51 protein-coding genes (1 of these 51 running past the window's edge) are annotated in these 57671 nt (G+C 58.7%); 26 read left to right on the top strand and 25 right to left on the bottom strand.

From position 1 onward, the window contains the following. A protein-coding gene (locus G503_RS13880; protein WP_156891940.1) for a response regulator transcription factor crosses the window boundary here: on the top strand, positions 1–95 show its 3' portion. It extends 1492 nt beyond the left edge of the window; the window shows 95 of its 1587 coding nt (coding positions 1493–1587); its start codon lies beyond the left edge, outside the window; the stop codon is at positions 93–95. A gap of 321 nt (positions 96–416) precedes the next feature. Here G503_RS13880 and G503_RS15575 read toward each other — a convergent pair whose 3' ends face one another. Further along, positions 417–1502 carry a hypothetical protein gene (locus tag G503_RS15575; protein ID WP_051190958.1) on the bottom strand — a complete coding sequence of 362 codons (1086 nt, stop codon included), beginning with the start codon at positions 1500–1502 and terminating at the stop codon, positions 417–419. Between the two features lie 498 nt (positions 1503–2000). On the opposite strand from G503_RS15575, the gene G503_RS0105355 reads away from it, so the two are divergent. The 3 genes from G503_RS0105355 to G503_RS0105345 all read left to right on the top strand — a co-directional run bounded on the left by G503_RS0105355 (position 2001) and on the right by G503_RS0105345 (position 6563). Continuing rightward, entirely contained in the window at positions 2001–3959 is a 1959-nt protein-coding gene (locus tag G503_RS0105355; RefSeq protein ID WP_028026768.1) for a fructose-bisphosphatase class III, read from the top strand. Between the two features lie 348 nt (positions 3960–4307). Beyond that, on the top strand, positions 4308–4874 hold the full coding sequence (locus G503_RS0105350) for a hypothetical protein (RefSeq protein ID WP_028026767.1): 567 nt from the start codon (positions 4308–4310) through the stop codon (positions 4872–4874). A gap of 147 nt (positions 4875–5021) precedes the next feature. Continuing rightward, positions 5022–6563: an APC family permease gene (locus G503_RS0105345; RefSeq protein WP_156891939.1), complete on the top strand. Its 1542-nt coding sequence runs from the start codon at positions 5022–5024 to the stop codon at positions 6561–6563. 83 nt (positions 6564–6646) lie between these two features. Here G503_RS0105345 and G503_RS13870 read toward each other — a convergent pair whose 3' ends face one another. The 10 genes from G503_RS13870 to G503_RS13865 form a co-directional block, all read right to left on the bottom strand. Beyond that, positions 6647–6952: a ferritin family protein gene (locus tag G503_RS13870; RefSeq protein ID WP_016309456.1), complete on the bottom strand. Its 306-nt coding sequence runs from the start codon at positions 6950–6952 to the stop codon at positions 6647–6649. A 153-nt stretch (positions 6953–7105) separates the two neighbouring features. Further along, positions 7106–7636, bottom strand: coding sequence for an adenine phosphoribosyltransferase (locus G503_RS0105335; protein ID WP_028026765.1), 531 nt, complete (start codon positions 7634–7636; stop codon positions 7106–7108). Positions 7637–7780: 144 nt separating this feature from the next. Beyond that, positions 7781–8758, bottom strand: coding sequence for a peptide-methionine (R)-S-oxide reductase MsrB (gene msrB / locus G503_RS0105330; RefSeq protein ID WP_028026764.1), 978 nt, complete (start codon positions 8756–8758; stop codon positions 7781–7783). Between the two features lie 64 nt (positions 8759–8822). Continuing rightward, on the bottom strand, positions 8823–9263 hold the full coding sequence (locus tag G503_RS0105325; RefSeq protein ID WP_028026763.1) for a GNAT family N-acetyltransferase: 441 nt from the start codon (positions 9261–9263) through the stop codon (positions 8823–8825). 135 nt (positions 9264–9398) lie between these two features. Then, positions 9399–11087 (bottom strand): FAD-dependent oxidoreductase, encoded by a 1689-nt coding sequence (locus tag G503_RS0105320; RefSeq protein WP_028026762.1) that lies wholly within the window; start codon positions 11085–11087, stop codon positions 9399–9401. Then, positions 11088–11408 carry a rhodanese-like domain-containing protein gene (locus G503_RS0105315; RefSeq protein ID WP_028026761.1) on the bottom strand — a complete coding sequence of 107 codons (321 nt, stop codon included), beginning with the start codon at positions 11406–11408 and terminating at the stop codon, positions 11088–11090. Positions 11409–11418: 10 nt separating this feature from the next. Then, a complete protein-coding gene (locus G503_RS0105310) occupies positions 11419–11688 on the bottom strand; it encodes a DUF1905 domain-containing protein (protein WP_028026760.1) in 270 nt (89 codons plus the stop codon). A gap of 131 nt (positions 11689–11819) precedes the next feature. Further along, on the bottom strand, positions 11820–12383 hold the full coding sequence (locus tag G503_RS0105305; protein ID WP_028026759.1) for a hypothetical protein: 564 nt from the start codon (positions 12381–12383) through the stop codon (positions 11820–11822). 10 nt (positions 12384–12393) lie between these two features. After that, positions 12394–12594: a helix-turn-helix transcriptional regulator gene (locus G503_RS0105300; RefSeq protein ID WP_028026758.1), complete on the bottom strand. Its 201-nt coding sequence runs from the start codon at positions 12592–12594 to the stop codon at positions 12394–12396. 145 nt (positions 12595–12739) lie between these two features. Beyond that, positions 12740–13648, bottom strand: a complete 909-nt coding sequence (locus tag G503_RS13865) for a Fic family protein (protein ID WP_235715499.1) — start codon at positions 13646–13648, stop codon at positions 12740–12742. Between the two features lie 237 nt (positions 13649–13885). On the opposite strand from G503_RS13865, the gene G503_RS13860 reads away from it, so the two are divergent. From G503_RS13860 to G503_RS0105280, 3 genes are all read left to right on the top strand, one after another. Next, positions 13886–14764, top strand: coding sequence for a Fic family protein (locus G503_RS13860; RefSeq protein ID WP_051190956.1), 879 nt, complete (start codon positions 13886–13888; stop codon positions 14762–14764). A 189-nt stretch (positions 14765–14953) separates the two neighbouring features. Next, positions 14954–15733, top strand: coding sequence for a MerR family transcriptional regulator (locus G503_RS0105285; protein ID WP_028026757.1), 780 nt, complete (start codon positions 14954–14956; stop codon positions 15731–15733). Between the two features lie 200 nt (positions 15734–15933). Further along, complete coding sequence (locus G503_RS0105280; protein WP_028026756.1) at positions 15934–16404, top strand: zinc ribbon domain-containing protein; 471 nt, start codon at positions 15934–15936, stop codon at positions 16402–16404. A gap of 93 nt (positions 16405–16497) precedes the next feature. Here the strand turns inward: G503_RS0105280 and G503_RS0105275 are convergent, their stop codons facing one another. Beyond that, positions 16498–18198 (bottom strand): SulP family inorganic anion transporter, encoded by a 1701-nt coding sequence (locus G503_RS0105275; RefSeq protein ID WP_028026755.1) that lies wholly within the window; start codon positions 18196–18198, stop codon positions 16498–16500. Between the two features lie 345 nt (positions 18199–18543). Next, entirely contained in the window at positions 18544–18987 is a 444-nt protein-coding gene (locus G503_RS13855) for a YbaN family protein (RefSeq protein ID WP_084636303.1), read from the bottom strand. Positions 18988–19197: 210 nt separating this feature from the next. On the opposite strand from G503_RS13855, the gene G503_RS13850 reads away from it, so the two are divergent. Together G503_RS13850 and G503_RS16325 are read left to right on the top strand one after the other, a co-directional pair. Further along, the gene (locus G503_RS13850; protein WP_051190955.1) at positions 19198–20157 is read left to right on the top strand and encodes a hypothetical protein; all 960 of its coding nucleotides are present in this window, start codon (positions 19198–19200) and stop codon (positions 20155–20157) included. A 6-nt stretch (positions 20158–20163) separates the two neighbouring features. Continuing rightward, positions 20164–20379 (top strand): hypothetical protein, encoded by a 216-nt coding sequence (locus G503_RS16325; RefSeq protein ID WP_156891938.1) that lies wholly within the window; start codon positions 20164–20166, stop codon positions 20377–20379. A gap of 3 nt (positions 20380–20382) precedes the next feature. On the opposite strand, the gene G503_RS13845 is transcribed toward G503_RS16325, so the two are convergent. The 4 genes from G503_RS13845 to G503_RS0105235 all read right to left on the bottom strand — a co-directional run bounded on the left by G503_RS13845 (position 20383) and on the right by G503_RS0105235 (position 23937). Continuing rightward, positions 20383–21474 (bottom strand): VanZ family protein, encoded by a 1092-nt coding sequence (locus G503_RS13845; protein ID WP_051190954.1) that lies wholly within the window; start codon positions 21472–21474, stop codon positions 20383–20385. A 397-nt stretch (positions 21475–21871) separates the two neighbouring features. Next, positions 21872–22504, bottom strand: a complete 633-nt coding sequence (gene fic / locus G503_RS0105245; RefSeq protein WP_442863831.1) for a protein adenylyltransferase Fic — start codon at positions 22502–22504, stop codon at positions 21872–21874. Positions 22505–22515: 11 nt separating this feature from the next. After that, a complete protein-coding gene (locus G503_RS0105240; RefSeq protein WP_028026753.1) occupies positions 22516–22824 on the bottom strand; it encodes a DUF2442 domain-containing protein in 309 nt (102 codons plus the stop codon). Positions 22825–23430: 606 nt separating this feature from the next. After that, positions 23431–23937 (bottom strand): hypothetical protein, encoded by a 507-nt coding sequence (locus G503_RS0105235; protein ID WP_028026752.1) that lies wholly within the window; start codon positions 23935–23937, stop codon positions 23431–23433. A gap of 246 nt (positions 23938–24183) precedes the next feature. On the opposite strand from G503_RS0105235, the gene G503_RS0105230 reads away from it, so the two are divergent. Then, a complete protein-coding gene (locus G503_RS0105230; protein WP_028026751.1) occupies positions 24184–24573 on the top strand; it encodes a (deoxy)nucleoside triphosphate pyrophosphohydrolase in 390 nt (129 codons plus the stop codon). A gap of 18 nt (positions 24574–24591) precedes the next feature. Here G503_RS0105230 and G503_RS0105225 read toward each other — a convergent pair whose 3' ends face one another. Then, positions 24592–27507, bottom strand: coding sequence for a DUF3427 domain-containing protein (locus tag G503_RS0105225; protein WP_051190953.1), 2916 nt, complete (start codon positions 27505–27507; stop codon positions 24592–24594). Positions 27508–28052: 545 nt separating this feature from the next. Between G503_RS0105225 and G503_RS15970 the strand changes: the two genes are divergently transcribed. From G503_RS15970 to G503_RS0105205, 3 genes are all read left to right on the top strand, one after another. Continuing rightward, positions 28053–29120 carry a reverse transcriptase domain-containing protein gene (locus G503_RS15970; protein WP_084636300.1) on the top strand — a complete coding sequence of 356 codons (1068 nt, stop codon included), beginning with the start codon at positions 28053–28055 and terminating at the stop codon, positions 29118–29120. A gap of 203 nt (positions 29121–29323) precedes the next feature. After that, positions 29324–32398 carry a UvrD-helicase domain-containing protein gene (locus G503_RS0105210; protein ID WP_084636299.1) on the top strand — a complete coding sequence of 1025 codons (3075 nt, stop codon included), beginning with the start codon at positions 29324–29326 and terminating at the stop codon, positions 32396–32398. Between the two features lie 58 nt (positions 32399–32456). Beyond that, the gene (locus G503_RS0105205; protein ID WP_084636298.1) at positions 32457–33773 is read left to right on the top strand and encodes a HEAT repeat domain-containing protein; all 1317 of its coding nucleotides are present in this window, start codon (positions 32457–32459) and stop codon (positions 33771–33773) included. A gap of 409 nt (positions 33774–34182) precedes the next feature. Here the strand turns inward: G503_RS0105205 and G503_RS0105200 are convergent, their stop codons facing one another. Continuing rightward, positions 34183–35547 (bottom strand): KAP family P-loop NTPase fold protein, encoded by a 1365-nt coding sequence (locus G503_RS0105200; protein ID WP_028026746.1) that lies wholly within the window; start codon positions 35545–35547, stop codon positions 34183–34185. 852 nt (positions 35548–36399) lie between these two features. On the opposite strand from G503_RS0105200, the gene G503_RS13840 reads away from it, so the two are divergent. The 3 genes from G503_RS13840 (at position 36400) to G503_RS0105180 (ending at position 41114) form a co-directional block, all read left to right on the top strand. Then, positions 36400–38178, top strand: coding sequence for an ATP-dependent nuclease (locus G503_RS13840; protein WP_051190952.1), 1779 nt, complete (start codon positions 36400–36402; stop codon positions 38176–38178). Beyond that, the gene (locus G503_RS0105185) at positions 38175–39527 is read left to right on the top strand and encodes a UvrD-helicase domain-containing protein (protein ID WP_084636297.1); all 1353 of its coding nucleotides are present in this window, start codon (positions 38175–38177) and stop codon (positions 39525–39527) included. Before G503_RS13840 ends, G503_RS0105185 begins: the two co-directional genes overlap by 4 nt. Positions 39528–40121: 594 nt before the next feature. Further along, positions 40122–41114 (top strand): restriction endonuclease, encoded by a 993-nt coding sequence (locus G503_RS0105180; protein ID WP_202805165.1) that lies wholly within the window; start codon positions 40122–40124, stop codon positions 41112–41114. A 91-nt stretch (positions 41115–41205) separates the two neighbouring features. On the opposite strand, the gene G503_RS0105175 is transcribed toward G503_RS0105180, so the two are convergent. Further along, on the bottom strand, positions 41206–41880 hold the full coding sequence (locus tag G503_RS0105175; RefSeq protein ID WP_028026742.1) for a TetR/AcrR family transcriptional regulator: 675 nt from the start codon (positions 41878–41880) through the stop codon (positions 41206–41208). A 175-nt stretch (positions 41881–42055) separates the two neighbouring features. Here G503_RS0105175 and G503_RS0105170 point away from each other — a divergent pair, with 175 nt between their 5' ends. Then, positions 42056–43018, top strand: a complete 963-nt coding sequence (locus tag G503_RS0105170) for a DUF5692 family protein (protein ID WP_028026741.1) — start codon at positions 42056–42058, stop codon at positions 43016–43018. Between the two features lie 239 nt (positions 43019–43257). Here the strand turns inward: G503_RS0105170 and G503_RS0105165 are convergent, their stop codons facing one another. Together G503_RS0105165 and G503_RS0105155 are read right to left on the bottom strand one after the other, a co-directional pair. Then, complete coding sequence (locus tag G503_RS0105165) at positions 43258–44424, bottom strand: Fic family protein (RefSeq protein ID WP_028026740.1); 1167 nt, start codon at positions 44422–44424, stop codon at positions 43258–43260. Positions 44425–44747: 323 nt separating this feature from the next. Then, positions 44748–45620, bottom strand: a complete 873-nt coding sequence (locus tag G503_RS0105155) for an ADP-ribosylglycohydrolase family protein (RefSeq protein WP_051190951.1) — start codon at positions 45618–45620, stop codon at positions 44748–44750. Positions 45621–45853: 233 nt separating this feature from the next. Here G503_RS0105155 and G503_RS13835 point away from each other — a divergent pair, with 233 nt between their 5' ends. The 5 genes from G503_RS13835 to G503_RS15955 all read left to right on the top strand — a co-directional run bounded on the left by G503_RS13835 (position 45854) and on the right by G503_RS15955 (position 51111). Continuing rightward, positions 45854–47107 (top strand): hypothetical protein, encoded by a 1254-nt coding sequence (locus G503_RS13835; RefSeq protein ID WP_156891936.1) that lies wholly within the window; start codon positions 45854–45856, stop codon positions 47105–47107. Further along, positions 47104–48297, top strand: coding sequence for an HNH/ENDO VII family nuclease (locus tag G503_RS15570; protein ID WP_051190949.1), 1194 nt, complete (start codon positions 47104–47106; stop codon positions 48295–48297). Before G503_RS13835 ends, G503_RS15570 begins: the two co-directional genes overlap by 4 nt. A gap of 471 nt (positions 48298–48768) precedes the next feature. Then, complete coding sequence (locus G503_RS15965) at positions 48769–49065, top strand: addiction module antidote protein (protein WP_084636296.1); 297 nt, start codon at positions 48769–48771, stop codon at positions 49063–49065. A gap of 10 nt (positions 49066–49075) precedes the next feature. Then, positions 49076–49831 (top strand): TIGR02391 family protein, encoded by a 756-nt coding sequence (locus G503_RS15960; RefSeq protein ID WP_084636295.1) that lies wholly within the window; start codon positions 49076–49078, stop codon positions 49829–49831. Between the two features lie 11 nt (positions 49832–49842). Continuing rightward, positions 49843–51111 carry a Shedu immune nuclease family protein gene (locus tag G503_RS15955; protein WP_169628144.1) on the top strand — a complete coding sequence of 423 codons (1269 nt, stop codon included), beginning with the start codon at positions 49843–49845 and terminating at the stop codon, positions 51109–51111. A gap of 109 nt (positions 51112–51220) precedes the next feature. On the opposite strand, the gene G503_RS0105135 is transcribed toward G503_RS15955, so the two are convergent. The 3 genes from G503_RS0105135 to G503_RS13820 form a co-directional block, all read right to left on the bottom strand. Continuing rightward, positions 51221–52039, bottom strand: coding sequence for a nucleotidyl transferase AbiEii/AbiGii toxin family protein (locus G503_RS0105135; RefSeq protein ID WP_028026737.1), 819 nt, complete (start codon positions 52037–52039; stop codon positions 51221–51223). Then, entirely contained in the window at positions 52039–52569 is a 531-nt protein-coding gene (locus tag G503_RS0105130; protein WP_028026736.1) for a type IV toxin-antitoxin system AbiEi family antitoxin domain-containing protein, read from the bottom strand. Before G503_RS0105130 ends, G503_RS0105135 begins: the two co-directional genes overlap by 1 nt. 1018 nt (positions 52570–53587) lie before the next feature. Further along, complete coding sequence (locus G503_RS13820) at positions 53588–53923, bottom strand: restriction endonuclease subunit S (RefSeq protein WP_084636293.1); 336 nt, start codon at positions 53921–53923, stop codon at positions 53588–53590. Positions 53924–54377: 454 nt separating this feature from the next. Between G503_RS13820 and G503_RS0105115 the strand changes: the two genes are divergently transcribed. The 4 genes from G503_RS0105115 to istB all read left to right on the top strand — a co-directional run bounded on the left by G503_RS0105115 (position 54378) and on the right by istB (position 57594). Beyond that, on the top strand, positions 54378–55106 hold the full coding sequence (locus G503_RS0105115) for a lantibiotic protection ABC transporter ATP-binding protein (RefSeq protein WP_028026735.1): 729 nt from the start codon (positions 54378–54380) through the stop codon (positions 55104–55106). Continuing rightward, positions 55103–55297, top strand: a complete 195-nt coding sequence (locus tag G503_RS0105110) for a hypothetical protein (protein ID WP_028026734.1) — start codon at positions 55103–55105, stop codon at positions 55295–55297. Before G503_RS0105115 ends, G503_RS0105110 begins: the two co-directional genes overlap by 4 nt. 99 nt (positions 55298–55396) lie before the next feature. Continuing rightward, the gene (gene istA / locus G503_RS0105105; RefSeq protein ID WP_235715498.1) at positions 55397–56842 is read left to right on the top strand and encodes an IS21 family transposase; all 1446 of its coding nucleotides are present in this window, start codon (positions 55397–55399) and stop codon (positions 56840–56842) included. A 2-nt stretch (positions 56843–56844) separates the two neighbouring features. Next, the gene (istB, locus tag G503_RS0105100; protein ID WP_035021893.1) at positions 56845–57594 is read left to right on the top strand and encodes an IS21-like element helper ATPase IstB; all 750 of its coding nucleotides are present in this window, start codon (positions 56845–56847) and stop codon (positions 57592–57594) included. The last annotated feature ends 77 nt before the right edge of the window (positions 57595–57671 follow it).

Here is a 57671-nt window from a genome sequence, read left to right as displayed (position 1 = left end):
GCACCACCCGCACCCACATCGATCATATATATAAGAAGCTCGGCGTCCATTCCCAGCAGGCCCTCATCGATATCATCGAGCAAGCCGGGTCCTAGCCGGCAAGTGCATCTAAACGGGTGCGCCCGCGCCCTCCCCCGAAACGGGCGCCCCCCCTCTGGTGATCCATGCCACGAGAAGGACGCCGAAGCGGGTCGGGCGTCCTGCAATGGACATGCATCCACGAGATGCCCTCACTTCGCAAACGACCAAAATCACGTTTGGGCGAGGGTTGGGCCTTCCTCGAGCGACAGAAATCACGTTTGAGCGAGGATTCTCGAGCAAAAAAGGCGTTCGGCGCCAAATCCCCCTCGCTCAAACGTGATTCTGGTCGTTTCCGAGGCCGACCTCCCTTCGTCTTCCTCGCTCGCCGGCCTCGCTCACGCCCCTAGGCCGTGGCCGCCGTCCTTTTGGGAAAGACTTTCTCGATGATACCGACGCGCCTGTGCCCGAAGAGCCATGTGCTTCTGCAAATGGCCTTGCTTTCGCTTGCGCTTCGGTTTTCCGATGCGGCGTGCGGCATTGTCGAGCAGCGCAATACTCTGGGTCACATTGCGAAACTGGGGCGCCGTAACAGTCATCAACTCGATGCCGTCCATCGCAAGCGCATCGCGCTTGCGCGAATCGTGCGCGCGCCGATGCTCCGAGGCGTGGGCCTCCCGACCGTCGTACTCAATGAGAAAGCGGGCTTCGCGCCAATAGAAATCGCCGACCACGCGGTTGAGCCCCGTCGCGCGGCGCGCCGCACGGGAAAGAGCGATGGGCGCATTGAGAGACGCCGGCTCAACGCCCAGGCCCCCTCGCTGCACCGAGGTAAAGGCCGCTATGGCCAGCTCGGTCTCCATCGGCGAGCCAGACTTTGCACGCACCTGCCGCGCCGCAACGCGAGCCACCTTCACGCAACGTGCCTTCTCCATCTGAGCGCAGAAAGCAGCGAGCCTGGCTGGCGAGGTAAGCGGCCGTCGCATCAGTGCCGCCCCATCGGGACGGTCCAACGGATAGCAGCCGCACAGCTCATACCCCAAGGCAAGCAGCTCGCCAAAAGATAAAGAAGCCGCCATCTGGACGAACACAAGCTCTGGCGAGCAAATGAAGAGATGGGGAGCCACCCCAATGAAGGCGCCTCGGGGGTACACGAGGGCAGAGCGATGGCGAACGATCTTGCGTGAATTCCTCGTTCCTTCGCCGCGCTCGACCAGTACGTGAACGAGAGCGCCCTCTTCTTCCAGACATGCGCGCATCCACGCCTTGACCTCTGAATCGGCGACGTGGCACAGCAGGTTGCGAACATCCTCGTCGCTACTCGCGCAGGTTCGAAGCGCGGCCGTCGCGTCGTACAGACGGCCAGGGAAAAGCGAGCCGTCCGTCTTTCGCAGGTCGTGGAAAGCGCGCAGGGAAATGGCACGGCTTGCAGACCAAGCGCGCCAGAACATCAGAGCCGACCTATGACTGAGATACAAATTCATGGCGCACCACCATACCGTGTCCGAAAGCACATGGACAACGCACGGGCCAGGTCAACTGAATTTCCATTCATGAGCGGCGTGCGCAGAGATCGCCCCGCTTGCATGGTTGGGGGGCTCGGCGCTCCGCCAAAGCCCTCTCTCGCCGCCAATCACTTGCGGAAAGCGACCGAAATTACGTTTGGGCGAGGGCATCGCGCGCCGGAGAGCCATTTTCTAACGCAAAAGCTCGCTCAAACGTGATTTTTGTCGCTTTCCGCAAGAGCGCCCCTCGCCCAAACGTAATTTTGGTCGCATACCCGCCACAACGCGATGCGAGACGAACGCTCGCCATGCGGAAGGCTCAACCCCGCTCCGCGCCCCTCTCCCACAAAGCATGCCCCGAAGCGACCGCGCCGACCCCTGCGGGCTCCGCAGTTTCTGCGGCGACGAACGAGCTCGCGCGGGGGTCGGATACAATGGGGTCACGGAATCTCTGCGGTCCAACAAGGAGGATGATCTATGGACGCGCTTGAAACGACTTACCTGGAAGCTCTCTCGGAGCTGTACCCGACGGCCAGCGAGGCGGCCGAAGCGGCGGCGATGCTGGAAGGGGTGCTGGCCCTGCCCCGGGGCGCGGAGCTGTTCGCTTCGGACATCCACGGCGAGTACAACGCCTTCTCCCACCTGCTGCGCAACGGATCGGGCGCCGTGCGCACCCTCATCGCCGACACTTTCGGCGCTGGGCTGACCGCCGGGGAAGCAGCCGAGCTGGCCGCCGTAGTGGCCTATCCGGAAGAGAAGGCCCTCGGGGTTCTCGGCCGCACCACCAGCGACGAGGCCGCCGATGCCTGGCTCGCCGCTACCCTGAGCCGACTGGCGGCCCTGGCCCATGCTGCCGCCAGCCGCCACGGCCTGGCCGCGGTGCACGCCCTCATTCCCGCCGACTTCGGCGCCGTGGCCGCTGCGCTTTTGGCCGCCCAGGGCGTGGCTGCCAAGGCCGGCACCGCCGCAGCCCTCATCGAGGCCGCCATCGAGGGCGGCTACGGCGTCAACCTGGCCATCACCCTGGCCGAGCTGACCCGGCACCTCGTGGTGGACCAGCTGCACCTCATCGGCGACGTATACGACCGCGGCCCGGCGCCCCACCTCATCATGGACGAACTTTTGGACTACCCCGCCGTGGACGTGCAGTGGGGCAACCACGACATCCTGTGGATGGGCGCAGCCGCCGGCAGCCCCGGCAGCGTGGCCAACGTGGTGCGCATCTGCGCCCGCTACGGCAACCTGTCCATCCTGGAGGACGCCTACGGCATCAACCTGCGCCCCCTGGCCAGCTTCGCTGCCGAGGCCTACGCCGACGACCCCTGCGTCGCCTTCGCCCTCAAGGGCAACCCCGGCCTCTCGGCCGCCGAGACCGCGCTGACCGAGAAGATCCAGAAGGCCATGGCCGTCATCCAGTTCAAGGTGGAGGCGGCCCTCATCGCCGCGAACCCCTCCTTCGGCCTGGACGACCGCAACCTGCTGCACCGCATTGACCGCGAACGCGGCACCGTGGTAGTGGACGGCGTGGAATACGCTCTGACCGACACCGCCTTCCCCACGGTGGACTGGGACGACCCCTACCGCCTGACCGAGGGAGAGGCGGCCGTCATCGAGCAGCTCTGCGCCGCCTTCACCCGTTGCGAGCGCCTCCAGCGCCACATGGCCTTCTTCCTCGACCACGGCAGCCTGTACAAGATCGAGAACGGCAACCTGCTGCTGCACGCCTGCGTGCCCCTGGCTCCCGACGGGTCGCTGCTGGAAGTCACCCTGTTCGGCGAGACCTACCGGGGACGGGCCCTCTACGACATGGTGGACGCCTCGGTGCGCGCGGCCTTCCTCGCCACCGACGAGGAGGAGCGCGAGCGCGGCCTGGCCATGCTGTGGTACCTGTGGCTCGGCCCCGGCTCGCCCCTGTTCGCCAAGAGTAAGATGGCCACCTTCGAGCTGTACCTCATCGCCGACAAGGCCGCCCGCAAGGAGGTGAAGAACCCCTTCTACACGCTGCTGGACGACCCCGCGGTGGTAGATGGCATCTTCCGCGACTTCGGCATGGATCCGGCTACCTCGCGCATCATCTGCGGACACGTGCCGGTGAAAGCGAAAGACGGCGAGGACCCGGTGAAGGCCGCAGGGCGCGTGCTCACCATCGACGGTGGCTTCTCGAGCGCCTATCAGAAGACCACGGGCCTGGCCGGCTACACCCTGGTATCGAACGCCGAGGGCCTGTTCCTGGACGCGAACGAGCCGCTGACCTCGCGCGAGGCGGCCATTCAGGAGAATGCCGACATCATTGGCGCGCGGCGCGTGCTCGAGCGCTACGACGCCCCGCGCACCGTGGCCGACACCGACGAGGGTGCGGCCATCCGCCAGCGCATCGGCGACCTGCGCCGTCTCCAGGCGGCCTACGAGGCCGGCCTCATCCCCGAGGACGAGTAAGCGGGGAAGGCCGGCGGCGCAACGAGAGCCCTGCGGGGGACGGCCTTCGGACCGCTCGGAGTGGCCTCTGACGCACCAGTGCGCCATTGCACGGTGGGCGGGCTGAGGCCCGCCCCCGCAACCCTTTCCTCGCAGGCCGCCCCGCGCCCAGCGCTCCAGCACCCACCTTTTCGTGGCCTCTCTCAAGGGGCCACTTTTACATCAAAAGCCGCGCAAATCTATAGAATTCGGACTAAAATCGGACTATTGCGACTATTTCTTTCATCCTCCATATCGGCTATGGTAGAGGAGTCACCAACCCCCGATCAAACCTCCCTACGAACCCCGCTGTCGCCCTCAGGAGGAGAGATGAGCTACACCAAAATCTTCAACCGGCCCTACTTCGCCGTCCCGCCCGAGGCGCCCCAGGTCCAGCTGCTCCTCGACCGCCTGCCCCAGGTGGGCGCCCCGGCCTGGTACGGCGATGGGGCCGACGGCGCCACGCTCTTCAGCATCGCCGTCTACTTCGGCTCGCTCATCCTGCATCCCGACGGCGCGTCGCCTCGCGAAGATGCCCTGCGCGGTGGCCTCGGCTTCAATCCCGGCACCATCCTGCGCCTCGACTTCGCCTGTACCGCCGAGGCCACCTATCTGCTGCGCGCGGGCATCCCCGGCCACGCCCCTGAGCCCTTCACCGCCTTCGCGACCGATGCCCTGGCCGCCGCCGAAGCTGGCATCGCCGCCTTCCTCGACACCAGCTTGCGCACCGTTCTGCTCCACCGCTCCGTGCAAGACAGCGAAGCCAGCTTCCTCTTTCCCGACGAGGAGGTGATCTACGAGGGATTCCTCGGCGACGAGGGGCTGCCCCTGCGCCTGCAGCGCCTGGCCGACTCCCCCTTTGCCTTCGACAACACCATACTGGCCACCATTCTCTAGAGTTCCGACCGCCTTCTTGGGCAGTTGCCCAAGAAGGCTCCGCAAGCGCCCTGGCCCGCACCGCTGGAAATATCCTCTCGCAGAAGCACGGCAGATGGGCTACACTGCAATCCTTATGGCCCCAACACCTCGAGGAGGTGGTTTGCTTTGTCTGTCAAAAGTCAGCTGCCTGCCGGACAACAAGACTTGTTTCCGCCGCAGCCCCCCGATGGCACCATCGGAAACTTGCGCAAGACCAACATCAGCCCCTTGGGCATCGCATTTATGCTTTTCTGCCTGGTATCGGCCGGTGCTTTTGGCATCGAGGAAATCATCCCCGCCGCCGGTCCGGGCCTCACCCTTATTATCCTTATGGTGCTGCCCTTCGTGTGGGCGCGCCCCATCAGTCGGCTCGTGGCCGAAGCCAACGCCATCCTCCCGCGCGAGGGCGGCATCTACGCCTGGGCCAAGGAAACCTTCGGCGAGTTCTGGGGCTTTCAGGCCGGCTGGTGGACCTCCATGGACACCTACATCTCCTCCGGTGCCTACATCGCCATGGTGGGCGGCTACACTTCCCAGCTGCTGTCTTTGAACGACGAGGGCACCTTCGTGGTGAAACTGCTGGTCGTGGCCTGCTTCACCGTGGTGAACCTCGTGGGCCTGCTGGAAGTGGAGCGCATCAGCTCGTTTTTCTCCATCCTCATTCTCGTCGTGTTCGGCATGGCCGTGGTCTTCGGCTTCATGAACTGGCAGACCAATCCCTTCGACCCCATCTTCGCCGCCCCCGAGGCGCCCATGGGGTGTTTGGTGGAATCCCTCAGCATCGGCATCTGGATGTACTGCGGCTACGAGTGTATCGCCGCCATGTCCGGGGAATACGAGGACTCTCGCAACGTGGCCAAGGGCTTCCGCATCGCCCTGCCGCTCATCGCCCTGTCCTACATCCTGCCCACCTTGGCCTGCCTGGCCGCCTACCCGGCCGGCTCGTGGACCGAATGGGGCATCGACGGCGGCTTCTCGGCCGATGTGCTCGGCTACGGCACCATCTTCTCTGCGGTGCTCGGCCATTCCGGCGTGGTGCTGTTCCTCGTCATCGCCATCATGAGCCAGTGCACCATCTACAATACCTACCTGGCCAGCGGTTCCCGCAGCTTCTGGGTGCTGTCGGAAGACAACCTGTTCCCCAAGTTCATCCGCAAGGTGGACAAGTCGGGCCGCAGCCCCTTCGTCGGCGTGCTCACCATCGCTGCCTCATCGCTTGTCTTCTCGCAGTTCGACTTCACCACGATCATCGAGATGAACATCATCTTCATCCTGGCCCGCTATATGTTCCTCGGCTTCATCGTGATGCGCCTGCGCAAAATGTACCCCGTGGAAAACCGTCCCGCCGACATGTACGTCATCGGCGGCGGAAAGGTGGGCGTGCGCCTGTACTCGGCTTTGGCCTTCGGCATCGCCACCTTCACCCTGTGCCTGAACCCCGTGGGCGACTTCTTCGCCACCGTGGTGTTTCTCGCCTCGGGCGTGGTGGCCTACATTATCTTTAAGAAGGTGTACGGCGGACTGACCCGCGACAACCCCGAGAAGCACCCCGTTGACCCGCGCACAGGCCTCGCGGTGGGCGACACACGCCGCATCCTGCTGTTCGCAGCGATCATCGTAGGGTTATTCATACTGAACGTGGCTTTGAACCTGCTGTTTTTAGGGTAGGAGAACTCCGAGCACGAAAAGCGGGCCGGTCCTCGTGGGAAAGCGGCCCGCTTGCATGATGACGACTTGGGATGGCGCGGCGCCTACTTGCCCTTCTTGTCGCCGAGCAGCTCGCGCACTTCCTCGCGGCCCTCGTCGTGCAGGCCCTTCTCGTCGGGGCACAGACGCTCCAGCAGCTCCAACAGCTCGCCCATATGCTCGCGCTCCTCGTCGCGGATGTCGGAGAGCACCTTGATGGCGTCCTTGTTGTCAGTGGCGAGAATGTGGGCATCGTACTCGTGGATGGCCTCCAGCTCGCCCACCAGATCCTGGCGGATGGCGTTGGCCAGCTCGCGGTCGGTCAGCTTGCGCGGGACTTCCATGACGAAGGGGTTCGAAAGAATTGCCATAATGCGTCACTCCTTAACTCGCAGGGCCAGGCGATGCGAAGGCACCGCCCCTCGACCCGACCATAATATCGGAGCGCGCAGTCACTTGCCGACCCGTCTCGTCACCTTACACCGACCCGTTGACGCCGCGCCACCGGCCGATTACGTTCGCAGCTAGCCCTCCACGGCTATAAGCGAGAACACCTCGGCATCGGTTTCCTCGGCGATCACGGCACGGGGGCTCAGAAAGGCCAGCTCCATGACGAAGCCGAGGCCCGCCAGATGCGCGCCGCTCGCGCGTATGAGGCGCACCATGGCCGTGGTGGTGCCGCCCGTGGCCACCAAATCGTCCACGATGAGCACCACGTCGTCAGGCGTCAGCGCGTCGGCGTGAATCTCCAGCACATCGGTGCCGTACTCCAGCACATAGGATTCGCGCAACGTCGTACGCGGGAGCTTGCCCGGCTTGCGGCAGGGCACGAAGCCAGCTCCCAAGCGCAAGGCCACCGCCGCGCCCACAATGAAGCCGCGGGCCTCGGCGCCCACCACCTTGGTGATGCCGGCATCGGCGAAGTGCGCGGCCAAATCGTCCGCCATGGCGGCGAAGGCCGCGCCGTCCGCGAAGGCCGGCGTGAGGTCTTGGAACACGATACCCGGCTTCGGATAGTCGGGAATGGGCACGATGAGCTCTTCGTAGGGGCGCATGAAGCTTCCTTTCTCATTCGCAATCGAAACTTCCCCATTGTCGCACACGAGCCGCACCCCGAGCACCGGGCCACCAAGCCGTAACGCAAGCTTCGCCCGAGACGGCCCCGATGCACACCGCCAACTTGCCCCTGTTGCCTCTACCTATTGAGACACGACATCGCGCAGGTAGCCGTAGCCTTCAGCTTCTAGCTTGTCGGCGGGAATGAAGCGGAGGGCGCTTCCGTTTATACAGTAGCGTTGGCCACCCAGTTCAACTGGCCCATCTGCGAAGACGTGGCCCAGATGGCTGTCTCCGACAGCGCTGCGCACCTCCACGCGGGGCATGCCGGAGATAGACTCGTCCACCGACTCCTTGACGACGCTTTCAGCCAGCGGACGCGAGAACGACGGCCAGCCGCAGCCGGCGTCGAACTTATCCCGTGCGCTGAACAGCGGCTCGCCGGTGACCACATCCACGTAGATGCCGTCCTCAAACTGCTGGTCGTAGGGGTGCGCATGGGGCCTATCCGTGGCCGCCTCCTGGGTCACCTCGAAGGCCTCGGGCGTCAGTGAGTCGCGTATCTCCTCGTCGGAAGGCCGCGTATAACCCCGGTCGGCGATGGCGAAGTCCGCGGCGTGCTCTTCCACGAAAACGCGGGCGTCGGCGAGGTTCACATGGCAGTAGCCGAAGGGATTGCGGCCTAAGTAGTCTTGGTGATAGGCCTCGGCGGGAGAGAAGTTGGCGAGCGGGGCAGCCTCAATGCGCGGGTTCTTGCCGCTGGTGCGTGCGAGACTCACCAGCGCCGAGATCGCGGCGGCCCGGTCTGCGTCGTCGATCCAGTAGATGCCCGTACGGTACTGGGTGCCGCGGTCGTTGCCCTGGCGGTTCAGCGAGAAGGGATCCACCGTGCGCAGGTAGGCCGCCAGAAGCAGAGGCAACGGCAGCACATCGGCATCGTAAGTAACGCGCACGGCCTCGGCCGCGCCCGTCTCGCCGGAGCACACCTCCTCGTAGCTGGGGTCGGCCACGGCGCTGTTCGCGTAACCGACCTCGGTTTCCAGAACGCCGGGGATGCGCTTCAGGTAGGCCTCGGTACCCCAAAAGCAGCCTCCGGCCAAGTATATCTCGCGCTGGTTCATGGTATCTCCCTTCTCGCCCGCACAGACCGCCCCAGCATATCCCGAGTCGCCCCGGCCGGATAGGTTAGCGCGTCAGGCGCATCTCGATATGGGGAATGCCGCCGTCGTCGAACTCGTCGGAGGTCTGCCTGAAGCCGAGCTTCTCGTAGAAGCCGCGGGCCTGCACCTGGGCCTCGATGGTGATGACGTCGGCGCCCAGCTCACTTTGGGCCACGCGGATGGCCTCCTCCATGATGCGACGCCCCGCGCCCATGCCGCGCTGGACGGCGATGACGCGGCCGATGGAGGCCGTGGGATGGGTCACGCCGGCCGGCAGCACCCGGGCATAGGCCGCAAGCGCGCCGTCCCCGTCGCGCAGCCACAGGTGCAGCGCCTCCTTGTCGGCGTCGTCCACTTCCTGGTAGGGGCTCTGCTGCTCCACGACGAACACCGCACAGCGCAGTTTCAGCATCTCGTGATATTCGTCCAGGCTCAGCTCGTGAAAACGCTTGACGGTCAATGCCATGCCAGTCTCCTTAGTTGCCGCGGTGCGCCCCGTCTTCGAGGCGCACCTCTTTTCGCGCAGGGGCCCGTCGCCCCTCTCTTTTTCCCTTCTCGCCCCGAAGCAATCCAGGACCCATCCGAAGCGGGCGCTCAGTCCCTAACGCTCGGCGCCGCAGGGGCGGGCGCAGCGCACCGGCTCCCCGTCGGCAACCACCACGCGGTAGAAGCCGTAGCCGCCGCGGAAATTGTAGGCGTCGAAGCCGTGCTGGGCCAGCATGCGGCAGGCCACGTAGCTGCGCAGACCCGACTGGCACGTCACGTAGACCGGCGCTGAGGCCGGCAGCTCGCCCAGGCGGTCGCGCAGCTCATCCAGAGGAATGTGCACGAACCCGTCGATGTGGCCCCGATCCCATTCTGCTCCCGTGCGCACGTCGAGCAGCGTGGCACCGGCCGAGCGCAGGGCGGGAATCTCGTCGTAGCCAGCCTGCTTCATCAGGCCGGCGGCCACGTTCTCGATCATGAAGCCGGCCATGTTCACGGGGTCCTTGGCCGAGGAATAGGGCGGCGCGTAGGCCAGGTCCAGATCTTTCAGGCGCGCTCCATCGGCTCCCAGCTGCATGGCGCAGGCCAGAACGTCGATGCGCTTGTCTGCCCCCTCGGCCCCCACGATCTGGGCGCCGAGCAGCCGCAGCGTGCCCCTCTCGAACACCACCTTCATGGTCAGGGGGCGTGCGCCGGGGTAGTAGCCGGCATGGGAGCCGGGCGACAGGATAACCGCGTCGCAATCGTAGCCCTGGGTGCGGGCGGCCGCCTCGTTCAGACCCGTGGACGCCACGGTGAGATCGAACACCTTGATGACCGACGAGCCCCAGGAGCCGCCATAGCGGCTGTTAAGACCGCAGATGACATCGGCGGCGATGCGCCCCTGCTTGTTGGCGGGGCCGGCCAAGGCCACGAGCGCCTTCTTTCCCGTCACGCCGTGAGTCACCTCCACGGCATCGCCCACGGCGAAGATGTCCGGATCAGAGGTGCGCATGGACGCGTCGGCGGCAATACTGCCGCGCTGGCCGAGGGCGAGCCCCGCCTCGGCGGCCAGGTGCGCCTCGGGCGCCACGCCGATGGCGAGCACCACCAGATCGACCGGCAGCGCCTCGCCGTCGCCGAGGCGCACGACAAGACCGCAGGCGTCCTCGTCCACCGCCTCCAGCGAGCCGCCGAGCACGAGACGCACCCCATGAGCGCGCATCTCAGCGTGCACGAAGGCGGCCATGTCGGCGTCCAGGGGCTTCAGCAGCTGCGCGGGTCGCTGCACGAGCGTGGTTTCCACGCCCATCTCCACCAAGTTCTCGGCGGCCTCGATGCCGATGAAGCCGCCGCCGACTACCACGGCCCGGCGCGGCGTCTTCTCGGTCACAAACGCACGCAGAGCCAGGGCGTCCTCTACCGTGCGCAAGGTGAACACCCGCGGCGAATCCAGCGACACGGCCGCCGGCACCACCGGAGCGGCCCCCGGCGCCAAGATGAGCTTGTCGTAGGGCTCCTCGTAGATGCGGCCCGTCTCCGCCTCGCGCACCGAGACCGTCTTCGCCTCCCGGTTGATGGCGGTCACCTCGCTGCCCACGCGCACGTCGATGTTGAAGCGCTCGCGGAAGCGCTCCGGCGTCTGCAGCGTCAGCTCGGCGCGGTCGGCGATGACACCGCCCACGTAGTAGGGCAGCCCGCAGTTCGCGTAGGACACGTAGCCCGTGCGCTCCAACATGACGATCTCGGCGCTCTCGTCCAGCCGACGCAGCCGCGCCGCCGCGCTCGCGCCGCCGGCCACGCCCCCGATAATGACGACCTTCATCTAGCGCTCCACCTCCCCGTTCCAGCTCCCAATACCGCCGATATTGCGCACATCGCCGTAGCCCGCTCGCTTCAGGGCCGCCGCGGCCTGGGCGCTGCGACCGCCGCTCAGGCAGTACACGAACAGTGGCGTGGCCGCCTCGGGCACCGCTGCCGCTATGGAGCCGATCTGTTGCAGCGGCACGTTCACCGCGCCGGGGATATGGCCGTCGGCAAACTCCGCCGGCGTGCGCACGTCGATGAGCTTCGCCCCCAGCGTCTCACGGAACTCCCGCACCCCGGCGTTGATGTCGGCCGGCCTCAAGCTGTCAAACAATCCCATGGCTTCCCCTTCAGGCTCGCTCGCGAACAGTCACGTGCACCGTATCGCCGGGCTGCTTCCCCACGGCCGCGCGGATGTCCTTCCGCACGCCGATGATGTGGCCGGGCGTTCCCATGCGCACGAGGCTTCCATCATAGGGCACGCCGTCGAAGGTAGCGTGCACCTTCACCCGTCCGCGCCCGAATTCTTCCCGAACGTCGTAGGGAAACTCCACATAAGCCCCGTCGATGTCGGGCACCTTCTTCAATTCCACCTCGAATTCGTAGGTTTTCTCATTCATCGGGACGCCCTCCTATCGCACGCGGGGCCTTGCCGTCGCCAGCTCCGGCAAGAGCCTGTCTGCCAGATTCGAGCACCTTTGCAGCAGGGCACATAGTATCTCAGAGAGGCGCGGCCCCTTGCCCTTCTCCCCTAGTCGTCCAGCTCGCGCTCAAGCTCTTGGCGGCGCTTGATGGCGGAGTGGAACTGCAGGCCGACAAACCCCATGGCGAGTCCGAAGCCCATGACGAAGTAGACGACGCCCATGGCCACGTCCCCCGCCCAGGTCACGTTCTCCACCCCGACGATCTGCACCTCGGCCGCAATGCGCAGCCCCGTCGTGAGCACGAAGAGCAGCGCGCCGGTCAGAACGGACAGCACCGCCACGTAGTCCCACGGCACCTTGTCCACCGTGGCCAGGCGCATGCGGTCGCTCGTGATGCCGCTTCTCGTCTCCAGATACAGCGACACGAAACACGCCACGACGATGACCCCGAACTGCAGCTGGATGGGGTCCACCAGCCTCTCCCCCACCGCCGTGGCCAGCGCGGTGTCGGTGGTAAGGGCCACCTGATCGAGCATTATCCCGTAGTAGCAGCAGATGACCGAGCCGAAGAGCAGGATCATGAAGCCCACCTTGGCGCAGCGGTTGCTCACGGCCTCGAGGCGCTCGTCCTTCGGCCCCATGTACTCGTTCCAGCGTTTCACGAGGTTCATACGACCCCTCCTATTCCCAAAACAAATCGTTCAGCGTTTTGCCGAGCGCGACGCAGATGGCTCGGCAGAGCTTCAGGCTGGGGTTGTAGCGCCCCGCTTCGATGAGCCCGATGGTCTGTCGCGTGGCTCCCACGCGACAGGCCAAATCCGATTGCGACAGCCCCGCCTCCATGCGGGCCGTCTTCATGCGCAAGTTCTTCTCGCCTTCCAAACCGCTCCTTCCCTCGCGTCGATTGATGCAAGATATATCTTCCATTTGCAAAGTATATATTACATCCAGAAGATGTCAAGGGAAAATGAGAGCGACCTATGCCGCCAAGGTGAGAGCGAGAGAGTGCTTTAAGGGAGGCGGCGATTCACGCCAATTTCGAGGTATCGAGCGCCTTAGCGGGGTCGACGTTGCGCAAGAGCGCGGGGTTCTCGAACAGCGGCAGGCACATGAGCTCCTCGCGATCGAAGGAGGCCGGTCCGCGTCCGAGCAGGCTCTCGTAGAACTTCACCAGAAACGCCTCGTCGGGGAAGATACCCGCGGGAACGTTGCGGTACATGGCCCGCACGAGGGCATCGCGGAAATAGCGGGCATGGTGCTCGAAGGGCTCGTTGGACACATCGAAGCCGAGCTGGTTCAGATAGAGCGCCGAGAACACGGCGACGGTGCGCGTGTTGCCCTCGTAGAACGGGTGAATCTGCCAGATAAAGGCGATACTGTGGCAGAAACCGGCCAGCTCGTCTTTCGCAAGGGCGCCGTAGGACTTCGCCTGCTCCGTCGCGAAGACGCCCTTGAGCGCCATCTCGTAGGCCAGCGGATCGGCATAGAGCACGCTGTCGCCGTTGAGGATGTCCTCCTGCTTGACCATGCGCTCGGTCTTGAACTCGCCGGGGTGGTACACCGCCGCATCGAGGTCTTGGAACAGGTAGCGGTGAATTTCCGGAAGCATCTCGGGCGCCAGGTAGAAGGGGGATGCCGCCAGCAGCTCGGCGATGCGCTGGCCGACCAGATCGGCCTCGAGAGACGCCTCATCGTGGCCCGCGGCATGATGGGCCCGCACCAGCTCGCCCGTTTCGGCCAGCGTGCGCGCGCCGGCGATGTAGTCATCGGCCACCCGGCGCACGTAGGGAGAAACCTCCAGGCCGTCCGCCGCCTGCAGCCCGATGGCCACGGCCCAGTAGTGGCGCCGCGCCGCCTCCGACTCGTGCGCACAAGCCGACTCGTATGCAAAGCCGTCCAAGCCCTCGGCCGTCATGCCGCGCCACCGCCTTTCCACACCGCCGTCATTTCCGCAGCCCATTGTATACCACAAGCTGACCGCAAAGGCCGTCAGGCGACGCGGGCCGCGCGTCCGGAAGACTGCTTGCAAGCCACAAGCGCTCTCGTTTCGCCTTCGGAGCCTTATCGACAACGGCGATAAACGAGCGATCCCAGCAAAAGCCCGTTGCGCCAGAGAGACACCGCGCCGTAAGCTATACTTACGCTTGCGAAGTCCCGCGAGAGGAGGTGCGCTGTGGAAGATACCTACGGCTACGAACGCTACGAGGAGCCCTACGACTACGCGACGCGCGACAGGCGCGTGCGCATCGCGCGGGGCTTACAGGTCGTGGACGGGCTCACCACCAGCGCCGCCTTCGACGAACCGGCGCAGCGCTATGTGGAAGGTGAAATCAGCGCCGAGAACCTGCGCGACATCGTCGACAACTACTACGAGCAGAAGGTCGGCCGGGCCATCGACCGTACCTCCCAGCAAGCCGACCTGGTGAGCGCCCGCATCTGCGACCTTCTGGATTCCAACGGCTTCACCATGGCGCCGCCCACCCTGCGCACCATTCACGGACGCCTTTTCCGCGGGCTGATGGAAGATGCACGCTACGAGGAGCACTACCGCGACTACAATTTCTCGAAGCGCGAGTTCGTCCTCGCCCGCGAATCGGTAGAATACGGCGATTTCGAGACACTGGAGGAGGATCTCGCCGGAGCCTTCGCCACCTTCGCGCCCGGGGCCTATACCGCCGACGATCCATGGCCCTACATACGGTCGATCAGCGCCTTCATCACGCGCATCTGGCAGATTCACCCCTTCGCCGAGGGAAACACGCGCACCGTGGCCGTCTTTCTGCAGAAGCTGCTGCAGAACCACGGGTTTTCCTGCGGAAACGAGGCGTTCGAGCACTATTCGCTCCACTTCCGCAATGCGCTCGTGCGGGCAAGCTACCGCAACGTGCCCATAGGTGTGACACCCGACGACAGCTTCATCAACGAGTTCGTGGCCTGCCTGCTCCAAGACCGGTCCTTCCCCTACCGCAACCGCGATATGGCCGCCGCCGCGCTGTTCCGCGCCAAGGGGCTCATCCCGCCCCAAGAGGAGGGTCCATCGCTCATCGGATAAGGAGGCAGAGGAGCGATCAGGCGGAACCGATTCCGGTTCACGGCCTCGCCTTCGTAACACGGCCAGAGAACCGCGACATTCCGCGCCGCTGCGCGCCCGCGCCATCCCCGCGCGAACCTGCGAGCTTGACCTTCCCGTTGCGTGAAGGTTCATACTGGCGCCGTCGGAGAAACCTGAAGGGAGCATACCGTGAAAGAGCGGCCCAGGACCATCGGCGAAGTATCCCGCGCCTCGGGCGTGAGCCCGCGCACGCTGCGCTACTACGAGGAGCGCGGCCTTCTGCGCCCGGCGCGCACCGAGGCGGGCTATCGCCTGTACACGGCCGCCGACGAGCGTCGACTCGCCCACATCATGGCGATGCGGTCCTGCGGCCTTCCGCTGACCGCCATCGAGCACATCATGGGCGATGACGAGCCGAACATCCACGGCGCTCTCCTCAAGCACCTCCGCACCCTGCGCGCACAGGAGAAATCGCTGGACGCCGCCCTGCACCGGACACAGGCGGCCCTACACGCTATCGAAGGGATTACGAACATGAGCACCGAAGACGCATTCGAGAAGTTGAAGCAGCAGGGCCTTGAGAGCTTCGAGGAAACCTACGGCCGCGAGGCCCGCGAGCGCTACGGCAACGCCGTCATCGACGCTACCAACGAGCGCATGATGGCCCTCACCCGCGACGAGTGGGACGCCAAGGAGCTGCTGGAGGAGTCCATCAAGGTGCAGCTGCGCCTGGCTCTGGCCGGAAACGACCCCGCCTCGGAGGAGGCAGCCGAGCTCGCCCGCATGCACGAGCGCTGGATTGCCATCCACTGGGGCCCGGGTTACGGAAAAGACGAGTACCTCGGCCTCGTGCGCGGATACCTGGCCGACCCGCGCTTCACCGCTTACTACGACGATGCCGCGGGCTCCGGCGCCACCGCCTTCCTCGTGAAGGCCGTGGAGGTCTACCAGGGCGGTGCCGAAGGCTAGTCTCTGGCGCAGAACCGAAGCAGGGCGGCGGTGGCCAGCCGGTCGGCGCCGCCCCTGCCCGACGCGCCCGCTCCCGCGCACCCCGCGCAACAGCCCGTTGCTTTACGGAAGGCGGTGCGGCGTGGTTCAATGAGGTTGCGAGAGACCGCGAGACCACCGCTTGCGCGCAACTGCGCGAGCCTTGAGAAAGGGAGGCCGCCATGGCCCTGAAGGACAAACTGCCCGAGCTGCGCGAGCGGGCCGGGTTCACCCAGCAGACGCTGGCTGAAAAACTGTTCGTGACCCGCCAGGCAATATCGCGCTGGGAAACCGGCGAGACCACTCCCGGCATCGACATGACGAAGCTTCTGGCCATCACCCTGGACGTGCCCATCGCCGAGCTCTTGGAAATGCCGCCGACGGGTCACTTCTGCCAAGCCTGCGGCATGTACCTCACCCGCGATGAAGACCGAGCGCCCCTGCCCGACGGCACCTTCGCCGAGGACTGGTGCCAATGGTGCGGCAACGAGGCTGCGAACACCGAGGGCATGACCGTCGACGACATGATCGAGCTATGCGCCCCGCATATGGTGGAGTCGGGAGCCTTCGCCACCCGCGACGAGGCGGTGTCTCTGCTCGGCGCCGTGCTCCCCCAGCTCAAGCGCTGGCGCACCGAGCCCGCGAGCGAATAGAACCAGGTCGCCGTGCCATCTCGGCCCCCGCAGGCGTCGAGATGGCACGCGATCCGCCCGCGAATGAAAGCCCGCGCGACCCCAACCGGGGCCTCAGGCCGACGGAGGGGCCGGCCTACCGCCGCGGCCGTCCCGCCCCAGCAGGTCGCGGGCGTGGGCGATGGCGTCGTCGATGCAGGTGCGGAAGTGCTCCTCCCCTACCAGGTCGACGAAGCCGGCGCGGCGCATGGTCTTCATAGGCTGCTCGTTCACGTGGGAGAAGATGAGGCTGACGCCATGGGCGCTGCAGTACTCGTAGAGGTTCTCCAGGGCGTTCATGCCCGTGGCGTCCAGCGAGGGCACGCCGCGCATGCGGATGATCAGGTAGCGGGTGAAGTCCTTCACCGAGATGTCGGCGATGCGCTCGGTCATGCCGAAGAACATCGGCCCGTTGATCTCGTACACGCGCACGCTTTTCGGCAGCTCGCGCAAATGGGTGACCTCGGAGTTCTCGTCGCCGTAGTACTTCCAGCCCTTCACCTCGGTCTCCTCGCTCACCATCTTCATGAACAGCACCATGGTGATGAGCATGCCCGCGGCAATGGCGATCACCAGATCAAAGACGATGGTCAGCGCGAAGGTGAGCAGCAGCGTGGCCACGGCCCCCTTCGACGCCGTCTGGCACAGGTGCGCGAAGTTGCGCCAGCCGCACATGTTGTAGGCCACGTGCAGCAGGATGGCCGCGATGGCGGGCATGGGAATGAGCGCCGCATAGGGCATGAGGAAGGCGAGCACGGCCACGAGCACGAGCGCGTGCACCATGCCGGCGATGGGCGTGCGGCCGCCGGCCTTCACGTTCGCGGCCGTGCGGGCGATGGCGCCGGTGGCCGGAATGCCGCCGAAGAGCACCGACGCGATGTTGCCGATGCCCTGGGCCACCAGCTCGTCGTTGGCACGGTGATGGGAGCTGATCATGGAGTCGGCCACCACGCAGGACAGAAGCGACTCGATGGCAGCCAGGATGGCGATGGTGGCGCCGTTGGCCAGCTGGTCGCGGAACAGCGCGAAGCTGAGCTGGGGCAGGTGGAACTCGGGCAGGCCGCTGTTGATGGCGTAGAGGTCGCCGATGGTGAGCACATCCAAATCGAAGCCGCTCACGAGCGCGACGCCCGCGAACAGCGCCATAAGCGAGCTGGGAACCCGCGGCACCAGGCGCGGCCACAGGAACAGCACGGCCAGGCAGACAAGGCCCACGATGCAGGCCTGGGCGTTCACCGTGGCGATGTTGCCGGCCAGCGCCGCCACCTTGTCCACGGTCTCCACCGTCGCAGTGCCGGCGGGATAGGTCAGGCCGAGGAAGTCCTTCAGCTGACCGATGGCAAGCGTCACGGCAATGCCCGCCGTGAAGCCCGTGGTGATGGTGAAGGGCACGAAGCGGATGACGGCGCCCAGCTTGAACAGGCCCATGAGGATGAGCAGGATGCCGGCGATGATGGTGGCCGCGATGAGGCCGTCCATGCCGTCGGTGGCCACGATGCCCGCCACAATGGTGGCGAAGGCCGCTGTGGGGCCCGAGATCTGCACGCGGCTGCCGCCGAGAAACGCGATGAGAAAGCCCGCCACGATGGCAGTGTAGAGACCCTGCTCGGGCGACACCCCCGAGGCGATGCCCAGGGCGATGGACAGCGGCAGGGCCACGATGGCCACCACGATGCCGGCCACGATGTCGCGGGGAATTTGCCGCTTAAGCTCCTCGGGGCTGGAATGCTTGATGATGCTGAAGAGAATCGGCTTGATCTTGTCGCGCTGCTGCATAGTTCGGGGAATCGGCTCCTTGGGTCGTGGCGGTGTCGGATGGGGCTCGGCGACTCGGCAGCTGCGCCGTCGACTCGTCGGCCCGGCGGCTCGGGCAGATGGCCGCGGCCGCGCGCCTCTTCCCGAGCCAACGGCACAGCACCGCCCCAAGACCCGGGCGGCCCGCTCAACTATGAGTCATTGAATCAGCAAGAAAGCGCAAGGCGGGATTGTACGCCCGCCTTGCGGCGCGCACAAGGCGAGGCGGCAAGCCAGCGGGGGAACGGTCGGCAGCGCCCGTGGGAGCCCGGCCGCTCGCACGCGAACCGGGGAGGCATCGGCCGACGCACCCCGAGGGGCCGATCGCTACTCCCCCGCGCCGACCGGGGCCATCTCGTCGGAGGGCGCGCCTTGGGCCAGACGAGCCTCGCCGCAACGGCGCGCCTCGTCCACCGAGACGGTCTTGATGCGGAAGGCGAAGTACCAAATCTCGAAGAGCACGAGGAAGATGAGGCCCGCCTTGGCCCAGGGCGAGGGCAGCACAACGGCGAGCACGGACATGATGACGACGCCGGGCGCCATGCATAGCAGCTTGCTGCGCAGGGTCATCTGCCGGTTCTCCATGAAATTGGCCAGATAGCGCTTGTAGAGGCGCGTGCCGTGGAACCAGTCGTCGAGCCGCTTGGAGCTGCGCAGGAAGAAGAAGGATGCCAGCAGGAGGAACGGCGTGGTCGGCAGCACGGGCAGCACGGCACCCAGGGCGCCCAGCCCGAAGAACAGCAGGCCCAAGGCCCCGTTGATGATGCGCATGCGAACCTCCTTCACGCGACGGCGCCCAAGACGCCGTACCCTACGGTGACCCATGATACAGCCCGCCCGGGCCCGCCGGCATCCCCCATGCGGGCTATTCGGTCACAGATCGCCTCAGGCGGGGCGCCTGGTTTCAATACGCAATCAAATCCCAGGACGGCGCCTGCCGGCCGCTATACTTTCCCGGAAACCCCGAGGAAAGGAGCCGTCATGAACTCCCTGCCGCCAAGCGCCGATACCGCCGTCGAAACCCAGGAGCTAGTCGTTGTGGAGCCGGCGCCCGAGCCCGAGCGGCCCCTGAAGGAGAAGGCCATCATCGCGGCCGTGCTCGCGGCGGTGGCCCTCGTTTCGCTGATCGTGTTCGCGAACATCGCCTCGAACCCCGAGACCTACACCGGCATCATCGGCACCCTGGACGAGAAGAAGGGCAACGTCATGGTGCTTGCCACCACCACGACCGCCGCCTCGGCTGCCATCTCGGCGCTGCCCAACGACATGGGCACGCCCATCGCCGACAAACTTGTGGACTTCAGCTCGTACTTCATGGTCATCCTCGCGGTGATCTACCTGGAGAAGTTCCTGCTGACCACGCTGGGGTTCCTCGGCTTCGGCATTCTGATACCGGTGGCCTGCGCGCTGTTCGCCGTGGCCGTGTTCCTGCGGCGGGGAACGCTCACGCGGGTGAACCTGCAGCGGCTCGGCACGAAGCTCGCGGCCTTCGGGCTCGCCCTGGCGCTCGTGGTGCCGGTGAGCGTGTGGCTGACCGATAACGTGGACGCCACCTTCGACGAATCGCTCGCAGCCGCCAGCGCCGCCGCCCAGGAGGCTACCGAGCAGCTGGAGGAGAACACCCAGGAGCAGGCCCAGGAGGACCAGGGGCTGCTCGGCGGCATCGCGAGCGCCGTGCAGGACGGGTGGAACGGCCTGACCCAGGGCGCCCAACAGGCGCTCGACAGCCTGGGGCAGCAGCTGAACACCATGATCGACACGCTGGCGGTCATGATCGTGACGAGCTGTCTCATTCCCCTGCTCGTGCTCATCTTGTTCCTGCAGCTCGTGAAGATCATCACGGGGCTCGACTTCGGGGGCGCCACCGCCGTCATGGGCGCCGCCCGCACCAAGGGCCGCGCCGTCGCCTCTTCCCTGCGCCGCCCCACGCAGAAGGGCTAGGGCGTTATGGGCGGCTTGGGTGCGAGGCGCGCCACCTGCCCCATCTGTCCCCATGGGTGTCGGCTGGCTGAGGGGCAGACAGGGCCCTGCCACGGACGCGTTGCCGTGGGCGGGCGGGTGGTGGACGCCAACTACGGGCGTGCCACGCCGCCCGCCACCGTGCACCAGCTGGCCGCCATAGCCCGTCGCCACCTCAAGCACGTCTACGTGGGAAACTGCTAGCGGCTAGGAGAGGCAGAGCTCGCGATCTTCCGCGCTTTCCGCGCCTTCCGCACCCCGCGCGGCCAGCGCATCCGCCGTGCCGTGCGCCGGCTGCGCGGCCCTTTCGCTCGCAGGCTCCGCAACCGCTCCGGAAACGAAGTCGTAGGGCATCTTGCGGGCAACCAGGTAGAACACGGCAAGCGGGAGCACCGCGTACTGCGGGTACACGAGCACGAGCAGCAACACGACCGCCCGCAGCGCATAGAAGGCGACGCGCGCGGTACCGGTGCGCCGCCGCGTCTCGCACGACATGCGGTAGAACAGGCCCGCCGGCGTGCTGCCGTCGCACCTCCAGGGCACGACCACCTCCACCACCGCGAAGGCGACGATGTAGCAAGCCACCCAGACGACGGCGTTGACGCGGTTCAGCATCGCCTCGTCGAAGGCATCGCCCAAGAGCATCTTCAGACCGATCACGACCATCAGGCGCGGCACCACCGAGCATACGTCGATGATCATAGCGTCGGTCCACAGCGCCACTGCGCGCCGGACGAAGCCAGGACGATGGGTAACGGGCGGCAGCACCTCCGCTTCGCGCTGAGTCAGCTTCACGGCCAAATGCCCCAGCCCCCAGCCGATCACACCGCCGAGCGTGTTGCAGATAAGGTCATCCACTTCGAATGTCCTATACGCGAAGGGGTATACCCCGAACAAGCCGGTGAGCTGGGCTGTCTCGATAAGGCAGGTGGCCGCAAAGGACAACGCCAAAGTCGGCAACGGCCTCAACTTCAAAAGAGTTCGCGCAATGAAGCCGAGCGGCACGAAGAGCACGACGTTGAGCAAGAGCTGGAGCACCGCATCTACACCATCGCGCTGGATGGCGGGAATGAAGTTGAGCGGGTCGAGAATGGGCGGGATGCCGTAGGTGATGCCCGGCCCCGAATCGCCTGTGGGCAGCGGATACAGCGTGAAGCACACAAGACCGGCGGCATAGAGAATGCTCGCGTACACGGCGAACACGGTCGCAAGCGGCAGCCATCCGTCGCGTCGGTACAGCCCCACCAGCACCGGCACGCTGAGCAACAGCGACAGCAACGGCCACACCAGAACGGCCACATTGAAGCTTCCGCTGAAAGTAGCTATATACGCATTGATGACTGATCCCATAATCGAAAAGGGTACCACAAGAACAGCACGTTGCCTATCGCTAAAAACCAAGCACCCTCACGGCCCGATCAGCTTCTTTTCGTTCCTCACGCGCACTCGGCCTTGAGCCGAAGAGCATCATCGGGCTTGCAAGAAGCTGCTTTGATTTCTTTTAGCGATCTTGATTTGTTTTAGCAACTCGCACTCCCCCTCAGGACGTTGCCGCCGAGATGCGGACCACCTTGCCGCCAGCGCTTTCAATCGCCACCTCCACCGCATGGAGCATCAGCCGCACATCAGCTTGGACTGCACTACTCAACACAAGCAGGTCCGCTGCGAAAACCACGATCCAGCAGAAGAACGCCCCCTAGGCGAGCTCCTCCATCGTGTATGTGCCGTAGCCCTCATAACGATAGCTGGCATCGATGCCCTTCATGTACGTCTGCCGATCATCAACCCGGTCGGTCAGCGCGCTTTTGAGCAATGCCTTGATCTCGACATCCTTGATTGGGCTGCGCTCCATGGCAAGCAGGTAATCCTCTTTGTCCACAAGGCTCCAGTCGACCACAACGCCGCACGCGCGCTTTAGCATCAGGTCGAGCCAGATCCTCATGCTGCGCCCGTTGCCCTCGCGAAAGGGATGCGCGACGTTCATCTCCACGTACTTCTCCACGATCTCGTCGAAGGTCGTCTGCGGCATTCGGTCTATGGCCGAAAGCGCATCCCCCAAATAGAGCGAAGGAGCGAAACGGAAGCCTCCCTTCGAGATGTTCTCCCGCCGCATCTGCCCGGCAAAGTCATACACATCCTGGAACAGATACCCGTGAATCCGAGCAAGGCCAGCGAACGTGCCCGCCTCAAAATCGTCGAGCAGGCTGCCTTCGAACAGCTCCAGAGCGCGCTTTTTCGTCAAGCGCTCCTCTTCGCGCGCCAATTCGGCATCACTGCCTATGCCCAACTTGTTGCCAAGAACCATGCCGTCCACCTGCCGTTCGATCAACCCTTCGTCCCTCACGCGCACTCGAGCAGATCGTCGCATTCGCTATAGGGCACGCTGTTGTCGTATATGTATTCCGGCGCCAAATCTATGGCCCTGTCGGCCCAGGAGACAAAACCATGCTGAACGGAAATCGAGGTGAAAATCGATTCGTCTTTCAGGGGCTCGAACGCAGAACCCTCGACCGAAAGGGCGTCGAACAGTTTCTTTTCTCCAGACGAAAAGAGAACCAGCAGCATCCCTCCCTTAAGAGGCGTCGCCTGCACCACGCGCACCTCATCGCAAGGATTGCCAGCATAGCAAATGTCGTCAACGATATACATATTGGCACTCCTCTGGTGGGATTTGGCGAAATCAAAATTGCGCTCCTTAAGCAGGCGCACGAATATAATACCCGACACGCACTCGGCCTTAGGCCGAAGAGCATCAACGGACTTACAAGAAGCAGCTTTTCTTCAAGTCCGAATAGAGTGCGCCCGCGAACGAGGGGCAAGCTTGTCTAGGGAAGGACTGTAAGACGAAACGTCCCTGATTTGTTGTGGCGATCTTGAGCTGTTTAGGCACAGGCAGCATTGACAATAGAACGAAGATTAATGGCCAGCATACGCTCCCGCAGATCGTCGCACCGAGCTTGGCCAAAACTTCGCCACCGATCGCACCAACGCCGCAATTGCAGCGGCAGAATGGCGCGACGAAGAAGTTGATACCTATGACCGTGCTTCGGCATCGCGGGCAACCTCGCGGAGAGGCGCCCGAAGCTTTCGATCTGCGGCGGAATGGGTGGGAGCCAGATCTTCCGGCAAGGCGCCAACGCTGAAACCGCACGGCACTGCCGACAACGAACTACCCGACAACTCCAACGCGAAACCGCAACGTTCCAAAGTATCCTTTGCGGGGAAATGCCGCAGATCCGGAAAACAGGCGAGCCCTTACAGCTCGACCGAAAAGACCTCCGTCTGGTTGACCAGATCCAGCTCAAGCTGCAGCGCGGCGATCTCGTCGGCGACGGCGCGGTAGTCCGCTTCAGCCTGGGCAACGTCGTAGTTCGCGTACCGATACTCGATCTGCCCACTGTTGCCACCGAAGTACCGGTCGCCCAGGCGCTCCCGAGGCTGACGCGAGGCGAGCGAATTCAGTCGGTCCTTCCGCCCCGAAAGCTGCGCGAGCAGGATAAGCGCTTCGTCGATGCTAATGCCCCGCTCGGGCAGAACCGTCTGCATGTTGAACCGGTGCAGGGCATGGCGAATGGCCCGCGCCTCGGCATCGACCTGCGCCACCTTCTCGCGCACGGCCCCGTAGTCGTAAGCAGGAGGCTCGGCCGCCTCCCCCTCCGCGAGCACGTAGGTGCTCACCTCCTGCTCGCTGCGTAGGAGCCGATCTTTCTCATCCTGCAACCGCCGCAGATACTTGTTAGCACTAGCCGATGTGAATTCCACGCGACCACCTCTTCCTCGCGCCGACCATTCGATGGCAACCACCATACCAGGCGCCAACAGTCGCATTCAACAGTCCCACTAGTCCGATTTGAGATTGATACTTTTGACACGGAGAGCGAACTGTGTTATGGCCCGTAGCCCGCCCCGTCTCCGCCTCATCTGTGCCAATTTGGCCACCAAGCAGAAGGGACGGGCTCAATATGGTAAGTTGATGCCACCCAGCACAGACCCCAAGAAAGACACGCCATGAAAACCATTCACGTAGTAGCAGCCATTATTGAAAAAGACGGACGCGTCCTGGCGACACAGCGAGGATATGGCGATTTCAAGGGCGGCTGGGAGTTTCCCGGCGGCAAGGTTGAGCCTGGTGAGACGGAGAAGCAGGCCCTCGTCAGGGAAATTCACGAAGAGCTTGATGCCCGAATCGTCGTGGACCGGCATCTCTGCACGGTGGACTACGACTACGAGACCTTTCACCTCCATATGGGCTGCTACCTTTGCTCGCTTGCCGAGGAGCACATCGACCTGATCGAGCACACGCAAGCGCGATGGCTCGATGCCGCGAGCATCGATTCTGTCGACTGGCTTCCCGCTGATGTTGCGGTTGTAGAGGCGCTGAAGGATCAGGTGCTCTAGCCAACCAAAACCCGAACGCTAGTCGTCGAGACGGCTCGTAAGGAACTCGTAGATGTCGCCCTTAACGGGGTTTTCCAGCTCGTATGCGATCTCCACCGCGCTTGTCACGCCATCCGCCATGACGATCTCCTGGAATTCCCCCGTCGGGTGTATCTCGCCGAGAAAGTAGAACTCTGTACCGTCGTCCTTATCCTTCAGGTTCTTCCGCACGAACAAATAGCACCGGACGCCGTTGAGACGCGCGTTGGCGAGCATCCGAATCTCGGGAGACGCGAGGGTGCGCTTGCTCTTCGAGATCGCAATGATTCGATTGTCTGAGACAAACCGATCCTCATACTGTGTCGTGATGCTGATATCGGGATCTTTCTCGTAGTTGATGAAGACCGGGAAGGTGTTGGTGTCCTTATCATGGAAGTAGCCGCCGACGTTCTGGAAGTTCGGCTGCTTCTTCCATCTCAGGAGCCGGCACACCTCCTCGCGCGTGTATTTGCGGTTCAGCACGAAGTCCGTGTCTTTATAGGCATCGGAATAATCGCGAGCGTTCCTTGCGAGCGCAAATTCGACTAAGTCCAAAACCGCCTCACGGAACTGATCGTCCATCAGCATGGCGACGAACGCAGGAGAGGCCACGAACTGCCCGTGCTCATCCACAGCAACAGCCGGGCTGTCCTTAGAATACTCGCCAGTTAAAACACGGGAGGCCGAGCGAAGCGCCTCCACTCCCGTCCCGCGAGCAGAGAGGCCCTCCTTCTCGATCGTTATGTCGCCCTCAGCGAATCTTCGAATTATCTCGAGGTCTACCGCGCGTTTCCCATTACCCAACTTCGTGGAGATAGCTTTGAGCATAGCGAGCTTCTTCTCGTCGAAATGGGTTGTGCAGTCCTTGTCATACTGCTGCAGAAACGCGGGGTACGAGCCGTACTTCCGAATGATCAGCATCGGGTCTATGGCTTCGTTTTTGTCGAAATCGACAAGCTTCGGCGTTCTTCCCAAAATCTGCTTCAGATGATTGAACTCGCTTCGAATGAGCTTCGCCTCCGCGAACCTGCCCTCTTCCAAAGCCTTGAAGATACGCTTCTCGGAAATGCGGTCGAACGAGATGGTCGAGCAACCCGGGATGGAGGCGCTCCCCTCTTTAACCACCCTGCGCAGGTTGTCTTTGTTGTAGGTACGATCGCCAGAAAGGGCCATAGGGATAAGGAAGTTTTGCTGATAATTGCCGATAAAATCCAGGACGAGCGTGAATTCTTTTGCGTCGTGCTTGCGCAAGCCGCGTCCGAGCTGCTGCATGAACACGACGGTCGATTCCGTTCGGCGCAGCATGATAATCTGATTCAGCGAGGGGATGTCGATGCCCTCATTGAGGATATCCACCGAGAATATGTACTGCAGCTCCCCGTTTTCGAGCCGCTCAATAGCTCGGTCTCTCTCAAAATCCGGCGTCTCCCCCGAAATCGCGATGGTTCGATACCCGCGCTCGTTGAACAGCTGCGAAAGGGCCTTTGCCTCGTCGTTGCGCGAGCAGAAGACCAGGCCTCTGCGATCAGCTTTGTTGACCGTGTACTCCTCTATTTTCTCGGTGACGTGCTTTACCCGTTCCTCCGAGGTCAGCTGGCCGAACAAGGCGAAATCGTCCGTCTCCTCGTCTTCTATCGCCAAATCTGCAATACCGAAGTAATGGAAGGGCACGAGCATGTTCTCATTGAGGGCATCTTGGAGGGTAATGCGGTATGCGATTACGTGATTGAAGAGGCGATAGACATCGTAGCCATCGGTGCGCGTCGGCGTTGCGGTCATGCCCAAAAAGAACTTGGGTCGGAAATACTCCAAGATATCGCGGTAGCTGCGCGCGCCCGTCCGATGCGCCTCGTCGATCACAATGTAATCGTACTCACAGGGATCGAAGTCGTGCAGATGCTTCGAGAGCGCCCCGACCATGGCGAACCCGCACGTTCTGGATCGGAAGTCCGGATCCTCGCCATAGACTCCATACGTGTAGCTGCCGCCCAGCACGCGACGGTAGCTTTCCGCAGACGCCTTCAGGATCCTCTTGCGGTGGGCGATAAAGAGGACCTTGCTGGGCTTGGTCTGGCGAACATCAAGCGCCGAAAGATAGGTCTTTCCCGTGCCCGTTGCCGACACAAGCAGCGCGCGCGGCTCATCCAGCTCGTGTTGGACCCGCAAGGCCTCCAGAGCGCGCTCTTGCATAGCGTTCGGAACGATCCCCTGCGGCGCACTGGCGGCCACGCCGGCTTTGGCCTCTTTCAACGCAAAGGCCTTGAGCCTCTTGGCATGCCGAGCCGATTCGGGAGAGCCCTCGCCGAGATAGCGCTTATAGCCCTGAATCCACTCTCGCGTCAGCTCAACTGACTTCTCATCCGACCAAAGTCGTTCGAATTCCGCCCGCGCCGAAGCAAGCATCTCCCCGCCTTCAAAGGACCGGAAGAGGACGTTCCACTCCTTGTTGCACGTCAGAGCCGTCTGGGTTAGGTTTGAGCTGCCGATGATGAACGTCGAGAGCGTTTCCCTATTGAAGAAGTACCCCTTGGCGTGTAAATCTCCCTGGTAGACGCGAACATCTATAGCCGGGAATTCCAGCAGTTTCGACAGCGCCTCCGGGTCGTTGAAGTTCAGATACGTGGAAGTCAGGATGCGCCCCGTCGCCCCGCGCTCCTCCAAAAGCCGGAGAGCTTCCACGAGGACCTGGATGCCGCCGGCAGTCACAAAGGCTACCGAGAAATCAAATGACATGCAATCCGCGAGCTCGTTCTTGATTATCGAGAGCACATCAGTCGCGCTCTCCTTGTCATTCATGACGATTTTGGGAGCATACCGATCGTCGGAGGGCTTCTCAGATCCAATAAAACTAGCCCGCAAACTATCCTCAAAGGCAACAACGCTGTATTCATACCGAGATTCGTCAGATAGTTGCATGGGGGCTCCTAGAGAGGGATTCAGCCTGGCGGCACCAATTATACCTTGCTCACCACGCATGAATTTCTGCAGTCGCATCAACTTCAAGCCCCCAGGTATCCTGCCGATTGCAGCCCAAATCGAGACGGAAGGGCGTTGCATTCGGTTATCCGATCAAAGAGCTCCGTTATCTAAAGAGAAGGCGATCCACATCTACATAAGACCGCACTGGCACCTGAACGAAAATCCCTTTCAGCAAGACATAACTATTACTATAATAGAGGGCATCGTTAGAGGAGCTGCATATTACGTGATTTCGACAACACGGCACATAAAAATGGACGCTCATCGTATCCCGTCTAGACCAGAAAAGCAATCGGACGTCGAAGCCCTCATTGCTTCGTACCAGTGCGCCTGGGCTCTTTGGGTATGCGTTTCGCATTCGTTCGGAAAAGTCCTCTCGACCGTATAATGGCTGCAAGACCGAAAGGGCACATCCATCCAACCCGCCTAGCAGCATTTACGAATCCGGCGGCTTGCGAGCTCCTCTAACGAAGGGGGATACCATGACGACGGGTTCCTCGAGCATCTTTACGCCTAACATTTTCTCAGTCAACAGTTGTGCTAAACTTGCTAGCTTACTAAACACGACAGAAAGCCGTTTAGAAAGCCTTGTGGATCAAGCCGGCAATTATCGCAGCTTTCGCATTCCAAAAAAGGATGGAACAACGAGGTTAATACAAGCACCTCAAAATGAGCTGAAAAAGATACAGAGTCAACTGTCGGAAATGCTACTATGCGCCTGGGAACCATCGCCCTTCTCTTATGGATTTCTGCACAGCAGAAGCATAGTCAGCAACGCCCGCGAGCATCTCGGCAAGCGATGGGTGCTCAACGTCGACCTGAAAGACTTTTTTCCCTCAATTACATCACAGCAAATTAAGAAGGCCCTCGTCTCCGCACCCTGCGACATGAAACCTGAAGTCGCGGATTTAATCGCACGGATTGCCTGCAATAACAACACTCTTCCACAAGGCTCCCCAAGCTCGCCTATTCTCTCCGACATAGTCGCCTCGCCACTCGATGATTCTTTGGCCAGTCTCGCCCAATCGCGCGACTGCACTTATTCCCGATATGCAGACGACATCACCATCTCTACCTCACAAAACTTGTTTCCTGTCGAAATCGCCCGCCCCATAGGCCGACAAATTGTTCTCGGTGCCCCTATTAAAGACCCCATCATCAGACATGGATTCAAAATAAATATGCGTAAAGTGTCGCTCAACAGCAACTCCCATCATCAGGAGGTTACCGGAGTTGTAGTAAACGAGAAGACAAATGTCAGAAGACAATATATTAGCCAACTCAGGAGCATTCTTTATAACTGTCTCGAGAGCGGTGTTTACCCCCAGGCTCTTAGGTACATTAAGCGTAATCGGCACAAAACACCTGCCGCGGTAATCGAAAGGATGGACGACATTGCCTACATTGAACACTGGTTCTCGATGGTTCTAAAGGGAAAAGTCGAATATATAAGAATGGTCAAAGGAAACGATAGTCCCACTTTCTTCATGATGGCCGATCGCTACAACAGCGTTTTCGGATCTACTTTCAATATCCCGCCTAAAAGCTAGCGGCTCGTTGCCAGAAAGAACACCAACTTCATCTCACTCAACAGCATTAGCAGCGGGGAATACCTTAGTCCCACCCTTCCCATTACCAATACCCCGAACGTAAGCCGAAAGAATCTCGCCATCGACCGGCATGGTACTTCCGATCAGGTCATTCTTCGATAGAGTCATAAAACAAGAGTGGCAGTTCGGAGCAGAAGAAGAACATGATGATCGCATTCATAGCAGCTATTCTCGTTGTCGCCCTGGCCATCGTCGCGCTAACGCTTAAGCGCAAGAGCCGCGCTAAAGCCATCGCCTCATTGGATGAGCTAATGCCGGATCTGGACGCCGCTCTCTCAGCACAAAAGAGATTTCTCGATTTCTCAAGCGGCTACCTGATGAAAAAGGACTGGGACGCTTTCATTTCGGCAAGCACTCCGCTCCTGGACGCAATAGCATCGGTTCCCGAGAAAGCTCGACAGGCGCATCCAAAGCACGAGAGTATAGAACGGTTTGCGAGGAATTGCTCTGACACTCGGATAAGAACCACCCGAAACGAAGCGTTTAAAGCCAGCGAGACCGCAGCGAGTGACGCGATGCTTTCCAATATCGATGGCAAGTCACTTGACGCCCAGCAAAGGGACGCAGTGGTAACGGACGAGTACAACAACCTCGTCATCGCGGGCGCCGGATCTGGCAAAACGTTAACCGTCGTCGGGAAGATAAAATACTTGGTAGAACGCTGGGGAATACCTCCGGAAAACATCCTCGTCACCTCCTTCACTCGCAAGTCCGTCAACGAGCTCTCTGAGCGCATTGAAAAAGCAGGTATAGAGGGCGTATCGTGCAAGACTTTTCATAAAATCGGACTTGACAGCCTGGGGTTAGTCGGGGTCGCCAACGAAAACGAGCTTAAGAAATGCGCTGTGAACTATCTGCGCGAGGGCATTCACGCCCATCCGGATCAAATGAGCGCATACATCGAATTCTATGGTTGCTACAAACACCTTCCCAAAGACTATTCGGAATACAAAACCGACGGAGAGCGCATGGAAGCGCTCAAGGCCACTGAGCTCACGACGATCAAAGGCCAGCTTGACACTCTGAACGGAGAGCGAGTAAAGAGCCTGGAAGAGCTGATGATCGCGAACTTTCTCTTCATGCATGGCGTTAGCTATGAATACGAGCCGGTTTACCCTGGAGAATACGACACCTTCGGCCGTGCCTATCAGCCCGATTTCTACCTCCCTGATTACGACATCTATCTAGAGCATTTTGGCGCGAACGAAAACGGGCGCTGTCCGTGGATCGAAACACCCATAGAAGAGCGGAAGTATCTAGACGGCATGGCCTGGAAGCGCGAGGTGCACAAGAAGAATGGGACTCGTCTCATTGAAAGCTATTCGTATTGGAACAAAGATCACGACCTGCTGAACAAAGTGAGCGCCCTGCTTGAATCGAACGGAGTTGAGTTCGCTGACGATAAAGAAATGCTCACAAGCGTTTACGAACAGCTCAGCCGAGACGATAAGCACCTGATAAGCATTTCCGCGCTCGTGACGACATTTCTCTCGCTCGCCAAAGCAAATAACATTTCCATGGCAGAAGTCGCAGACCGAGGGCGTGAAGCATACCGAAATGATGGCTATATGTGGCATCGCTTTGAGCTGTTCATGTCATTCGCCGAGCCGATCATGGCCCTCTATCAGCAGACGCTGGCCGACAAAGGCCAAATCGATTTCGACGACATGATCAACATGGCTGCCGACAAGATCAGCCGCGAAGGAATAGCGGAACGCTATAGCCACATCATCGTCGACGAGTATCAGGATATTTCGAAGAGTCGATTCGGCCTCATAAAGGCAATACGCGACACGTGCGGAGCGAAACTGATGTGCGTTGGGGACGACTGGCAGTCAATCTACCGATTCGCAGGCAGCGACGTTTCGCTGTTCACTGATTTTGGGAGCTATGTCGGATACCACGAAACGCTCAAGATCGAGCGCACCTATCGCAACTCACAGGAGCTCGTCGATATTGCCAGCACTTTCGTCGAGAGAAACCCCTCGCAGATTCATAAGAAAATGCACTCGGACAAGCACGAGCAGATGCCCATTATCATAACCATGAAGGAAGGCATGGCAGAAGGGCTTGAGAACGCACTTGACGACATCCTCTCTCGCAAGAACTACTCGGGGCGCATTCTCGTGCTTGGACGACACAACTTCGACATCGAGACCGCCTATCCCGACTTCAAGGGCCGCGACGCCTACGACAACGAACGCACATCCTTGAAGAGAGATCGCAGAACCGGTGACGTACACATAACGTATCGTGGGTATAGCAATATCGTCTTCATGAGTGTTCACCGTGCCAAAGGCCTTGAAGCGGACGACGTTGTGGTACTGAACCTCCAGAACGCCATGTACGGGTTTCCCAACCGCATCGAGGACGATCCGATATTGCAGATAATGATGGGGCGCAGCGAGGACTTCGAATTCGCCGAGGAACGGCGACTCTTCTATGTCGCCATTACGCGCACCAAGCAAAACGTCTATCTGGTCGCAGGATCGCTTGCATCCGGCAATGGCCCCTCCCCCTTCGTCGAAGAGCTCAAAAGCGAGAGCGAAGGGCATGTCGGCATAGTGCAAAGGAAAGGCGAGGATCTTTGGCATCCGGCGCTCTGCCCCCGCTGCGGCACGGGACGACTCGTCGTGCGCAAGAATTCCCAAACGGGCAAGAACTTCCTCGGATGCACAAACTATCCTATGTGCGAGAGAAGCTATTCGCAGACCGAAATCATTGAAGACAAACTCAAGTGTCCCTCATGCGGAGGCTGGATGGTTAGGCGCAAGCGCGGAGACGACGGGGCACCGTTCTTCGGATGCTCCAACTTCCCGGACTGCAGTGCCACGATTGACGCAGGCGGGTCTTTCAGCCCGACCTCTACCAGCAATTACACGGGTCCATCGACGACGCAATACGGAACTGTCGCCTTCCGCAACGGAGCGCTCAAAGACGAGGCAGCCGAAGGTCGCCGCGAAAAATGCCCGAAATGCGGCTCACCTTTGAAGCTCATGAAAAACAGCAAGGATGGCTCCAGGTTCTATGGATGCACCAGCTATCCTTCCTGCAGATACACCAGAAATGTCGGAAGCGAGTCGAGCTCCTTTGGCTCCCGCACAATGAAGTGCCCCAAATGCGGAGCACCCCTCAAAGAACTCACAAACCGAAAGGACGGCTCTGTTTTCTACGGGTGCACAAGGTACCCGAAGTGCAGGTTTACGAGAAGCAAGTAGGCTCTGCCTTAGAATAATACCATGAGAGTTTTATCTTCGGAGTGGATAGGTGGGATTGATGGACTTTGGAACTATCGTCATTGCGGCCATCGTCGTAGCGGTGATCGCTTGGCTTGTGTCGAGTTCGCAAAAGAGTAAGAGGTGCTCAACGAGATCGTCCTCAGCACGGCGCACGCTTGCTGAAACACTTGCCTCTGACCCCCATGATTCTGTGCGAGAGGGCATTGCAGGGAATCCGAACACCCCCGTATATCTGCTTGAAAAGCTCGCAGAGGACAATGAGCCCGTCGTAAGGGGCTTCGTGGCACGCAATCCCAGCACGCCGATCGCCCTCCTCGAGAAACTATCCCTCGACGAGGACGGCCTCGTAGTGAACGGCGTCGCCATGAACACACAGACGCCTGGCCGCACCCTAACAGAACTTGCCGAGACAACTCTCGAGAGCAGGTGGCCTGGTTGCCTTATCGCAGAGAACCCGAGCACTCCTCCAGAAACGCTCGAACTGCTCGCAGACCAACACAAGAGCGAGGTAGCGAAGAACCCCAACACCCCACAACGCATCCTTGAAGAGCTTGCCTGGTACGTCGACATGAGTCAGCCAGAAGGGGGCATGTCCATGCGGCACTACGTCAGAAGCCAGGTCGCCATGAACCCGAGCACTCCGGATTATCTGCTCGAGAAGCTTACCTTCGACGAGGATCGCATGGTACAGTACGGAGCGCAGATCAATCCCAGCACGCCACCAAACGCCCTGAAGGCTATATACGAGCAAACCTGCTCCGAACTTGAGCAAGCCGACGCCCTTGAGGCACAGGGGGAGGGCGATCCCGATTTTCTTAGATGGAAAGCGCACCAAACCAGGGGGCATATCGCCAGCAACCCCAACACTCCGACAGAAATTGTGCGGATACTTGCCACCGATTCCGAGCCGAACGTCAGAAGAGAAGTAGCGAAGAACCCCAATACGCCCACCGACGTGTTCATCGACCTCGCACAGGACTGGGAAGAAGAGGTCAGACGCTCGGTTGCGGAGAACCCCAAAGCCCCGGCCGAGTGCCTCGCCATGCTCGCAAACGACTCCAATGTTGACGTAAGATGCAAACTTGCCGATAATCCCAACCTTTCTGCGCAGACTCTTGAGATTCTCGCGAATGACGAGTGCGACACGGTGCGCGACGGCGTAGCAAGCAACCATGCCACTCCCCTCGATCTTGTAATTAAGCTAGCAAGCGATGAAAGGATGTACGTCAGAATGGCGGCAGCGAGAAACCCCATTACTCCTGCAGACATCCTCATCAAATTCTCTCGCGACGAGTTCTTCGGCCTTAGACAAAGTGTTGCGATGAACCCATGCGTCCAATCAATCCGCACGTAGACACTACACGTTGCCCATGATTTAAAACACGGCTATGAATCCTAATGTCGTCACTGCATGCCCGAAAGCATCCGCAACTCTGAGCTCGCCGCACACAGCCGCCTCGTCGAATGCTACGATGGGATCGGGCATAGCTCTGCCGCCCGGTTGAGCGAATCCAGACAACTCAATCATACCAACGGCGGACGCCATGTCTTTCTGTATCTAGACTATGCTGCCGTCAAAGTGCGCAAAAGATTGTACGTTACCGCAGGGAGTGGGAGGCGAGGTAGCACCCGGACGTGTCGCTGCTGGACGAGCGATCGTGCCGCCGACTGAGTCGATTTGCGCAAGAGCCTGGACCGTACCAGCAGCCAGCCTCTAACTTGGCAGTCGCACAATCCCAAAATCACAAGCGTAAAACATAGGCTTATTGGTTACCTTTGTATCTGCGAAAATCAAACGAGCGCAGCGCGTCAACATCCATCGCCATCCAAAACAAATGTCCCAGATCCTGATAGGCTTTTACACGTCTTTCATCGGTGCTATTTTCGTCGATGAAGATGAGGCAGCATAGATCCATGACGTACTTTCTGCGGACATCGTCATCCACTTCCCCAATATTAGGATAAGCGGAGCGTATGGCCGAGTCGAGAAAATCGACAAACGCTGGTGACTTTGCTCCAAAATCATATACCTTTTCAAGCGACTGCGCCATGCGCACCCTACGCCAAACTTCGGGAGCTTCGTGCTCCAAAAAGATAAACACAGGCAGCAGTCCTGCATCGGCAAGTGCAACGCCAAAATCAGTACCAACTCGTGAGCGCTTCGCATATTTTTCCGCATCACGAATAGTCATCTTAAGCCTATTCATGTCCCTCATCGTGCCGGACGTCGCCTGAAGCAATTCGACCACTATGGCATCGAATCGTCCGCTGCTGTATTGGGGGACTGTGGTTTCGTTAAAGTAGTTTTGCTCTCTTACTGGAATCATCTCGAAACGTTTATCATAAAACCGTTCTAAGTATTTTCGAGTCGCAAAGGAGCTCCCATAGAAGCCCTCCAAAGCATTTGCCAATTGCATCAGATCCATTGAGTACACAATGATGACTCTCTCATTTTCAAAAAGGTTTTTAATGTCACCCAGAAGACGAATTGCGTACTCGGGCCTACACCGATCCAGTTCATCGATACACAGCACCAGCTTTTCCGCTCTCTCTGCCAATACGCTATCGATGAAATCGGATATCTCCTCTTCCAGCTTTCGCCTATTCCGATACTCGTCGATTAGTCGATTGCCGCCAAATTCGCTTACTGCCGCGGATATGTTCGGACCGTGCCCCAATAATCCGCCAATTGAGTCTACGACAGCCGCCGCTTTCTGCAGCATCCCGCTTCTCGGTGCATCGCAATCAACTTCGCAATCTGCTGCCATCGACGCGATCACGGAGCCAAGCGGATTATCCAACATATCATTCATCCACGCGTTGAAGTAGACGGGAAGAAACCCGGAGACCTCTGTCCCCATCGAGCCCTCGTCCACTGCCCAGGAAAGTGCATTTCTCCCCACATCAGAACCAACATTGGGATTCCTAGCCTCTAGAATCATTTGGACAGATTTCACAAACATCGTCTTTCCATCACCCCAGGGCGCGTCAATGCATATAGAGAATGGCGGCTCTATCCCATCCAGCAATGAAATGAAGCGCTTGATATCTGCATTTCGAGACGCGATATCCTTGTCCATGCACGCAAGAATATTTGCCGCCGTGGGCTCAAGGTCCAATCTTTTCATAAGCGCTCCTTTCACACGCACTGCCCTTTAGCAGATGCTTTCTTACTCTAATTGCAAAACGCACACCAATGCAGGATATAGTTCGTTCATAGACCGCCGAAAGTCAGCCTTTGCGAAATTCAAACAGGTCGCACGAAAGTATTCCGCGAACATTCAAAAAATTCACCAGTAATCACCCTGACAGCGTTTTAGCATAAATAACAGAATAAGGAGAGATCGCATGAAATCTTCTGTTGTCGGACCACTACACATTGGACATGGATGGACTTTCAGCCGTTAATCAGTGCACTGCCCACCCTTCTTGGTGCTACCATTGGGGCAATCACCAGCATCAGCACCACGATGCTCAGTAACTGGCATAACGAGAAGATCGAGAGAAGGAAATGCGCCGACGATCATAAGCGCAAGACGAAAGAACAGCAAATCGATAACTGCGAGAAGCTGCTCTCGATTGCGCAAGAGCAAATGTCGTCGAATATATTCAAATTAGGAACCTCTACACTACCGGAGTCTCTCACGCAAAGGTACGAACCGATGAAGAAAAGAGCGAACTATTGCGACTGATCCAAGTGAGATTCTCGATCCTCTGTGATAGAGTACTTAACGATAATATTCGTTCCCTTGCGAAGAAATTCAATAGTGCAAGCAGCGGTATGACACTACTAGCACGCAACAATCAAGAATTGGAGATCGCTCTTCTTGCGTACGGTGCCGCAAAGGATGAACCAATAGATGCCATACGCGCAGAACTACGAAAGTTGCTGTCTTCTGGGACCTCGACGACAAACGCCACAACATGATGCAAACGAACAACATCGCATATACGCGTAGAACCGAGAATTGGTAGCACACATGAAGATTACAAGAGTCCAGATCGAGAATTATCGCAATTTAAGAAGCGTTGATGCGCAGCTCGATAACCTCGTCGCGCTGGTCGGCGAAAACAACAGCGGCAAATCGAACTTCTTGAGAGCCATAGCGCTTCCTTTCGCATCCGATGACAACAACTTTGGCAAGAACCTCTCGTGGTTCGACATAAACAACGAGGCCAAAGCAGAATACTACGCCTTTATCGACGCTCGTAAAGCGGATATTCTCGACGGGAGCATAGACGCTGAAACCCTGTGTCAGCATGTCCCGGTCATCACAGTCGTTGTCGACATTCAAGGCAGCGCGGCAGATGGCTATGACCTCAAGAACCTGCTAGTAAATGAAAATAATAGCCCTGTTGCAAGGCTTCGCTACAGGTGGCTCGTTGGAGATGCTCCGAAGTTGCTCAACTTGACCAAGGATCTACTTGCTGACGGCACAGATGTTTGCGAGATAGAGATGAGTCTACTTCCAATGAATCTTTACAAACACACAATCGATGTTCCCGATACGATTGGCGGAAGTCGTATCCCATATGAAACACTTTCTCGCTTTAGGCATATAAGTCTTCCGGCAGAACGCGACAATTTCGCCGCAAGTGCAGACAGGCTTGGCTCTCGCGCCTTAGTGGGACTCTTCCAAAGCGGCATCGATGCCAATGGCCAAAAGAGCATCGAACAGGGCTATGGCGACCTTCTCTCTACAATTCGCAAAGCGGCTAAACTAGATGCGGTGATTAATTGGCAGGAATACTCGAATGTCCCGAATGCGGGAGATTTCTTCAAAAAAATTAGCATTTTGCCAAACATGCCCCAGATGAGCAGCATTCTCGGCAGCATTCGCCTTGGCTATAGCAACGAAAGCCTTGCTTTCCAAGGTCTTGGGCACCGCAACCTAATCCTTATGGCAGTTATGCTCAACGCGTATCTCAACGAAGACCGCGACCTGTCTCTTAGAGTCGTTAGCGTTGAGGAGCCCGAGGCGCATCTTTGTGTGAACAATGTTTTGCTTATGGCAAGCCTCCTCAAGGTGTTTGGGGGTAAAAACACCCACACGCAGATACTCTATTCAACTCACGACGCGGAACTCGTGAACAAGGTCGGCCTCGACAGAGTGATCGTGCTTCACGGAGGTACTGCATCCAGTCTCAAGCAAGAGCTCACTGCCGACGAGCTAGATTATCTCACCAACAATCCCAATACTGACATTTTCAAGTTGCTTTTTTCGCGTAGACTCATTCTTGTGGAAGGAATTACAGAGGAATTGCTTATCAAGGCATACCTACAGGCTCATACAGCTCTGAATGATGTAAAAGTCTTGTCTTTCCATAAGGGCTACCGAAACATCATAAAGATATGGAAAAAGGTAAACACGGGTAGCCACAATAGACTCGGCATCGTAAGAGACTACGATAATCAGCCGAAAGCCAAGGCCGACCACGACGCCCTTGCAGACGAACAGATTTGCGTGAGAACGACGGCTGGCTACACACTCGAGGAAGACATCGTTAAAACAGGGACCAATCATGCTTTACTGGTAGGGAAGTATGGCTCAATCTACGGCTGGGAAAAGATGAGCGACGAAGATCTTCAGGAGGATTGGCGCAATAACAGAAAAGCGGACGTTATGTTGAAAATATGCCAAGATCTCATAGCAGGCGAACTCGCAGGATTCAGAATGCCCCAACATATACAAGACGTCTTGGACTTTCTCCTTAAGCCTGTTGATTCAGGGTCCTCTGCGGAATCAGGCATCTCATGAGAATAGAGGTCGCTGGAGCCGGCTCAGGCAAAACATCAAGAATGGCAATGCGCGTTTTGAGCGTTGACGCGCCAGACAGAAGGATCGTCTACTGCGTTGCCTTCACCAACGCGGCTGCCGACAACATCAGGGATAGACTCATAAGACAAAATGGGACGATACCCGACAACATAAAAATCAGCACTATTCACTCATTTCTTTATTCTGAACTTGTGCGCCCTTATTATCATCTACTATATGGTTCTAAATACAAGAAGATTTCGACTATTAGTTTGCCGTCAACCCCCTCATACCGCAGAGCGAGGCTAAGCGAACTCGAGAGCATGCAATTGCTCCACCAAGTTGCCATTCCTGAAAGGGCAAAGTGGGTTGTCTACGGAAGAGCGCAAGACAATGCGCGCACAAAAGCGATGCGCGCCGAGGTCGTCGCTATGTTTGCGGGGTACTGCCACAAGATCCTTGTAGACGAGGCGCAGGATATCGACAAGGATATCCGCGATGTCCTGCTCGCGCTAGACCACGCAGGTCTCGATATTGAGCTTTGCGGAGACCCAAAACAGGATGTCAGAGGATATGGGTGCTTCCGTGATCTAGTAGACACATACCTCAATAATGTTAGCTATAGCTGCGAATGCCATAGATCCCCGCAGCTTCATCTACAAGTGTCAAATCGGCTAGCCTGCGAAAAAGAAAAACAAGTGGCAGATGAGACAAACAGCATCGGGAGTATAGATATACTGTTTGAGGCCGACGAAGATGTCAATGGCCTCATCGCAAGTGGCGAATTTGGTCTTGCTTACATCAGCAGAAAAAACGACCGCTTCAACACACACGAAAATATCGATGGAGACGCCGACTTTAACTCCCTTCAGCACGAGCTAAACGTTGCCATCAAGGAGAAACACGGTGGCGCAATGACGGAGCTGGAGGTCAACCGCCTCGCTTATTATATCGCCGGGCAGATGATCGCATCCGCAAGAGATGATAGGACTATTAGACTCGCAATCAGCAAAGGCATAAATGACGGATGCTACGATTATGACGCAAAGAGATACGCGAGAATGGCCGAAGCACTTACAGTCAACGATTGCACCGAAAACAACGCGATCGCAGTCAAATCAATAGAGGCCATCAAAGGACTTGAGCACGAGAAATGTCTGTTTATCCTTACTACCGATCTCGCTCCTTATCTTTTGGGAGACAAGACAGACGACAACAAGACAAAACATATATTGTATGTGGCGCTAACTCGGTCACTCGACAACCTCACGGTTCTCGTAACGAAAGAGGTCGAGGCTCGCTATACCCGGCAACAGATCAGAGATGTCTTTGGAGCAGAGGCTTCATAATGCACAATGCACGCATACTGGGAACGCATCTCGAGCTCACACCTCCAAGCGCGCACATCATCAGATATAGCTTTCTCGCCACCATAAAACAAACACCACAACGTATGAGACATACGGCAACGCATTTTATGAAGCATATCTAGAATGCACACTACGGGCATCAGACTTCATTGATAAGTAGAAGCGTCATAAAGAGCCTGACTGGACTCAGCCCCTTTCGCTCGATTGCGACCAGCGCGACAGCGTTTGGCCCCTTGGCAATCGACGGCCTTCCCCATCTACATTTACGCTCTTGATATCGTGGCCGCAACACTCGCCCATTCTCGACGCATTCCCCCCTGCTAGCGAAGCAATAGGCGTGTTGCTCGGTCCGCTTCTTCCAAGAGACCCATTTGGGAAGTCGCACGAGCAAGAGCAACATCGCCTGATGATTTCTCGCCATCATTCATTTCATCGTTTCGAAGACCCGTCGTTCTTCGCCATCTTGAGTGTCGTGGCGATTGTCTGTACGCATTCGATTGGCGCCGTTCAATCCGAGGGCAAGTCAACAAACTCGATTTATAATACGACCAATCACTTTGTCGAAGGAGTCGTATGCCTGCATGGATTGTTCGAGCCGGTAAGGGAGGCGTCAGGGCCCCTGAATGGATCAATGGCGGCTACATTGCCATTTATTGGAACCTAGACGGCGCCGATATTTCCGCACTTAGCAAAGATGGCATCAAAGCTTTGTACCGGGCTCAGTTTCCCGATGCCTCGCGCCAAGTCGTTGCCGCCAACGCAGGAATGATTTTCCGCTTCGCCACCGAAATAACCAAGGGATCGACGGTGGTCATGTATGATCCCGCAACTCGCTTGTACCATATCGGCAAAGTGTCGGGTCCTTGCGCGTTCGTGCCCCCGAAGGATTCCGACGATGACGACGGATCCTATCGCCGTGCGGTCAACTGGGAATTCACGGCTCCACGTGATGCCCTCTCGGCACGCGCCAAGCATTCCTTGGGCAGCATTTCAACCTTGTTTGCCGTTTCCGCCGACACCTTGCGCGAACTGGAGAAGGCGTCAAACGGCACGCCCTCGGCTGCAGAGGAAGAGCAGGAAGAGGAGAATTCGTCCGAGGTTCGCGAAGCCACGGCCGAAGACGGTATCGAGCGAATCAAGGATCGCGTACTGCAACTTAGCTGGGATGATATGGAATACCTCGTCGCAGGCGTTCTTCGCTCCATGGGCTACAAAACCTCAATGACTTCGAGAGGCTCCGATGGCGGGCGTGACATCATCGCATCGCCTGACGGACTCGGACTCGAATCGCCCCGCATCGTAGTCGAAGTCAAGCATCGCAAGGAGGCCATGAACGCTCCCGCGTTGCGCTCTTTCATCGGCGGCCTTCGAAGCACCGACAGTGGGCTCTATGTGAGCACAGGAGGTTTCACCAAGGAGGCTGTTTACGAAGCGGATCGGGCGCTCATGCCCATAAAGCTGCTAAATCTCGATCAGCTCGTTCGCCTTATTGTAGACAACTACGACAACGCCGACATGGACACGCGAGCAATCCTGCCCCTCGTTCGCATATATTGGCCAGCCTAGCTGAGACAGCCGGACTCTAAGCACCAAGTGGCAAATAGCGAGAGCTGTTCGTGCAGGCGATTCGCTTTGTCGATGGGTGCTCGTGGAGCACTCACCCCTCCTCCGATTCGATCGGCACCATGTCGAGGCGGAGGGTTTGCTCTACCACCTTCATGAGGACGTCGTCTTCTATCTGGGGATTCACCTTCATCAGGCCCACCAAACCGAAAATCACAACGCAAAACATTTCATGCACGAGCTCGATTTCGACCTGATGATAGGCCGCGTACTCCTTCGCGATATGATTCGCCAGGCAGTCCGCCGCCTCGCGCGTGGCGCGCACGTCGAAGGCATCCCTCACGCCCAGCTCCTCGAGCACGGCTATCATCGGACGCGGCCTTCCCGCCCCATCGTAGAGCGAGTACCGAAACGTCCGGATGCACTTCTTCAGCGATCCGGGCGTGTCGCCGAAGATTCTCGCCTCGTTCCACACGATCACGCTTTCGACCAAATCTTCCACGTAGTCGTCGATGACCGCCTCGATCACGCCGTTGCGGTTCGCGAAGTGGTAGTAGACGAGCTCGCGCGTGACATTCGCCTCCCGCGCAATGGACGCAACGGACGTCGCCCGCACCCCCTGCCGCTCGAAGAGCTTGCGCGCCGCGGCCACAATCGCGCCTGGCGTGTCGGTCAGCCGCCGCGACTCCTTCAGGTCACGGCGCCTTTCCCGCAAACAGCCAGCTGCCTGCAGCGGCGTCATTTTCCCATAATCGCGCTTGATCGCCATCCTTTGAATCGCCCCGCCTCTCCTCTTCAAAATGTCCTTCACAAATCATAGCATTTTGTGAAATATCGCAGTTCAGGCATTTGCTAGACTCCAAGCAAATCGGTTCGCGTAAGAATGCACCGCAAGCCGCATCCCCGCTCGCAAGGCACGCGGAGGCACGACGAAAGGAGACCTCATGGGCATCCTCTATCAGGCAGCCGATCCGATCTATTGGGTCATTTGGCTTTTCGTTCTCTTCGCTTTGATGGCCTTCAACGAGCTGGGCCGCGTCAAGCTGTGGTGCGGGCTCGTTCTGTTCGCCCTTGTGCCGATTGCGCTCACGCTCTTCGTGTGGCCCGAAACCGCCGCGCCCGGCAACGAATACGGCACGGGCACCTGGTTCAACTGGGTGAAAACCTATTCTGCGCTGGCCGGATGCCTCGGGTTCATCGCCCTGCGCTTCGTGAAATGGCGCGGAGCGGACGGCAAGACCCACTACCTCTACGAGAAGCGCTGGGCGCTCTGCTTCCCGCCACTCATTCTGGCAATCAACATCGCCGAGGCGGTCATCCGCGACTTCCAGGTGTTCGGCTTCGCGCTGTGGGAGGGCGGCGTCGTTGAGAACCTCTGGACCATTTCGGGCCCGTGGAACATCATGAACGGCATTGCGGGCATCTTGAACATCATCACGATCTGCGGCTGGTTCGGCATTTTCATCTCGAAGGACTCCTCGAAGGACATGATCTGGCCGGACATGATCTGGGCCTGGGTCATCGCCTACGATCTTTGGAACTTCGCCTACACCTACAACTGCATCTCGGACCACTCCGCCTACTGCGGCCTGGCGCTGCTTCTGGCGTGCACCATCCCGACGTTCTTCATCAAACGCGGCGCGTGGCTGCAGCACCGGGCGCAGACGCTGGCCCTCTGGATTATGTTCGTGATGACGGTGCCCCAGTTCGCCGACGTGCTCGCCCCCATTCCGACCACGCACAACCCCACGGCGTTCTTCGTGGTAAGCCTGCTCGCGCTCGCGTCGAACGCGGCGCTTGCGGTCTACCAGTTCCACCGCATCCGCAAGCTGAAGCTGAACCCGCTGAAGGACCAGATCTACGCCGACACGAAGGCCTACCAGCGCATCGTGGAGGAGAACAAGTAGGAATACCATCCGCCCCCCGGCATACCCTGTGTTTTCGCCCGAGCCGGCAGCCGCAGCTGTCGGCTCGGACTTTTCTAACGACAGGTTAAAGTCGCTACAGCCCCTGGCCATCATCTAAGGAAAGATTACCGAGATAAAGTATCGTTAGAGGATTGGCAACTGAGCTAACGACGCATTTAGACCATCAGGCGCTTGACAGGCGCAACGCCCCGCGAATAAGGCGCTTCCCTCCACGGCGTCTACAACGGATCTCCCCCGCGCCGAAGAATGGCGAGATAATCTTCGTACAGATAGACCCGATATCGCTGCTTGTTAGCCTCAAGCTGTGCCAATATGCCCAGGTCGCAGAAAGCCTTCACCAATTTCACCGCAGTTGTCCTTGAAATCTCGAGTTGCTCTGCCACAAAGTTCACATCGACAATCGGATTGCCCTCAATCAGCTCCAAAAGTCTTTGGCCGTTGCCGACCGACCGTCCCATTTCCTCGTTGATGAGGGATGCGTTTTTGTTCCTCAGGTTGACAAGCAACTCCATCGCCCTAACCGCATCCTCGGCGCTTGCCAGCAAACAGTCGCAGAAGAATTCGACCCATTCTGTGTAGGCGCCGCACTCGCGCACCTTGGTTAGCATGGCGTAGTACTCGCTTCGCCGCAGCTTCAGCTGGTAGGAAGGATAGAACACCGCACCGCTCAGAACGCCATCGTTCATTAGCGAGAGCGTTATCAGGAGCCTTCCGATTCTTCCGTTGCCATCGAGAAACGGATGAATCGTCTCAAACTGATAATGAACGAGCGCCGCTTTCACAATAGGGTCAATTCCGTGCTCGTTGTTTACGAATGCCTCCATTTCTGAAAGAGTATCGGCCATATCGTCGACGTTTGGAGGAACGAACGATGCATCGCGCAGAGTGCAGCCGGCTGGACCTATCCAGTTTTGAGAGACTCTCATCTGTCCGGGATCCTTTTCCTGTCCGCGCGTCCCCTCAAGCAACACTTCATGCGTCTCCTTAAGAAGACGCGCACACAGGGGAAGCGTCTGCATCCTTTTCACCGCATACTCCGTCGCCTTAACGTAGGCGACCACGTCGGACACATCTTTGCGAGTAAGTCCGACATTGGACGGGTCGAGAATATCGTCAAACGTGCACTGCGTTCCTTCAATTTGCGCCGACAGCAAGGCTTCCTTGCGGACGTACATCGCCAGATACATCGAAGCATTCGGAACAAATCTGAGCATACCTTCAAGCTCGCCAATCTTCCTCGAGCAAGCGCTGAGCAACTTTACAGTGTCAGAGCTAAGCTCCAGGGCGGCCACGTTCGATAGCGGAGTTGGCACGAATGAAGAGTACTCCAGCTCTCCTGTAAGGTTTTTCCTGAGAAAGCCCTGCCCGTTGTTCTCTATTTTCATAGCGCATCCTAACGACACTTTAGAGCTATTAAAGTCTTATATAGTATTCTAACGACACTTTATCATGAAATTTCGTCGTTACAAAGCCTCAAACGCGCTAACGACACTTTTAAGTTGCACGGACGCAAACAATGAATCGGGCACCCGATGAGCGAAACCCAAGCGGCGCAATGATTCGTCACTGAGAAAGCCGATGGGCCTCAGACGGGTGATGCCATTCCTGCCCACGGCAACAGGGTCCATCGAGACCACGTACTTAGGGCAGCTATCGCCAATGGCCTCCAGCGCTCCAGACCCACGATCGGTCGTTGTCTCACTGGCCATCAGAATAGACACCGCTCGATAACCTCTTTCCCGCGGAGCTGGCCCAGCCATTGCCGGGGAATAGAATCGTAGCCGTAGAGGGCGGCTGCCAGCGCGCCGGCGACGCAGGCGGTGGTGTCGGAGTCGTCGCCCAGGTTCACCGCCTCCGTCACGCATTCCTCGAAGCTGCCGGTGTTGCACGCGCACCAGGGCGCGGCGCCCAAGGTGTCCAGGACGTAGCCCGTCGAGCTGATCTCGTCGCGAGGCAGCTCCTGGATGGCCTCCAGGAAGGCGAAGCGCCCGTCGTCGGGGATGTTGCGCCCGATGGCGCCTTCCAGCCCCTCCCCCTCCAGCACGTTCCTCAGGACGCGCACGAAGAAAACGCAGGACTCCGTGGATATCGGATGGGCATGCGTGATGGCCGACACTGCCCTGACCTCGTCGTCGATCGCATCGGTAAGGGCCAGCGGCGCGATGCGCATGAGTGATCCGTTGCCGTTGGAGCGCTCCCCGTCGCAGCCGAACCCCTGGCAAAGCGCGGTAGCGGTGGCGTTGCCGACCCCGAAAGCATGCCCGTCGACGGTATACGTACCCTCATAGAGCCACGACCTGAAGCGGCGGCGCATGTCGTCGACATCGATGCCGCCGCAAGCTCCGATGCTGTCGCAGGTCGCAAGCAAAAGCGACGTGTCGTCCGAGAACGTGCCCGCAGGCATCCCGTGCGCTCCCCCGCCGACCATGCCCGCGCATTCGAAAGTGCCACGCTCCATGCACTCATAGGGCACCCCAAGCGCATCGCCCACAGCAGCCCCGCACACGATGGCCCTGAGGGCTTTCGGGGCACGGCTTTCGTAGGTTGGTGGCGCCGAATGGCTGCATTCCCGAAGGATCATTTCACGCTCCTTGTCGCCGCTATTGTTGCCTCCATTCTAGACGAACAGCCCCAACAGCGACCGCGTATATGTCATCGAAATGGCCCGCAACTACATAGGGTAAAATTGACGTGATGATTTCGCCCAGTACATCCAAGCAACGGGCGACTCCACTGGGGAACGAGAGGCAGGCAGACAATCGGTGATGCCGAAGGAAACGCTATTTAACCCGACGAGATAATCGGAGGATTCATATGATCAAAAAACTCATGGGCTGCCTGTGCGCGGCATCACTAGCGATGGTTCTGGCTCCCGCGCTCGCTCTCGCCGACGAGGCCAACGAGCAGGTCTTCTACATCGGCACGGCCGCGAACGCCGGACTTGACACCGGCTATAACGAGACCAACGAGTTTTCCCGAGACGATTGGCACTTCGGTTGGAATCTCGGTCAGTTCATCATCAGCGGATACACAAGCGAGACCGAGAGCGCGCAAGGCTACCCGGTGTTCCTGAAGACGACCGATGACCAGATCAGGCTGACATTCAGACTCGACCAGAACCTCGACGCCCTGAACGGCAACGAGAACCTGAAAGTCAACGCAGATACGGACGGCTACAACCAGCATTTCGGGATAGATAGGACCGACTTCGGACGCGGCGCGCTCATCATTCGCCAGACCAACTATCAGAACGCCACCGGCGAGCCCCAGATCTATACCAACTATCTCGAAGGAATCGAACAGGGCGCTGAGACCGAGGTGGTCTTTCTCGAAGAGGGCAACTACGAAGTTCAGCTTGACTATGAGGTGCGCAACGACCCGAGGAAGGTTGGGCCGGTGTCGCTCGTTCCCGAGTATGCGAACTACAAGATTGACTTCTACTTTGAGGTGAGGAACGGCAACTGCATGGTCTTCCCGTTCGATCTCGTAACGCACTCTGAGTTAACTAACGAGGCTTACGCTCCTAACGGGTTCTACCTTGATCTCGCGAAATCGCGATACCTCAACATCAACATAAAGAAGGAGCTGCTAGCCGCCGGTAGCAACGGCCTCGTCGAGGACACGCGCTTCAACGGACCTGCTCGCGACGGCGACGAGTATACCGAGGAAGGCATCTACACCATCACCGCCTCGAATCCAAGCACGGGCCAGGAGACCGTGAAGAAGATCTACGTGGGTAACGACCCCGTGCTTAAGTGCTACGCGGTAACGGGACTCCCCATCGAAACCATCAACGCACGGCTCGCCGAAGGCGACGCGATCAGCGACGAGGGAATGCTCATCACGCCCGAGCAGACGCCGATCGCTGCGCCCGAGGTCGAGGAGCCCGAAGACAAGGGCTTCCCTATTGTCCTTGTCGCATTGCTCGCTGCAGCGGCGCTCGTCATCATTGTCGCCCTGCTGTTGAACAGGAGGCGCAAGCGCCCGGCTCTCTCGGAAGAGACAGCCCAACTTGAAGCGAAGACCGATCCCAAACTCCTGAGCAACGGCGAGGAGGACGAGAAATGAAAAGGCTGTTAGCACTGCTGCTCTGTGGATGCCTGGCACTTTCCGGCTGCACCCCCTCAACATCCTCGGATTCAGAGATAGTCGAGCCCGTATCCTATCAATTCCCTGAGGAGTATTCGACACCCTCCGACCCCGAGGTGGTCGAGGGACTTGAGGAAAGCGTCTACGTAAGCCTTCGAGAATCATTGGACTCCGATGATTTCCTCATCGATGAGGTTGAGGTCGCCTACGTCTCGCAAGAATACCTGGACGAACTGAAATACAACTCCCAGGAGAACGTCTTCTTCGGCTATACGCTATCCGAGATTAGGGACTATTTCGGAGACGCACCCTATGTATTCACTGCCGAAGGCGGTCAGACCGTGGTGAAGCCTTTCGAGGATTTCGACGATACCTGGGAGCAGGTGGCAACTAACGTGGCAACAGGAACGGGTGTCATCGTCGTTTGTGCGACCGTCACCGTGCTCGCTCCGACTGTCGGCGCTCCTGCCACGGTAACGGCCCTCTTCACCTTCGCGACAGGCGGAGCTATCGCTGGAGCTGCAATAGACGCCACGATATCGGGAGTCTTCGCTGGAATAGCGACCGAGGTTCAAACCGGCGAGATAGACGAGGCGATCAAGTCGGCCGCTCTTTCGGCTAGCGAGGGTTACAAGACCGGTGCGATTATCGGCGCTGTCACCGGCGCCAGCGTTGAGGGCATTGGTCTTTTACGCGCGTCAAAGTACGCGAAGAAAGCCGGAGAAGCCGGCCTCACTATGAATGAAGCCGCAACGGTCCAGCTGGAGTCAAAATACTCTCTCCAGACAATTCGAAATATGCGAAACATGGACGAGTACGAGGTCTACAAGAACGCGGGGCTTAAGGAGTGCGTAATCAAAACGCCGGAAGGTACCAGGCGCATACTCTCCAGAGAGATCGATATGAAGCGCATTGACGAAAACGGTCTCACAAACGTACAGAGAATGGAGAAGGGGCTCAACCCTATTGATGAGAACGGCATAAGCTACGAGTACCATCATGTTGGGCAAAAGAACGATGGGACCCTAGCGCTTCTCTCGAAATCGGAGCACGACGCCCCTGGCTTGCACTTAAAACAAGACTCCGAGATAGAGCGTCAAGTGTTCAACAGGGAAAGATCTCAGATCAACAAGGCTTCCTTGGTTCAGATTTACAAGCAGGCTGCTTGACTCCCTCCCGACTTCCACAATTCGCCAGCATGCCCCATGTGCGCTCATCCCGGTAATAACCATATAGGCGAGCGCAGGGATCCTCTACCCCCGAGCGAAGACATTTGTCGTCAGGGGCTTAGAGAGCAGAGACTGTTTGGCCAATCTCTGTGAACTGGAGTAAACTGCTCAAAACGAGCAGAGACCGAATATATGTTCTATCCCACTCTGAAACGGATAAGCGAAAAACAGTGTTGCATGGGCATTTCTTATCATTTCGCACCGCACAGTCTGAGATTTCCAGCTAGATACAGTATCACTTTGTAGTCGCCGAAAAACATCTGCCCGATGATCCAATATGGAAATTAATTACGCCGTCAGTACATCATTGTTTAGATGTATAGTATAATATACAATATGGCATAATAGATTTTGAAAGCAGTTGAGCCCACCAAATGGTTCAATGCCGATAACAACCAATATAGGACGGATATGAAGACAGCAACGAAATGGGATGCTTCCGAACACCTGAAGACTGAGGAAGATATGGCGGCCTATCTAAACGCCGCACTGGAAAATGGAAATACTTCTGTAATCTCTGCTGCTCTCGGCGATATCGCTCGAGCAAGGGGAATGACCCTGCTCTCCAGGGAGACTGGTATAACGCGCGACGGACTCTACAAAGCGCTTTCTCCCACCGGAAATCCCTCCTTTGACACAGTGCAGAAGGTTATAAGGGCTCTTGGACTCAAGCTGGATGTGTCTTCAGCGAGCGAATCGATGAAGTAAACGGCTCTGAATGAAACAGGATTCATATATGTCTTCACAGTCAAATTACATCAAGCTAATTGATAGATTCTGGATCTGGACGCAAAATATAAATAGAGAGCTCATAAACGGCAGCGTGCCATTCATTGACCGCAGGACGCTTCAATCAGTTCGCGCGCAGTTATTAGATTTAGCCAATATGGTAAAGGACGAATACCCGTTTTTCTCTGACGAGCTTCTTGGGATCGCCTCTGTACTTTTCGGAGGTGGCATAGGTAGCTCATACTCGATAAATCCTTCCGCTTTTGGAGAGCTATTTATAATCATTAAAAACCTAAAAATAGAACCATTTAATCTTGCATTATGGAACACGATTCATCCGCGCATTAAAAATTCGTCATTTGGTTTATATGCGGATGGTCATTTTGGACCCGCTGCTGAAAAAGCGATTAAAGAGGTCGAGCAAAGGCTTCGCGACATCTTTAATCAAGTTAGACCCACCTCGGTCGAACCAAAAGAAGCAACTGAGATCGTTGGAGCTCTTCTCTCTGAAAATGGGGCATATCCGGTTTCTAATTGGAAAACCCCTTCCGAAAAAAGCTATGGTAGAGGCGTCAAGCTTCTTTTTGAAGGGTTTCTCTCCTCGTACAGAAATCCGATATCCCACGGTAATAGGGACATTTCTAAACAAGAGGCTGTTGAGCAGATTTCACTCGCTAGCCAATTGATGCACGTACTTGATAAGGGATCTGCAAATTTGCAGACAGCACGCGACCAGGAAGTCTAGAAATGAGATATGTGTTTAACAACGAGGCGGATGCCCCTGGGGGCTCCATCAATGTAACTTCAACTTCAAGAAACACAGCCGATGTGACCCCATTTCTTCTTCGAGATGAGACGGATACACATCGATTCAGCTTTGAGCCAGTTCTTGTAAACAATGAGAACCATCCCGATAATAGCGTGAGCGGGAAAATCGTGTATGAAGTCAAAGGCAAAGGCGATTCAATCTTTCCTTCGCAGGACGATCAGAAAACTATTTCTAAGAAAGACATCAGGAAAGGAGACTCCCTTGAGCTGACTCTTAGAACAGAAGAAGCTCGTAATCTGTATGAAGGACTCCGAAAACTGTATCAGTTACACGAGACCATAGGAGGTATTTCATACGGTAGAACAACTTACGTGGAGTTAGATAATGCTTCCAGATCTTTGCTTCAGCTTTTGCGAAAGGATCCCTCTGCGGCGCGAATGATCAGCACTGATGAAACGTTTGCTCTAATTAAGGAATTACTGCGCCTCTTGACCACTGGAACAACGCATACAGAGCTTCAGGCAATACTGGGCGAGATGGAGGACGGAAATTTACAGCAATTAGCTTCGGGCCTAAACCTCGAGCAGATGAAAAGAGCGGCAAAAGAAATCGAGGCGAATCTTCAAAACGGCGATGAAGAATTTTGGCAGAACAAGGTTTTCATAAAATATCAGTGGCTTATTTCGCAGATTTTCTCAACCCCATACACGCTTTACGATTCGAAGTCTTATGTCGGGGGCAAAGCAATCTCAAACGCTGGGGGCAACATCGCTGACTTCATCTTTCAAAACAAAATAACGAGTAATATTTCTATCGTTGAAATAAAAACACCGAGAACCAAACTGCTCGGAAATAGATATCGAAACAGTAGCTTCAGTGTAAGCGGGGATCTAAGCGGCGCAATAGCACAGGTTCTTAGCTACAGACAAAGCATACTGAATGAATTCGCCAACATAAGAATTAGCACAGGTGAATCATTTGAGGCGTTCAATCCCCAGTGCGTCATCATCATTGGCAACACCTCCGAACTTGAAGGAAGCAACGGCTCATTTGATCGGGATAAGCTCTCCTCTTTTGAAAATTTTAGAAACTGCCTTACCGGCATTGTTGTTATTACTTATGATGAACTTTTGCAGCGAGTTAAAGACACGGTTGCATTATTAGACTCAGAACCTCCAGAAAATGTCTCGAACCCTGGCTATGCCGTTTCGAACACACGACTCCAAAACGCTTATGACGACGACACTCCTTTTTAATAGAAGGCATCGGCCATCGACAGAAGAATTAATGATGACAACATCACGATTTGAAGTCACGGCATCAGCCTGTCACTACTAGCCCAAACGGACTATTCGCTGAAAACAGCTATTTGGCGATCTCTTCAATGAAACGGTTAGCCCACTCCACAGCATCCCCCACGTCCTGGATAACAGCAAGCCCTTCCGCTGCTTCAGCATACAGCGATTCCCAATTCGTGCCAACTTCAACAACAGGAGGCCAGGACTGTTGGCCTCGGTAGGCGAAGAGACGCTCGCATGTCGAGCGCGTCTCTGCAAGATTGGCATCGCCCTTCTGGAAGATCAGTTGAAGGTCCACAAGATCGTGAGCGCGCCTGGATCCTCCCTCGGACAGGCCGTGCAGCTTCTGGGAGATCTGGTGGCTGAGTCGCATGACGGGAATAGCTGAAGGCGGATCGAATCCGAGGGCCTCGAAAAGCCTAGCTGCATCTTGCGGAACAATCATGTCCGGCTCGTCAGCATCGCCGATCTCGTTGTGGCCAACCTCAAGCTGGACCGTCACCCAGGACTTGCCAAGGTAGCTCAGCTTCACATCGTAGGGCTGCATGACATAGCTTGCAGGTATCCCTGCGGGCGTCGCGGGCTCTCTTCTCACGACTGCCCCCGTAAAGCCCTGCCATCCCGCTTCGAGCGCGTCGCCCAACGCTCCAATGTACTCCTCGATGTGGGATGCCCTGGCAGTGTCGAGATCCTCGCTGAAGCGGGTTCCCTCATCGCCGAACCGGAGCTTTAGGGCGCTCCCGCCCTTGACGGCACCATCCGGCAGCATCTGCGCTACCACGGCATCCGCCATAACCGTGCGCGCTTGGACGAAATCTTGGCCGCGTCCTGCGATTCGCTCAATCGCAATATCGAGGTTCCTGCGACTGTTCGGCCTCTTTGGCATCAGGCTGCCACCTCCCTATCGAGCTTCTCCGCCTCGTCTTTCCTCAATAGACCCTGCCGCCACGCTTTCCAAACGGCATCCCGAAGCCTATCGGGCATAATCTTGCCCACGCAGGAGCGAATGGCCGCCCCGACCGTCTGTGAGGGTATGCCCTCGTACTCGGTAACGTCCTTGGCGTCCTTTCGCTGCACCACCTTCATTCCCTCGGGTAGCTTTCTGCGGATGCGCCTCGGAGTACCGATGAACATCTTGGCGGGATTGGTGGGGCAGAGCGCGAACATGGCGAGGACAGATTCGCCGTAGAGGTACGCACCGGGACCCGCTAGAGCAACGCTTTCGGCGTAAGGATCAAGATTACCGGGAACGTGGTGCTTAATGCGGTAGACGCCGTACCCGATACGGCTCAGCCTTCCATCAGAGGTAAAACGGGACAGCTCCTTATCGGAGATCCCCATGCTAGCCGCTTCATCCCGGGTCACAATCCCGTAGTTATCGGCTGCTACTTCGTATATTTCCTCGTATTTGCTCATGTCAAAACCTTACCATATTTGGGAAGGTTTTGACATGAGCAATAATAGGGATCTGTTTCAAATAACGCTTTAAGTCCGACGATCGCGCATAAACTGCAAAACATCCACGAAAACGCTCCTTAAAAGAAACGAGCGCCTCCTTAAAAGAAGCGCCCGACTAGAACGACAAACGGAGCAGATTATTCTATTCCCACTCTTTCACGCTCGTTTGTTGCGGCGCCATTCCAATTGGGTCTAGTTTGATTGTCGGTTTTGTCCACCTTGCCGCCGAATCCCTCCGCGTGTCCTCGCGTAGGCGTTTGGGACAAACCCTGGGACAAATTCGCAAACCATTTCGAAACCGCAAGCCCGCAGTTTCGTTTTTGTCCCGGGGACAAAAACGGGTTAGTTTTGAGGCCCTGAAACGTCCGATATGAACGCCAAAACAGCCGACTATCCTCTTCGACACCCGTTTGGCAAAGTAAATCGTAGCCAGTGGCTTTAACGTCTTGCATTTCCGCAGGTCATGAGGGATACACAAGAGCGATGACTGAAAGAATCGTCGCGGGTGGCTTTGTTTTTGCCCTTATGAGCCAGCTCTAAGCGCCTTAGGAACCGAGCGGGAAATCCGAGTTAGAGGATCCCAATCGTCGCCTTATTTCAGGCTGATCGCAAATTAGTTGGCAACCGAAAGCCAAGGTATAGAGACGAGCCGCACCTATGCGCACACATTTCGGTACGTTTCGTACGGCATCGGCTATAACAAACAAAACCGCCGAACGATTCAGATTGCAGACGGCCAACTCGACGTGACAAATCCGCCGTATCATCTTCCCAACATCCGCCTTCGCGCCATCAGCGCCCCGCGAAATCGGTGAGTTTTCTAGCGCTTTTTCGGGTGCTATTGCTCCGATTCGGCAGGCTCAGCCTCCGCTCGATCTTACGCATGTTTTTTTTGGGAGGGCACGAATCGTCGCCCGCCACAGCGGCTTATACAGCCTCTCGGCATAGAGGGAAACACCATGGTCACGCTCAACGTCTACGTCGACATCGAGCCGATGTCCAAGATACAGAACATGCTGCGCGTGGCGCCTGCCTTGCGCGGGAAGTCGAGCAGGCGGTCGCGGTAGTACCCGTACTGCGCCCGGCGTGCCTCGATCTCGGCAGGGATACCGTCGGTGAGCGATTTCGTTAGGGTGTCGAAGCGATCGAGGATGTCGACGGCCTTCCGCTGGGTGCCGATGGATGGGGCGGGAATCTCGACCCTCGATAAGTCCACAGGCGCGGCTTCGATTACCTTTGTCCCTTTCGCTACCTTTCGTTTGGATATCTGAAAGTCCTGAGCAGTAGCTAAATATGCTAGGTATCTCGGGATAATGCTTTCGGTCGCATACGCGCAAGAGTGTCCGCTGATTGCAACCGGCTGTTCCCCTTCCTACGCCAATGGTGTGCAGACATCTTCGATATTCTTGCTCGTTATGGCGAAAATCACGTCTCCAGGGTTTGCCTTTTTCGATTTAGCGTATTGCTCTTCAGATCATCGTGGTGTGCTCGCAGCCGCGCTCCACGAGGAGCCGCTCGGCAACGTCGAGAATCTTCTCGACCGTCTCCTCCGGGTACTTATTGCGTGCCGCGGGCACCTCCGTCCATATTATCGCGATAAACATACCATGAGTGGCGTACGGGTCGAGAAGGGCTGGCGCCAAAAGAGCCCAACGGCCGTTACGGCTTCGTTAGAAACGCGCCCCACCATGGATGGTGAACCCGAAAGGCAAGGCGCGCGGGCACGGCGACTCGGCCCGCGCGCCCGGAAGAGAAAGGACGAACCCATGGGTTACATGCTCGAGACGCGCGGGCTCACCAAGCGCTTCGGCCGCGGCGACCAGGCGCAGGATGCCGTGGCGGACGTGAGCCTCCACATCCGCGAGGGAGAGGTGTACGGCCTGCTCGGCCCCAACGGCGCGGGCAAGTCGACAACGCTCAAGATGATCTGCGGGATGCTGCGGCCGACGGCCGGGGAGATCCTCTTTGCCGGGCACGCCTGGCGCCGCGAGGACCTCTACGCAATCGGCAGCCTCATCGAGGAGGCGCCGCTCTACCCCAACCTCACCGCGCGCGAGAACCTGCGCGTGCGCACCACGCTGCTGGGCCTTCCCGAGAGCCGCGTAGATGAGGTGCTCGCCGCCGTGGACCTCACGGACACCGGGAAGAAGCGCGCCGGGCGCTTCTCGATGGGCATGCGGCAGCGCCTGGGGCTCGCGCTGGCGCTGATCGCCCGGCCACGCCTGCTCGTGCTCGACGAGCCCACCAACGGCCTCGACCCCATCGGCATCGAGGAGCTGCGCGACCAGATCCGCGGCTTCGCGGCGGCGGGCACGACGGTGATCGTCTCGAGCCACATCCTCTCCGAGGTGCAGCAGATGGCGGACACCATCGGCATCATCTACGGGGGGCGCCTCGCCTACGAGGATGCGCTTCGGCCCGGGCAGGACCTCGAGGAACTCTTCATGAGCGTCTGCCGGGAGGGGCGACGAGCGCGCGGGGAGGTGGCGGCATGACGGGCAAGAAAGGCGGCCTGCTCGCGGGCCTGCGCGCCGAGGCCCTGAAGTCGCGCCACGCGGCACCGGTTCGCCTGGCCGTGCTCATGGCGCTGCCGATGCCGCTGCTCGGCGCGATGCCCTACCGGGGCGTGCAGATCTTCAGCGCGTGGTGTGTATGGCACAGTAGAAGTCGACACTGTGGCATGTAGGATTCCGGCACTTTGGCAGTGAACATGCCGACCACCACCAAGGGCTATTCTTGTCTTGCTTCGGTAACGACGAGAAAGGCTGGGAAGGCAATGATCAGCATGTCCAAGATCTATTCTATAAGGCAGATGAGGATGGAGGGGCGGCCAATCGCCCATATAGCCAAAACGCTGGAGATTTCCAGAGACACGGTGTACAAGTACCTGGAGGAAGAGGACCTCTCCCCGAGACCCCCGGTCAAAAGGGAGCGCGGGAGCGTCCTCGACCAGTACAGGCCAACGATCGCCTCGTGGCTGGAAGACGACGCGAAGGGCTGGCGCAAGCAGCGCCACACCGCCAAGCGCATTTGGCAGAGGCTGACGGACGAGCTGGGGGCCGAGGTCAGCGAGTCGACTGTTCGCCACTACGTGGGCAAGCTGAAGAAAGAGCTCGGCATCGGCGGGGAGCGCTTCCTGGACCTGGTATGGGCGCCAGGCGAGGCGCAGGCGGATTTCGGGGAGGCCGACTTCTACGTCGCGGGCGTGAGGCGCCGCCTGAGCTATTTCGTGCTCACGTTCCCGTTCTCCAACGTGGGGCTGGCTCAGGTGTTCCCCGGAGAGAACGCCGAGTGCGTCTGCCAGGCACTGAAGGACATCTTCGAGTACCTGGGCGGCGTGCCCGCCCGCATCGTCTTCGACAACGCCGCCGGCGTCGGCCGCAAGATCGGCGATGCCGTGAGGACCGCCGGGCTGTTCTCGGCGTTCGCCGCCCACTACGGCTTCGCGTTCTCGTTCTGCAACCCCAACTCCGGCCACGAGAAGGGCTCCGTCGAGAACAAGGTGGGCTACATCAGGCGCAACCTCTTCGTCCCCGTGCCCTCCTTCGACGGCGGCAGGCGCTTCAACAAGACGCTGCTCGCCCGCTGCATGGCGCTAGCGGAGAAGCCCCACTGGGCCAAGGGCGAGGAGGAGCGGGCGCTGTTCATGGAGGACAGAGTGGCGCTGCTCGGGCTGCCGCCTGCCCCCTTCGACGTGGTGCGCTACGAGAGGAGGCGAACCGACAAGCTGGGCCGCGTTCGCCTGGAATCCCGGCACTTATACTCGACTTCGCCCGAGTTCGCGCTGACCGAGGTCATCTGCGCCATCAGGGCGCGCGAGGTGGTCGTCGCGGATGCGGGCGGGACGGTTATCGCCACCCATACGCGCGCCTACGGGGACGCGCCGAGTGACACATCGAACCCCGCGAGCCAGCTCGCCCTCCTCGCCAGGAAGCCGGGCGCCTGGAGGAACAGTCGGGTGAGGGCGGCTGTCGCAGATGAGCTGCGCGAGTACATGGACGGGCTGGGCCGAGACGCGCTCGCCGAGCGGCTGCGCCTGATGAGGAACGTGGCGGCGCAGAGCGGGTGGGAAGCCATGGTGGAAGCGGCGGCAACCGCGCTCGAGAGCACCGGGCGGATCGACGAGGCCGGGATGCACATGGCCGTCCTCTCGCGAACGAGCACCCCGATCCGCTACGACGAGCCAGTGGACCTCAGCGTCTACGACGCCCTCGCACGGAAGGGGGTGTGACCATGGCCCCAAAACCGAAGGGCGACGTGGCCGCCTTCAGAGAGCTGGCCCGATCGATGTACTTCTCCAACGAGTCGTGCGACTGGTTCTGCGAGGAGGCCTCCGCCGGGCAGCTCAGGATGGCATGCGCGCTCATAGAGCACGAGCAGCGCGTGCGCGAGCGGCGCAAGCGCGAGAGGCTGTTCCGCAAGGCAGCGTTCCCCCAGCTCAAGTCGTTCGACGGATACGACTTCTCGCAGGTGAGCTTCCCGGAGGGCTACGGCAGGGACGATCTCATGTCGCTCGACTTCATCGAGCACGCCCAGGACTTCGTGTTCCACGGCCAGACCGGGCGGGGCAAGACGCATCTGGCAATAGCCGTGGGGTCAGCGGCCGTGAATGCCGGCAAGATGGTGAGGTTCTTCGGCACGGCAGGGCTCGTCCTGGCTCTCTTGAAGGCGAACCGCGAGGAGGCGCTCGACAAGTACCTGGCGGACATAGAGAAGAGCGATCTCGTGATAATGGACGAGTTCGGCTATATACCCATAGATCTGGAGGGTGCGCGCCTGCTGTTCCAGGTCATTTCCAGCTGCTACGAGAGACGGAGCCTCATCCTCACCACCAACATCGAGTTCAGCAAGTGGGGAACCGTTCTCGGCGACGAGAAGCTCGCGGCAGCGGCCATAGACCGGATAGTCCATCACGGGCGGCTGGTGGAGTTCGGAGGTGAGAGCAAGCGGATGGGAGATTCGCTCATGCTAGGAAGACGGTAAAGACAGGGGGGGTCGGCGGTGCCAAAGTGTCGATTTTAGTCAGGCCAAAATGTCGACTTTGCTATTGCCAAACACAC

It is taken from the genome of Adlercreutzia mucosicola DSM 19490 (genome assembly GCF_000422625.1).
GTDB classification, from domain to species: domain Bacteria; phylum Actinomycetota; class Coriobacteriia; order Coriobacteriales; family Eggerthellaceae; genus Adlercreutzia; species Adlercreutzia mucosicola.
This window is presented reverse-complemented; position numbering and strand designations above follow the sequence as displayed.

Excerpts from the sequence above, each read along its gene's own strand:
- G503_RS15575 (WP_051190958.1), bottom strand. The coding sequence starts at position 1,502 with ATGAATTTGTATCTCAGTCATAGGTCGGCTCTGATGTTCTGGCGCGCT.
- G503_RS0105355 (WP_028026768.1), top strand. The coding sequence starts at position 2,001 with ATGGACGCGCTTGAAACGACTTACCTGGAAGCTCTCTCGGAGCTGTAC.
- G503_RS0105350 (WP_028026767.1), top strand. The coding sequence starts at position 4,308 with ATGAGCTACACCAAAATCTTCAACCGGCCCTACTTCGCCGTCCCGCCC.
- G503_RS13870 (WP_016309456.1), bottom strand. The coding sequence starts at position 6,952 with ATGGCAATTCTTTCGAACCCCTTCGTCATGGAAGTCCCGCGCAAGCTG.
- G503_RS0105335 (WP_028026765.1), bottom strand. The coding sequence starts at position 7,636 with ATGCGCCCCTACGAAGAGCTCATCGTGCCCATTCCCGACTATCCGAAG.
- msrB (WP_028026764.1), bottom strand. The coding sequence starts at position 8,758 with ATGAACCAGCGCGAGATATACTTGGCCGGAGGCTGCTTTTGGGGTACC.
- G503_RS0105325 (WP_028026763.1), bottom strand. The coding sequence starts at position 9,263 with ATGGCATTGACCGTCAAGCGTTTTCACGAGCTGAGCCTGGACGAATAT.
- G503_RS0105320 (WP_028026762.1), bottom strand. The coding sequence starts at position 11,087 with ATGAAGGTCGTCATTATCGGGGGCGTGGCCGGCGGCGCGAGCGCGGCG.
- G503_RS0105315 (WP_028026761.1), bottom strand. The coding sequence starts at position 11,408 with ATGGGATTGTTTGACAGCTTGAGGCCGGCCGACATCAACGCCGGGGTG.
- G503_RS0105310 (WP_028026760.1), bottom strand. The coding sequence starts at position 11,688 with ATGAATGAGAAAACCTACGAATTCGAGGTGGAATTGAAGAAGGTGCCC.
- G503_RS0105305 (WP_028026759.1), bottom strand. The coding sequence starts at position 12,383 with ATGAACCTCGTGAAACGCTGGAACGAGTACATGGGGCCGAAGGACGAG.
- G503_RS0105280 (WP_028026756.1), top strand. The coding sequence starts at position 15,934 with ATGGCCCTGAAGGACAAACTGCCCGAGCTGCGCGAGCGGGCCGGGTTC.
- G503_RS0105275 (WP_028026755.1), bottom strand. The coding sequence starts at position 18,198 with ATGCAGCAGCGCGACAAGATCAAGCCGATTCTCTTCAGCATCATCAAG.
- G503_RS13855 (WP_084636303.1), bottom strand. The coding sequence starts at position 18,987 with ATGCGCATCATCAACGGGGCCTTGGGCCTGCTGTTCTTCGGGCTGGGC.
- G503_RS13850 (WP_051190955.1), top strand. The coding sequence starts at position 19,198 with ATGAACTCCCTGCCGCCAAGCGCCGATACCGCCGTCGAAACCCAGGAG.
- G503_RS16325 (WP_156891938.1), top strand. The coding sequence starts at position 20,164 with ATGGGCGGCTTGGGTGCGAGGCGCGCCACCTGCCCCATCTGTCCCCAT.
- G503_RS0105240 (WP_028026753.1), bottom strand. The coding sequence starts at position 22,824 with ATGTATATCGTTGACGACATTTGCTATGCTGGCAATCCTTGCGATGAG.
- G503_RS0105230 (WP_028026751.1), top strand. The coding sequence starts at position 24,184 with ATGAAAACCATTCACGTAGTAGCAGCCATTATTGAAAAAGACGGACGC.
- G503_RS0105225 (WP_051190953.1), bottom strand. The coding sequence starts at position 27,507 with ATGCAACTATCTGACGAATCTCGGTATGAATACAGCGTTGTTGCCTTT.
- G503_RS15970 (WP_084636300.1), top strand. The coding sequence starts at position 28,053 with ATGACGACGGGTTCCTCGAGCATCTTTACGCCTAACATTTTCTCAGTC.
- G503_RS0105210 (WP_084636299.1), top strand. The coding sequence starts at position 29,324 with ATGATGATCGCATTCATAGCAGCTATTCTCGTTGTCGCCCTGGCCATC.
- G503_RS0105205 (WP_084636298.1), top strand. The coding sequence starts at position 32,457 with ATGGACTTTGGAACTATCGTCATTGCGGCCATCGTCGTAGCGGTGATC.
- G503_RS0105200 (WP_028026746.1), bottom strand. The coding sequence starts at position 35,547 with ATGAAAAGATTGGACCTTGAGCCCACGGCGGCAAATATTCTTGCGTGC.
- G503_RS13840 (WP_051190952.1), top strand. The coding sequence starts at position 36,400 with ATGAAGATTACAAGAGTCCAGATCGAGAATTATCGCAATTTAAGAAGC.
- G503_RS0105185 (WP_084636297.1), top strand. The coding sequence starts at position 38,175 with ATGAGAATAGAGGTCGCTGGAGCCGGCTCAGGCAAAACATCAAGAATG.
- G503_RS0105180 (WP_202805165.1), top strand. The coding sequence starts at position 40,122 with ATGCCTGCATGGATTGTTCGAGCCGGTAAGGGAGGCGTCAGGGCCCCT.
- G503_RS0105175 (WP_028026742.1), bottom strand. The coding sequence starts at position 41,880 with ATGGCGATCAAGCGCGATTATGGGAAAATGACGCCGCTGCAGGCAGCT.
- G503_RS0105170 (WP_028026741.1), top strand. The coding sequence starts at position 42,056 with ATGGGCATCCTCTATCAGGCAGCCGATCCGATCTATTGGGTCATTTGG.
- G503_RS0105165 (WP_028026740.1), bottom strand. The coding sequence starts at position 44,424 with ATGAAAATAGAGAACAACGGGCAGGGCTTTCTCAGGAAAAACCTTACA.
- G503_RS0105155 (WP_051190951.1), bottom strand. The coding sequence starts at position 45,620 with ATGATCCTTCGGGAATGCAGCCATTCGGCGCCACCAACCTACGAAAGC.
- G503_RS13835 (WP_156891936.1), top strand. The coding sequence starts at position 45,854 with ATGATCAAAAAACTCATGGGCTGCCTGTGCGCGGCATCACTAGCGATG.
- G503_RS15570 (WP_051190949.1), top strand. The coding sequence starts at position 47,104 with ATGAAAAGGCTGTTAGCACTGCTGCTCTGTGGATGCCTGGCACTTTCC.
- G503_RS15965 (WP_084636296.1), top strand. The coding sequence starts at position 48,769 with ATGAAGACAGCAACGAAATGGGATGCTTCCGAACACCTGAAGACTGAG.
- G503_RS15960 (WP_084636295.1), top strand. The coding sequence starts at position 49,076 with ATGAAACAGGATTCATATATGTCTTCACAGTCAAATTACATCAAGCTA.
- G503_RS0105135 (WP_028026737.1), bottom strand. The coding sequence starts at position 52,039 with ATGCCAAAGAGGCCGAACAGTCGCAGGAACCTCGATATTGCGATTGAG.
- G503_RS0105130 (WP_028026736.1), bottom strand. The coding sequence starts at position 52,569 with ATGAGCAAATACGAGGAAATATACGAAGTAGCAGCCGATAACTACGGG.
- G503_RS0105115 (WP_028026735.1), top strand. The coding sequence starts at position 54,378 with ATGGGTTACATGCTCGAGACGCGCGGGCTCACCAAGCGCTTCGGCCGC.
- G503_RS0105110 (WP_028026734.1), top strand. The coding sequence starts at position 55,103 with ATGACGGGCAAGAAAGGCGGCCTGCTCGCGGGCCTGCGCGCCGAGGCC.
- istA (WP_235715498.1), top strand. The coding sequence starts at position 55,397 with ATGTCCAAGATCTATTCTATAAGGCAGATGAGGATGGAGGGGCGGCCA.
- istB (WP_035021893.1), top strand. The coding sequence starts at position 56,845 with ATGGCCCCAAAACCGAAGGGCGACGTGGCCGCCTTCAGAGAGCTGGCC.